This window comes from Acinetobacter thutiue, from assembly GCF_030385805.1.
In the GTDB taxonomy this organism is placed as follows: domain Bacteria; phylum Pseudomonadota; class Gammaproteobacteria; order Pseudomonadales; family Moraxellaceae; genus Acinetobacter; species Acinetobacter corruptisaponis.
Map to the genome: position 1 here is coordinate 1 of NZ_JAUDZE010000014.1, position 53,515 is coordinate 53,515.

At 38.5% G+C, this 53,515-nt stretch carries 45 protein-coding genes and 11 pseudogenes; 32 read left to right on the plus strand and 24 right to left on the minus strand.

Annotated features, from left to right (window positions below; all coding sequences use genetic code 11):
* The first annotated feature begins 214 nt into the window (after nt 1-214).
* The 5 genes from QTA56_RS17260 to QTA56_RS17280 all read left to right on the plus strand — a co-directional run bounded on the left by QTA56_RS17260 (nt 215) and on the right by QTA56_RS17280 (nt 7,062).
* The gene (locus QTA56_RS17260; protein ID WP_006581738.1) at nt 215-619 is read left to right on the plus strand and encodes a hypothetical protein; all 405 of its coding nucleotides are present in this window, start codon (nt 215-217) and stop codon (nt 617-619) included.
* An 80-nt stretch (nt 620-699) separates the two neighbouring features.
* A complete protein-coding gene (locus tag QTA56_RS17265) occupies nt 700-2,007 on the plus strand; it encodes a TolC family protein (RefSeq protein WP_115736697.1) in 1,308 nt (435 codons plus the stop codon).
* Nucleotides 2,007-3,506 carry an efflux RND transporter periplasmic adaptor subunit gene (locus QTA56_RS17270; RefSeq protein WP_058971418.1) on the plus strand — a complete coding sequence of 500 codons (1,500 nt, stop codon included), beginning with the start codon at nt 2,007-2,009 and terminating at the stop codon, nt 3,504-3,506. The genes QTA56_RS17265 and QTA56_RS17270 overlap by 1 nt, the downstream gene beginning before the upstream one ends.
* A 13-nt stretch (nt 3,507-3,519) precedes the next feature.
* On the plus strand, nt 3,520-6,666 hold the full coding sequence (locus QTA56_RS17275; RefSeq protein WP_267982211.1) for an efflux RND transporter permease subunit: 3,147 nt from the start codon (nt 3,520-3,522) through the stop codon (nt 6,664-6,666).
* A 33-nt stretch (nt 6,667-6,699) separates the two neighbouring features.
* A complete protein-coding gene (locus QTA56_RS17280; RefSeq protein ID WP_000911301.1) occupies nt 6,700-7,062 on the plus strand; it encodes a copper-binding protein in 363 nt (120 codons plus the stop codon).
* A gap of 71 nt (nt 7,063-7,133) precedes the next feature.
* Here the strand turns inward: QTA56_RS17280 and feoB are convergent, their stop codons facing one another.
* The 3 genes from feoB to QTA56_RS17295 are packed head-to-tail and all read right to left on the minus strand — an operon-like array spanning nt 7,134 to nt 10,505.
* Complete coding sequence (gene feoB / locus QTA56_RS17285; protein ID WP_057061772.1) at nt 7,134-8,963, minus strand: ferrous iron transporter B; 1,830 nt, start codon at nt 8,961-8,963, stop codon at nt 7,134-7,136.
* Nucleotides 8,953-9,213: a FeoA family protein gene (locus QTA56_RS17290; protein ID WP_017385097.1), complete on the minus strand. Its 261-nt coding sequence runs from the start codon at nt 9,211-9,213 to the stop codon at nt 8,953-8,955. Before QTA56_RS17290 ends, feoB begins: the two co-directional genes overlap by 11 nt.
* Nucleotides 9,214-9,224: 11 nt before the next feature.
* On the minus strand, nt 9,225-10,505 hold the full coding sequence (locus QTA56_RS17295; protein WP_057061773.1) for a cation efflux transmembrane domain-containing protein: 1,281 nt from the start codon (nt 10,503-10,505) through the stop codon (nt 9,225-9,227).
* A 90-nt stretch (nt 10,506-10,595) separates the two neighbouring features.
* Between QTA56_RS17295 and cadR the strand changes: the two genes are divergently transcribed.
* From cadR to QTA56_RS17330, 7 genes and pseudogenes are all read left to right on the plus strand, one after another.
* Nucleotides 10,596-10,988 (plus strand): Cd(II)/Pb(II)-responsive transcriptional regulator, encoded by a 393-nt coding sequence (gene cadR, locus QTA56_RS17300; RefSeq protein WP_057061774.1) that lies wholly within the window; start codon nt 10,596-10,598, stop codon nt 10,986-10,988.
* 142 nt (nt 10,989-11,130) lie between these two features.
* A pseudogene (locus tag QTA56_RS17305) lies at nt 11,131-11,540 on the plus strand (hypothetical protein).
* Between the two features lie 48 nt (nt 11,541-11,588).
* Entirely contained in the window at nt 11,589-12,956 is a 1,368-nt protein-coding gene (locus QTA56_RS17310) for a TolC family protein (RefSeq protein ID WP_004677225.1), read from the plus strand.
* Between the two features lies 1 nt (nt 12,957).
* Nucleotides 12,958-14,190, plus strand: a complete 1,233-nt coding sequence (locus tag QTA56_RS17315) for an efflux RND transporter periplasmic adaptor subunit (protein ID WP_267982212.1) — start codon at nt 12,958-12,960, stop codon at nt 14,188-14,190.
* Nucleotides 14,183-17,338, plus strand: coding sequence for an efflux RND transporter permease subunit (locus tag QTA56_RS17320; RefSeq protein ID WP_267982213.1), 3,156 nt, complete (start codon nt 14,183-14,185; stop codon nt 17,336-17,338). The genes QTA56_RS17315 and QTA56_RS17320 overlap by 8 nt, the downstream gene beginning before the upstream one ends.
* 85 nt (nt 17,339-17,423) lie before the next feature.
* Nucleotides 17,424-17,603 (plus strand): annotated as a pseudogene (locus tag QTA56_RS17325) (cation efflux transmembrane domain-containing protein); the annotation flags it as partial.
* A 41-nt stretch (nt 17,604-17,644) separates the two neighbouring features.
* Nucleotides 17,645-18,013: a hypothetical protein gene (locus QTA56_RS17330; protein WP_492209322.1), complete on the plus strand. Its 369-nt coding sequence runs from the start codon at nt 17,645-17,647 to the stop codon at nt 18,011-18,013.
* 208 nt (nt 18,014-18,221) lie between these two features.
* Here QTA56_RS17330 and merR read toward each other — a convergent pair whose 3' ends face one another.
* Complete coding sequence (gene merR, locus QTA56_RS17335; protein ID WP_001166626.1) at nt 18,222-18,677, minus strand: mercury resistance transcriptional regulator MerR; 456 nt, start codon at nt 18,675-18,677, stop codon at nt 18,222-18,224.
* A gap of 78 nt (nt 18,678-18,755) precedes the next feature.
* On the minus strand, nt 18,756-19,277 hold the full coding sequence (locus QTA56_RS17340) for a hypothetical protein (protein ID WP_249571397.1): 522 nt from the start codon (nt 19,275-19,277) through the stop codon (nt 18,756-18,758).
* A gap of 316 nt (nt 19,278-19,593) precedes the next feature.
* Here QTA56_RS17340 and QTA56_RS17345 point away from each other — a divergent pair, with 316 nt between their 5' ends.
* The gene (locus QTA56_RS17345; RefSeq protein ID WP_260390456.1) at nt 19,594-19,725 is read left to right on the plus strand and encodes a hypothetical protein; all 132 of its coding nucleotides are present in this window, start codon (nt 19,594-19,596) and stop codon (nt 19,723-19,725) included.
* A 68-nt stretch (nt 19,726-19,793) separates the two neighbouring features.
* A pseudogene (locus QTA56_RS17350) lies at nt 19,794-20,252 on the plus strand (DDE-type integrase/transposase/recombinase); the annotation flags it as partial.
* 39 nt (nt 20,253-20,291) lie between these two features.
* On the opposite strand, the pseudogene QTA56_RS18355 reads toward QTA56_RS17350, so the two are convergent.
* Together QTA56_RS18355 and QTA56_RS17355 are read right to left on the minus strand one after the other, a co-directional pair.
* Nucleotides 20,292-20,429, minus strand: a pseudogene (locus QTA56_RS18355) (hypothetical protein); the annotation flags it as partial.
* Nucleotides 20,430-20,625: 196 nt separating this feature from the next.
* Nucleotides 20,626-21,681: a Rieske 2Fe-2S domain-containing protein gene (locus QTA56_RS17355; protein WP_114258687.1), complete on the minus strand. Its 1,056-nt coding sequence runs from the start codon at nt 21,679-21,681 to the stop codon at nt 20,626-20,628.
* Between the two features lie 344 nt (nt 21,682-22,025).
* Between QTA56_RS17355 and QTA56_RS17360 the strand changes: the two genes are divergently transcribed.
* The 3 genes and pseudogenes from QTA56_RS17360 (at nt 22,026) to QTA56_RS18285 (ending at nt 25,202) form a co-directional block, all read left to right on the plus strand.
* On the plus strand, nt 22,026-23,015 hold the full coding sequence (locus tag QTA56_RS17360; protein ID WP_114258688.1) for an isopenicillin N synthase family dioxygenase: 990 nt from the start codon (nt 22,026-22,028) through the stop codon (nt 23,013-23,015).
* A gap of 26 nt (nt 23,016-23,041) precedes the next feature.
* Entirely contained in the window at nt 23,042-24,118 is a 1,077-nt protein-coding gene (locus tag QTA56_RS17365) for an apurinic/apyrimidinic endonuclease family protein (protein WP_267982215.1), read from the plus strand.
* A pseudogene (locus tag QTA56_RS18285) lies at nt 24,115-25,202 on the plus strand (BMP family ABC transporter substrate-binding protein). Before QTA56_RS17365 ends, QTA56_RS18285 begins: the two are co-directional and overlap by 4 nt.
* 70 nt (nt 25,203-25,272) lie before the next feature.
* Here the strand turns inward: QTA56_RS18285 and QTA56_RS17380 are convergent.
* Nucleotides 25,273-26,205, minus strand: coding sequence for a LysR family transcriptional regulator (locus QTA56_RS17380; RefSeq protein ID WP_000107470.1), 933 nt, complete (start codon nt 26,203-26,205; stop codon nt 25,273-25,275).
* Between the two features lie 306 nt (nt 26,206-26,511).
* On the opposite strand from QTA56_RS17380, the gene QTA56_RS17385 reads away from it, so the two are divergent.
* The 4 genes from QTA56_RS17385 to QTA56_RS17400 are packed head-to-tail and all read left to right on the plus strand — an operon-like array spanning nt 26,512 to nt 30,617.
* Nucleotides 26,512-27,486 carry an isopenicillin N synthase family dioxygenase gene (locus QTA56_RS17385; RefSeq protein WP_000125683.1) on the plus strand — a complete coding sequence of 325 codons (975 nt, stop codon included), beginning with the start codon at nt 26,512-26,514 and terminating at the stop codon, nt 27,484-27,486.
* A gap of 16 nt (nt 27,487-27,502) precedes the next feature.
* Nucleotides 27,503-28,456, plus strand: coding sequence for an isopenicillin N synthase family dioxygenase (locus QTA56_RS17390; RefSeq protein ID WP_000735995.1), 954 nt, complete (start codon nt 27,503-27,505; stop codon nt 28,454-28,456).
* Between the two features lie 17 nt (nt 28,457-28,473).
* Nucleotides 28,474-29,265, plus strand: a complete 792-nt coding sequence (locus QTA56_RS17395) for an outer membrane protein OmpK (protein WP_114258689.1) — start codon at nt 28,474-28,476, stop codon at nt 29,263-29,265.
* Nucleotides 29,266-29,285: 20 nt separating this feature from the next.
* The gene (locus tag QTA56_RS17400) at nt 29,286-30,617 is read left to right on the plus strand and encodes a nucleobase:cation symporter-2 family protein (protein WP_004839196.1); all 1,332 of its coding nucleotides are present in this window, start codon (nt 29,286-29,288) and stop codon (nt 30,615-30,617) included.
* Between the two features lie 101 nt (nt 30,618-30,718).
* Here the strand turns inward: QTA56_RS17400 and QTA56_RS17405 are convergent.
* Nucleotides 30,719-31,336: pseudogene (locus QTA56_RS17405) on the minus strand (recombination directionality factor); the annotation flags it as partial.
* 55 nt (nt 31,337-31,391) lie between these two features.
* On the opposite strand from QTA56_RS17405, the gene QTA56_RS17410 reads away from it, so the two are divergent.
* Together QTA56_RS17410 and QTA56_RS17415 are read left to right on the plus strand one after the other, a co-directional pair.
* Entirely contained in the window at nt 31,392-32,324 is a 933-nt protein-coding gene (locus QTA56_RS17410; RefSeq protein ID WP_267982216.1) for an IS5-like element ISAha2 family transposase, read from the plus strand.
* 231 nt (nt 32,325-32,555) lie between these two features.
* Nucleotides 32,556-33,269: pseudogene (locus tag QTA56_RS17415) on the plus strand (LysR family transcriptional regulator); the annotation flags it as partial.
* Nucleotides 33,270-33,292: 23 nt separating this feature from the next.
* Here QTA56_RS17415 and QTA56_RS17420 read toward each other — a convergent pair.
* The 10 genes from QTA56_RS17420 to ureE all read right to left on the minus strand — a co-directional run bounded on the left by QTA56_RS17420 (nt 33,293) and on the right by ureE (nt 40,914).
* Nucleotides 33,293-34,225: an IS5-like element ISAha1 family transposase gene (locus tag QTA56_RS17420; RefSeq protein WP_004637176.1), complete on the minus strand. Its 933-nt coding sequence runs from the start codon at nt 34,223-34,225 to the stop codon at nt 33,293-33,295.
* Between the two features lie 346 nt (nt 34,226-34,571).
* The gene (ureC, locus tag QTA56_RS17425) at nt 34,572-36,272 is read right to left on the minus strand and encodes an urease subunit alpha (protein WP_004778074.1); all 1,701 of its coding nucleotides are present in this window, start codon (nt 36,270-36,272) and stop codon (nt 34,572-34,574) included.
* 11 nt (nt 36,273-36,283) lie between these two features.
* Nucleotides 36,284-36,745 carry a GNAT family N-acetyltransferase gene (locus QTA56_RS17430; RefSeq protein WP_267982217.1) on the minus strand — a complete coding sequence of 154 codons (462 nt, stop codon included), beginning with the start codon at nt 36,743-36,745 and terminating at the stop codon, nt 36,284-36,286.
* Nucleotides 36,746-36,834: 89 nt separating this feature from the next.
* Nucleotides 36,835-37,143 carry an urease subunit beta gene (locus tag QTA56_RS17435; RefSeq protein ID WP_004778077.1) on the minus strand — a complete coding sequence of 103 codons (309 nt, stop codon included), beginning with the start codon at nt 37,141-37,143 and terminating at the stop codon, nt 36,835-36,837.
* 19 nt (nt 37,144-37,162) lie between these two features.
* Nucleotides 37,163-37,465: an urease subunit gamma gene (gene ureA / locus QTA56_RS17440; RefSeq protein WP_004778079.1), complete on the minus strand. Its 303-nt coding sequence runs from the start codon at nt 37,463-37,465 to the stop codon at nt 37,163-37,165.
* 159 nt (nt 37,466-37,624) lie between these two features.
* A complete protein-coding gene (locus QTA56_RS17445) occupies nt 37,625-38,527 on the minus strand; it encodes an urease accessory protein UreD (protein WP_004778080.1) in 903 nt (300 codons plus the stop codon).
* 34 nt (nt 38,528-38,561) lie between these two features.
* Nucleotides 38,562-39,134, minus strand: coding sequence for a HupE/UreJ family protein (locus QTA56_RS17450; protein ID WP_004778083.1), 573 nt, complete (start codon nt 39,132-39,134; stop codon nt 38,562-38,564).
* A gap of 12 nt (nt 39,135-39,146) precedes the next feature.
* Nucleotides 39,147-39,761 (minus strand): urease accessory protein UreG, encoded by a 615-nt coding sequence (ureG, locus tag QTA56_RS17455; protein ID WP_004778085.1) that lies wholly within the window; start codon nt 39,759-39,761, stop codon nt 39,147-39,149.
* 18 nt (nt 39,762-39,779) lie between these two features.
* Nucleotides 39,780-40,445 (minus strand): urease accessory protein UreF, encoded by a 666-nt coding sequence (locus tag QTA56_RS17460; RefSeq protein ID WP_004778087.1) that lies wholly within the window; start codon nt 40,443-40,445, stop codon nt 39,780-39,782.
* On the minus strand, nt 40,432-40,914 hold the full coding sequence (gene ureE, locus QTA56_RS17465; protein ID WP_005090807.1) for an urease accessory protein UreE: 483 nt from the start codon (nt 40,912-40,914) through the stop codon (nt 40,432-40,434). The genes QTA56_RS17460 and ureE overlap by 14 nt, the downstream gene beginning before the upstream one ends.
* Before the next feature lie 623 nt (nt 40,915-41,537).
* On the opposite strand from ureE, the gene QTA56_RS17470 reads away from it, so the two are divergent.
* The 3 genes and pseudogenes from QTA56_RS17470 (at nt 41,538) to QTA56_RS17475 (ending at nt 42,919) form a co-directional block, all read left to right on the plus strand.
* Nucleotides 41,538-42,143, plus strand: coding sequence for a hypothetical protein (locus QTA56_RS17470; RefSeq protein WP_267982218.1), 606 nt, complete (start codon nt 41,538-41,540; stop codon nt 42,141-42,143).
* Nucleotides 42,074-42,265: pseudogene (locus QTA56_RS18360) on the plus strand (tyrosine-type recombinase/integrase); the annotation flags it as partial. The gene QTA56_RS17470 and the pseudogene QTA56_RS18360, both read left to right, overlap by 70 nt.
* Nucleotides 42,266-42,304: 39 nt before the next feature.
* Nucleotides 42,305-42,919, plus strand: coding sequence for a tyrosine-type recombinase/integrase (locus QTA56_RS17475; RefSeq protein ID WP_492209323.1), 615 nt, complete (start codon nt 42,305-42,307; stop codon nt 42,917-42,919).
* A 510-nt stretch (nt 42,920-43,429) separates the two neighbouring features.
* Here the strand turns inward: QTA56_RS17475 and QTA56_RS17480 are convergent.
* Nucleotides 43,430-43,813 (minus strand): annotated as a pseudogene (locus QTA56_RS17480) (IS3 family transposase); the annotation flags it as partial.
* Between QTA56_RS17480 and QTA56_RS17485 the strand changes: the two are divergent.
* Both QTA56_RS17485 and QTA56_RS17490 read left to right on the plus strand, forming a co-directional pair.
* Nucleotides 43,803-44,135, plus strand: coding sequence for an antitoxin Xre/MbcA/ParS toxin-binding domain-containing protein (locus tag QTA56_RS17485; RefSeq protein WP_058971433.1), 333 nt, complete (start codon nt 43,803-43,805; stop codon nt 44,133-44,135). The pseudogene QTA56_RS17480 and the gene QTA56_RS17485 overlap by 11 nt on opposite strands.
* 490 nt (nt 44,136-44,625) lie before the next feature.
* Nucleotides 44,626-44,964: a hypothetical protein gene (locus tag QTA56_RS17490; RefSeq protein WP_058971435.1), complete on the plus strand. Its 339-nt coding sequence runs from the start codon at nt 44,626-44,628 to the stop codon at nt 44,962-44,964.
* 213 nt (nt 44,965-45,177) lie between these two features.
* Here QTA56_RS17490 and QTA56_RS17495 read toward each other — a convergent pair whose 3' ends face one another.
* Together QTA56_RS17495 and QTA56_RS17500 are read right to left on the minus strand one after the other, a co-directional pair.
* Nucleotides 45,178-46,611, minus strand: coding sequence for a DUF3987 domain-containing protein (locus QTA56_RS17495; RefSeq protein WP_267982219.1), 1,434 nt, complete (start codon nt 46,609-46,611; stop codon nt 45,178-45,180).
* A gap of 117 nt (nt 46,612-46,728) precedes the next feature.
* Entirely contained in the window at nt 46,729-46,908 is a 180-nt protein-coding gene (locus QTA56_RS17500; RefSeq protein ID WP_043974900.1) for a helix-turn-helix domain-containing protein, read from the minus strand.
* Between the two features lie 101 nt (nt 46,909-47,009).
* Here QTA56_RS17500 and QTA56_RS17505 point away from each other — a divergent pair, with 101 nt between their 5' ends.
* Nucleotides 47,010-47,858 carry a hypothetical protein gene (locus QTA56_RS17505; protein WP_058971439.1) on the plus strand — a complete coding sequence of 283 codons (849 nt, stop codon included), beginning with the start codon at nt 47,010-47,012 and terminating at the stop codon, nt 47,856-47,858.
* A 268-nt stretch (nt 47,859-48,126) separates the two neighbouring features.
* Here QTA56_RS17505 and QTA56_RS17510 read toward each other — a convergent pair whose 3' ends face one another.
* Nucleotides 48,127-49,299, minus strand: coding sequence for a replication initiation protein (locus QTA56_RS17510; protein WP_004637173.1), 1,173 nt, complete (start codon nt 49,297-49,299; stop codon nt 48,127-48,129).
* Nucleotides 49,300-50,212: 913 nt separating this feature from the next.
* On the opposite strand from QTA56_RS17510, the gene QTA56_RS17515 reads away from it, so the two are divergent.
* From QTA56_RS17515 to QTA56_RS17525, 3 genes and pseudogenes are all read left to right on the plus strand, one after another.
* On the plus strand, nt 50,213-50,989 hold the full coding sequence (locus tag QTA56_RS17515; protein WP_004942653.1) for a ParA family protein: 777 nt from the start codon (nt 50,213-50,215) through the stop codon (nt 50,987-50,989).
* A gap of 18 nt (nt 50,990-51,007) precedes the next feature.
* Nucleotides 51,008-51,907: a ParB/RepB/Spo0J family partition protein gene (locus QTA56_RS17520; protein ID WP_043972778.1), complete on the plus strand. Its 900-nt coding sequence runs from the start codon at nt 51,008-51,010 to the stop codon at nt 51,905-51,907.
* 148 nt (nt 51,908-52,055) lie between these two features.
* A pseudogene (locus QTA56_RS17525) lies at nt 52,056-52,880 on the plus strand (alkaline phosphatase); the annotation flags it as partial.
* A gap of 15 nt (nt 52,881-52,895) precedes the next feature.
* Here the strand turns inward: QTA56_RS17525 and QTA56_RS17530 are convergent.
* Nucleotides 52,896-53,386: pseudogene (locus QTA56_RS17530) on the minus strand (IS5 family transposase); the annotation flags it as partial.
* Between the last annotated feature and the right edge of the window lie 129 nt (nt 53,387-53,515).

The window sequence follows — 53,515 nt, forward strand, 5'->3', positions numbered from 1 at the left end:
TCATAAAATACGGTATTCTGATGTGACAAAACCTGAATCCTGGTCGTTAAAGTGTTTGTTTACACTCATATTTTAACTGTTAGGACTCAGGTTTTTTTATTTAAAGCAAACTATGGGACAGCAGTGGTCTTAAGGCTGCTATTTTAATGAATAAAATTGCTAATTTTTTCTAAATCTGTAAAACTAAAAAAGCTTAAATTTTGGTCATGACATTATGCACTGGTTAAAAACATGCCTTTCGCTGTTTTTATCATTTGCTATCCTCATCGTAGGATCGGCAGCAGTAGCTTCATCTGTACATAGTCCATGTTTAATGTCATCTCAAGATATGCAATCCATGCAAATGATGAATTCTGAAGATCATGAAAAAGCAAGTGCTATGCACATGGATTGTATGAAAGCTGAAGTACAGATTAAGAAGCAATTACATGATCCATCATGTATGTCTAAGCAAGATTGTATTATGTCATTTTCTAAAATTGCATATACATCTACAGCACTAGGTGTTTTGCAATCTATGGTTTCTTCCCCTGTGGAACAGTCTGCTTTTTCTCCATTAAATCAAAATTTCACCTCATCTGATCCTTCCAATTTATGGAAACCCCCACGCTCTAATTAATTTGATGACTAATCATCATTCATAGAGTTTTCTATGGATGTTCTGCACGTGCGCGTGTACATCATTTTAGAGCTAAAAATATGAACTTTAATAAAGAAAAGCTGTCCCTAAAATGGGGTGGATGGTCAATAACCGCAGTTTGCTTTCTCTTGAGTTATGGTCATGCTTATGCCGAACCACTAACTTTGGATACAGCCTTAAAACTTGCGGAGCAATATGCACCTACCCTTAGAGCAAATAGTGCTCGAATTGAAGGGGCTGAGAATGTAGTTTCAGCTTCTGGCATTTTACCCAACCCTAAATTATTTTTCGGTTTGGAGAATTATCCTATATCTGGTGATGCGTCATGGTCAGTCACACAAGATGGCATGACCATGCAGAAAATTGGTGTTATGCAAGATTTTCCAAACCGCGCCAAAAGACAAGCCGAGGTCGAGTTAGCAAAAGCTGAATTGGGTTCAGCTACTGCTCAAACTGAGATTCTACGTATTGAGTTACGTCAGAAAGTCGCATCTGCTTGGCTTAAACGCTTTTATCTTGAGCGTAAATTGGCGCTATATGATGAACTGTTTTCAGAAAATCGATTACTTTCTCAAATCACACAGACACAGGTCACATCCGGTCGGACAATTGTTGCTGATGCACTTGATCCAAAACAAGAAGCCACTGTATTACTTGACCGGAAGGATGATTTACTTCGTGATTTAAATAAAGCCAAACTAGAATTACATCGGTTGGTCAGTGTAGAGCAAACTGGAAATCCCTCTCAAATTGAAACCTTACCTGACCAAGCTCCATCCATTCATCTTGATACATCAAAGCTGTATCATAACTTGCATCAGCATCCTGAATTAAAAGCTTTTCAGGCTGAAAAGCTAACTGCTGAAGCAAAATTGAAACAAGCTCAGGCTTTACAAAAACCTGATTGGGGTATTGAGCTTGCATACCTGCATCGTGCCCCAGAGTTTGGCGATATGATCGGTGTACAACTGACAACTGAGCTTCCTGTATTTTCAAAAAAACGTAGTGGTCCCCTCATTCAGGCAGCCCTAGACGAGCAAAACAGGATTACTGCGGATCAAGAAGCCCAATACCGTGAACATCTCACGAAGTTAGATGACGGGCTATCCGATCTCGATGCGCTTGATCAGCAAATTAGACGTGCAATGCAAATAAGTATTCCACTCGCTAAACAAAAAGTGGGTTTACAGTTGGCAAGCTACCAAGCTGGTAAAAGCAATTTGTCTGATGTTATTACTGCCCGACAATCTCTTTTAGAACAACGTTTGCGTCTCATTGATCTCCAACAACAACAGGCTGTGACTAAAGCCCAACTTTATTTTGCCTTTGAAGAGCCGACCTTAAACCATGCTGAGGAGCAGCCATAATGTTAAGAAATAAATTGGCAATGACTGTCATGGGAGTTGCCACAATTAGTCTTGTCGTAGGTGGCGGTGCCGGATATTGGTTTGCTCATCAGGAAGAGGGTTCTCAATCGGCATCGGTAAGCCAGAAGCAGGATGCTAAAGTGCTTTATTGGTACGATCCAATGAAACCAGGACAGCATTTTGATAAGCCAGGCAAGTCTCCATTTATGGACATGCAACTGGTACCTAAATATGCAGACGAAAATACTACGATGACGGATGAAAGTCGTCCTACAGTCAAAATAGATCCAACTCTTCAACAAAATTTAGCCATCCGTTACGGCACTGTTGAACAGGCTGTAATTGGAAATGCCATGTTTACTAATGGCATATTACAAGCAAATGAACGGCAAACAGCTATTTTACAAACTAGAGCAAGTGGCTTTGTTCAGCGAGTGTATGGGCATGCTGTTGGAGATATGGTGACCGAAGGAAGCCCTATAGCTGATATTTCAATACCCGAATGGACTGGAGAGCAAACTGAATTTTTAGCTGTGCTCCGTACTGGAGATCGTTCCCTTATTCAAGCAAGCCGTCAACGTTTGCAGCTTTTAGGAATACCACAAAATGTGATTCATCAAGTTGAGCGAACTCGTCGAGTGCAATCTAATATAACTTTGCAAGCTCCCATTAGTGGATTTATTGATTCACTAGAAGTCCGCAATGGTATGGCTTTGGCTATGGGACAAACCTTGGCCACAATTAAAGGTATCAACCCGATTTGGCTAGAGGCAGCCGTTCCTGAAAAACAAATTGCTGGAATCAAACGAGGTATGAGTGTAGAAGCCAATTTTGCTGCTTTTTCTCAAAAAGTAACTGGCAAAGTTATCGACATTTTGCCTACCTTAGATACAACATCAAGAACTATTAAAGTTCGGATTGAATTACCAAATCCTAGTGGTCAACTTAAGCCAGGGATGTTTGCTTCTGTCAATATAATAAATAATCCCCAAAGCAGTTTGGTTGTACCAGAGCAAGCTGTTATACGGACAGGTACTCGGAATGTTGTCATTGTAGGGCGTGAGCAAGGGCGTTTTGAACCAGTTGTTGTACAGTTAGGGCAAAGTGATGGCAATAAAATTGCAGTCCTACAAGGGTTGAAAGCTGGTCAGAGAGTAGTGATTTCAGGACAATTTCTGATTGATTCTGAAGCAAATTTGCAAGGCGTATTGGATAAGCTCAACACTGGGCAACCAATTGCATCATCTCAAACGATTAAGAGGTCAACATATCAAGGTCTTGGTAAAGTTGAAAAAGTCACAAATCAAGATATTACCATTTCACACCAAGCTATTCCTGAGTTGGGCTGGGGTGCTATGACCATGAGCTTTAAACAGCCCGTACAACCATTTACCCGAATTCAGCAAGGTGACCAGGTCAACTTTAGTTTTACAAAAGTTGGAAATTCTTATGTCATTTCTGACATTTCAAAGATGTCTATGGCATCTTTGAAGAACTAACGGGAGAACTATTATGATCGCCCGTATTATTCGTTTTTCAATTTTGAATCGTGTATTTGTCTTATTGGCAGCTTTAATTCTGGCAGCTTGGGGTGTTTGGGCTGTAAAAAATACTCCGGTTGATGCTTTACCAGATTTATCTGATGTGCAAGTGATTGTCAGAACTAATTACCCAGGTCAGGCACCACAAATTGTTGAAAATCAGGTGACGTACCCTTTAACAACAACGATGTTATCAGTACCTGGTGTTAAAACTGTTCGTGGTTATTCTTTTTTTGGTGATTCATTTGTATATGTCATTTTTGATGAACATACCGATCTTTATTGGGCCCGTTCGCGTGTATTGGAATATCTAAATCAGATTCAGGGAAAAATGCCTGCAAATGCGAAATCTTCATTAGGGCCAGATGCCACAGGCGTTGGCTGGGTTTATGAATATGCGTTAGTTGATCCAACAGGACAACATGACCTTTCACAACTGAGAAGCATACAAGACTGGTTTTTAAAGTATGAACTAAAGACATTACCCAATGTGGCTGAAGTTGCCACGATTGGGGGAATGGTGAAGCAATATCAGGTTGTTTTAGATCCAAGTAAAATGGCCGCCTTAGGAATTACTCAAAACAATGTCATTGAAGCGATTCAAAAGGCTAATCAGGAAACTGGTGGTTCAGTCCTTGAAATGGCTGAAACTGAATATATGGTACGAGCTTCTGGTTATTTAAAGACATTAGATGATTTTCGCCAGATTCCACTACGAACAAATAGTTTGGGTGTTCCTGTTTCTTTAGGTGATGTTGCAACTATTCAACTCGGACCGGAAATGCGTCGTGGTATCACTGAGCTGAATGGACAAGGTGAAACTGTTGGCGGTGTTGTGATTTTACGGGCCGGTAAGAATGCACGTGAAACGATTACTGCTGTGAAAGCAAAACTGGCTGAATTGCAACAAAGTTTACCTAAAGGTGTGCAGGTGGTTCCCGTATATGATCGTAGTCAATTGATCGATCGGGCTATAGAGAATCTCAGCCATAAATTGATTGAAGAGTTCATTGTGGTGGCTTTAGTCTGCGGACTGTTTCTATGGCATTTACGTTCAGCAATGGTGGCTATTGTTTCTCTACCACTTGGGATTTTATCGGCTTTCCTGGTCATGTATTATCAGGGGTTAAATGCCAATATTATGTCTCTGGGTGGTATTGCCATTGCGATTGGGGCCATGGTCGATGCTGCGGTTGTGATGGTTGAAAATGCACACAAACATATAGAAGCTTGGCAGCATGAGCATCCTGATCAAATCTTAGCACCACAAGAACGTTGGGATATTATTGCTCGGTCAGCCAGTGAGGTTGGTCCTGCTTTATTTTTCTGCTTACTTATCATTACCTTATCTTTTATTCCTATTTTTACTTTACAGGCACAAGAAGGACGCTTGTTCTCGCCATTGGCGTTTACCAAAACCTATGCCATGGCAGCGGCAGCTGGTTTATCCATTACCCTGATTCCTGTTTTGATGGGTTATTGGATCCGCGGGAAATTACCCTCAGAACAGCGTAATCCATTGAACCGTTTCCTCATCAAAATATACCGACCTATGTTGGATCAGGTTTTAGCTCATCCAAAGACCACTTTATTTGGTGCGTTGCTAATTTTCCTTATTAGTCTTTTACCTTTAACTCGATTAGGTGGAGAATTTCTACCGAATATGGATGAAGGTGATTTACTGTATATGCCTTCAGCTTTACCAGGATTGTCCGCAGCTAAGGCCTCAGAACTGTTACAGCAAACAGATCGAATGATTAAAACGGTTCCAGAAGTTGCGACAGTATTTGGTAAAGCAGGGAGAGCTGAGTCAGCAACAGACCCTGCGCCTTTAGAAATGTTTGAAACCACGATTCAGTTCAAACCACGGTCTGAATGGCGCTCAGGTATGACACCTGACAAATTAGTAAAAGAACTGGATAAAGCAGTTCAAGTACCGGGTTTAACGAATATTTGGGTGCCACCTATTCGTAACCGGATTGATATGTTGGCAACTGGGGTGAAAAGTCCAATCGGGATTAAGATTTCAGCAAATGATCTGCAAGATATTGATCGGGTAGCACAGCAAATTGAACAAGTGGCTAAACAGGTGCCCGGAGTTAGCTCGGCTTTGGCTGAACGACTCACAGGTGGTCGATATGTTGATGTCGATATTAACCGTATGCAGGCTGCACGATATGGCCTCAATATCAACGATGTGCAGCAAATTGTATCATCTGCGATTGGCGGGGAAAATATTGGTGAAACTGTAGAGGGATTAGCAAGATATCCTATTAATGTACGTTATCCACGAGAGATTCGAGACTCATTGGAAGCTTTGAGAAATTTACCGATTGTAACTGAATCTGGACAACAAATTGTATTAAGTAGTGTTGCCAATATTCAAATTACAGATGGCCCTCCAATGCTGAAGAGCGAAAATTCCCGCCCTAGTGGTTGGGTTTATGTAGACGTACAAGGACGTGACTTAGCTTCGGTTGTGCAAGATTTGAAGCAGTCTATTGATCAAAAAGTAAAACGCTCCTCTGCCATGAGCATTAGCTATTCAGGGCAGTTTGAGTTTATGGAACGTGCTAATGCGCGTTTAAAAGTCATCATTCCAATTACATTGATGATTATTTTTCTACTGCTCTATTTGATTTTTAGACAAGTACAAGATGCAGTTCTGATTATGGCAACGCTACCTTTTGCTTTGATTGGTGGTATATGGGCCATGTATTTGAGCGGTTTTCACTTTTCAGTTGCGATTGCAGTTGGTTTTATCGCACTTGCAGGTGTTGCTGCTGAGTTTGGTGTAGTCATGTTGTTCTATTTGAAGCAAGCAGTTGAACATGCACAGCAAAACCTATCTTCTTCAACGACATCCTTAACGAAGCAACAACTCAATGATGCAATCCGAACAGGAGCTGTACTACGCGTTCGTCCTAAAGCCATGACGGTTGCCGTCATTTTGGCAGGCTTAATTCCTATACTTTTAGGGACTGGGACAGGTTCTGAATTGATGAGCCGTATTGCTTTACCTATGGTTGGGGGTATGATTTCAGCTCCTCTACTGTCAATGTTTGTTATCCCAGCTGCATATCAGCTTTTAATCAAAAGAAAACTATCAACACATTGATCGTTTTATTATTTCGTCTAAAGAGGTTTTATTATGTTGAAATTCATGAAAATTATTGCTCTTGTTACCACTATTGCTGCATTAAGCGCATGTAGTAAAAATGAAGCATCAGAGCAGAAGAAAGCAGACGCACCTATGGAGCAGATGAATAAGGAGTCTTCTACCGCTACAACGGCTCAAGCCGTTGGGGTGATTACTGCTATTGATACGAAAGAAAATATTTTAACACTCGACCATGAAGCAATTCCTGCGATTAATTGGCCAGCAATGAAGATGGGCTTTAAAGTTGCTGACCCATCCTTATTAAATGGTTTAACTGTAGGGGATAAAGTTGACTTTGAATTAAAAACAGAGAGTGAGAATCAGATTATTGTTGCTGTGAAAAAAAGCTCATAATTGGTTTGATACTTAAAAGACGAATGGATGCGAAGGCATCCATTTGTCTTTATAAAAGATTCTTGTTTTGATTAAAGTCTACTAATAAGCTGATATGTGAGGAATGAGAAGAAATATGCAAGTGCGAATAAATATGTCGCCATGATAACTGGTTGCTTCCAACTACCTGTTTCACGTCGAATAGTTGCTAGTGTCGCAAGACAATGGGGGGCAAAAATATACCAGACCAAGAGCGACATCCCTGTTGCTAGCCCCCATCCATCAGGTCCCGAAATTTGACTAAGCAATGTTTGAGTTACAGTATCTTCATCACCAGACATTGCATAAATCACACCTAAAGCTGCAATTACAACTTCACGTGCTGCCATAGCAGGAATTAACGCGATACAGATTTCCCATGTAAAGCCAATTGGGGCAAATATAGGATGAATAAAGTGTCCAAGTTGCCCAGCTAAACTATAGTTGATAGCAGGCATTGTTGCATGCTCAGGAGGTTGAGGGAATGTCACTAAAACCCAAAGCAGTATTGATAATGCTACGATAATGCCACCAACCCTTTTTAAAAAGATCGTAGCTCGATCATAAAGTCCTAATGCAACATTTCGAATATCTGGTAATCGGTAAGTAGGCAACTCAAAGATAAAAATACTTTCTGTTTTATCTTTTCTAACTAGTTTCAAAAATAAAGAAACACATAGTGCTGAAACAATGCCAGCCATATATAGTCCAAAAAGAACTAAACCTTGTAGACTCAACCAACCATAAACTAATTTGTTTGGAATGAATGCCGCAATAAGTAAAGCATAAACAGGTAATCTTGCAGAACAAGTCATTAATGGTGCAATCATAATAGTTGCTAGACGATCTCTTTCCGAACTAATGCTTCGTGTTGCCATGACACCTGGAATTGCACAGGCAAAACTAGATAATAATGGAATAAAGGAACGTCCACTTAAACCGGCTTTAGACATCAACTTATCTAGAAGAAATGCTGCCCGTGGTAAATAACCTGATTCTTCTAAAATTAAAATAAAGAAGAATAGAATAAGGATTTGCGGCATATAAGCCAAAACACTACCTGATCCAGCGATCACGCCATCAACAATAAGACTTCTAAGTAAGGGATGAGTAATGAGCGGCCCAATTGTATCGCCTAACCATGTAATTGAATTCTCAATTAATGAGATAAAAGGTTGTGCCCAGATAAATACAGCTTGGAACATGACAAACATGGTAAACGTTAGGATGACTAAACCAAGTACAGGGTGTAAGAAAATTTTATCCAAGAAGGCTGTTCTTGCATCACCGTTATCATTTTTTAAAATTACTTGTTTAGTAATATTTTTAATCTGATCAAAATGATTCAGATCAGAATGATAAGGAGTTACAAATAGATTTTTTTTATCTAATTGATTTAATAGATCCTGCACGCCTTTAGTTTTAACAGCAACAGCCTCAATAACTGGGATACCCAATAATTCTGATAGCTTATTAATATCTATCGAAATACCACGTTTTTTGACTTCATCCATCATATTTAAAACAAGAAGCATTGGTCGATTCAATGCCCTTATTTCAAGTACAAGGCTTAAATGTAAATGTAAATTTGTGGCATCAACCACACATACATATATATCAGGTAAAACCTCACCCTCCAGCTCACCTAAGCATACAGCTCTTGTTACCTCTTCATCTAGACTCGTAGGTTTCAAACTATATGTGCCAGGCAAGTCTAAAACTCTAACTGATTCACCAGATGGTAGTTTAAAGAAACCTTCTTTCCGCTCAACAGTAACACCCGCATAATTAGCTACTTTTTGACGAGTACCTGTTAAAGTATTAAAGAGAGATGTTTTTCCACAATTTGGGTTACCAATAAGTGCAATATTTTTACTGTTCATTTGAAACAATCTCTACAAAAATTCGTTCAGCTTCATTCTTTCTTAACGCAAATCGAGAAGTTTCAATTTGAACCAATACTGGATCACCACCGAAAAGCCCCTTAGCTAGAACTTGTAAAGTTTCACCAATTCTGAAACCTAATAATTCCAGTCGTTCGAGAACTGGATCATTTGTATCTGAATATTGGCTACCTTTTTTTAGGTCAACAATTTTGACAAATTGATTTGGTTTACCTTGGAATAAATTCATTTTTACGACCCTTATTTCAATGCCAAAATTTTTCGAGCACCGTTAAGTACGAAAAGTGAAACAATTATTCCTATAACAAGATCTGGATATGCGGAACCTGTCAACGCAACAAGGAAGCCAGCAAAAATTACACCTAGATTGACTATGATATCATTGGATAAAAAGACCCAACTAGCCTTCATGTGTGCACCATCATTTTTTTGATGAGACATTAGGTATATACAATAAAAATTGGCAATTAGCGCTAAAGCAGCAATTCCAATCATCAAGAAAGACTCTGGCTCACTACCATAAATGAACCGACGCACAACATCTACAATTACAGAAGTAGCGAGAATTAACTGTAACCAGCCTGAAAGATGCGCTGCTTTTAATTGTTTTTTTACACTTTTACCAACAACAAACAGTGCTATTCCAAACACTGTGGCATCAGCAAGCATATCCAATGAGTCGGCAATCAAGCCTGTAGAAGCAGCAACTAAACCACTGATAAATTCGATCATGAACAGTAAGAGATTAATTGCTAAAAGAATTTTTAAAACTTTTGCTTGTTCAGATGTATCTGCTTTTTCCGGAATTTCACCGACAGATGTAACAGTACTTTCTAGTTTGGCACCAAAACCAAGGGCCTCAAGTTTGCTAGTAATTTCATTAAGACCATCATTATGAAAAACTTTTAATTTCCTATTAGGTAAATCAAATGTCAGACCTTTGACTTCATTCACTGAAGATAGTGCCATTCGAACCATTTGCTCCTCAGCAGAGCAATCCATTTTCGGAATGGTATAGGTACTTGTTTGCTTAGCCTGTTGATTGCTTATATAAGTTTCAGTCTTCACAAGCTTTGCACCAAAACCCAAAGCTTCAAGTTTGGTAGTTATATTTTCATCTTTTTGATTATGTAGAACCTTTAAAGACCGGTTAGGTAAATCAAAGATGAGTTTTTGAACACCATCAATTGAAGATAGCGCCATACGAACCATCTGTTCTTCCGCAGAACAATCCATTTTGGGAACTAAGTATTCACTCATGTAGTGCGAATTTTTTAAAACGTCTTCAGTGCTTAAATTTTCTTTGGGATCAGAACCACAACAGGATTGAGCGGTATCTTCACAACTGTTTGAAGTGTTACAGCAAGGAGATGAAGATTTTTCTTCTTCCTCTTCACCACAACAGCTAGGCGTATTATCACAATTCTTTGAATTGCTTGCTTCTGCAATTGATGGATGATTTTCTTGTTGAGATTTCTTATCTTCGCATGGTGTTTCTTTACTACATCCACAGCCACTCATAGTTATACCCATTAAAAAAATTTATAAACTTTGAATATTAGAATCCCTATAGTTACTATAGAGTCAAGATTTTTTGGAAATATCAGCTCAATGCATTTAAAAATTGGTGAACTCTCTAAAAAAACCTCATGCCCAGTCTTAACGCTTAGGTTTTATGAAAAGGAAGGTTTAATTCCGGAACCGGAAAGAACGGAAGGAAATTACCGCCTTTACGATATAGGCTATGTTGAGCGAATTAAGTTTATTTTGAATTGCCGAACTTTAAATATGAGTTTGAATGAAATTCGTCAATTACTCACCTATAAAGATAATCCCAAGAAAAATTGTTCAGATGTGAATGAATTAATTGACTTACATGTCAGTGCTATCAGAGAAAATATAATCAAGCAACAAAAGCTTATTGAACAATTATCTGATTTAAGAGGTACTTGTGATGGCTTATGTACAATTGACCAATGTGGAGTTCTAAAAAATCTAGCTTGATTATCTAGACCTATGCTTTTTTCAAAAATTCTGTATATCTTTACTTAAGGCTGCAAAAAGTTTAAGGTTACTCAAATTCTGTGATCAGATCTTTGATAGATCTGGACAGCTTCTTATTGGTGTTTTAAATACAGATTTGTGTATGAAGAGAAAAACATTTCTAATCCAGATATTGGTACTCTTATTCACATTCCAGAATATTTGGAGTGTGGCAGAGGCTGCGTGTCTGCATGAAATGCTAAACATACCCAATTCAATACTCTCTAATCCAATCGATTTAGACGAAAAGAGTGATAGTCCTAGTCAAGCACTTTATTCCTTAGAAAACTATAAAGAAATTTATGACTATTGTCAGAAGATTTGTTTTAACGAAAAGTGCTGTCATTTCTCAAATACAATCGTGATTCAGATTGACCCACCCGATGATTTGAAGCTTAAAACTCATTTTGAGACAGTCCTTACACCATCTTATTTGGGAAGAACTTTTTATAAATCCCCTTATCTGAATCAATTAACCCCCCTCCTGATTTGCCCCTACTATTGGTGGGGTAGTCTTATAAAAGCCCACCACTCCTAATCTCATTATGTGTGGGGCATTTCATGTCAAAAAACAAATTATATCAGGATACTTCTATCCTGAATTTATCCTGGTCAGCATTCCGTACAGGTGTCTTGCTATCAGCAATGATCAGCTTGAGTACTTCTGTAGTCGCCAGTCCTCAAGATTTAACGCTGCGACAAGCCATTGATCAGGTCAACCAGTATCAAGCGTCCCAAAATTTCTGGGAAACGCAAAACAGCATTAATGCCACGAATCTTCAGCAAAGTAAGCTGTTTAAAAATCCTGAACTGTCAGTTGAACAAACGGGATTTGGTTCAAATAATGAAAAAGAGCTTACCATTGGCATATCACAACCCTTGGATATTTTTGGTGAGCGAAAAGCAAACCAAAAATTAGCCAGTCTCTCTACAGATAAAACAGCACTGAAGCAGAAGATTTATCAAGCGCAAATTGAGCTTGCAGTGAAATATGTATGGTCACAACTGGCCATTGCCGAACTTGAAAGAAACATTGTCAATGAACAACTTCGGGTGAGCGAAGAAAACCTTAAAGCGATCGAGAAGCGCTTTACTGCGGGCGGTATCGCGCAAGTAGATGTGAATCGCGCACGTTTAAGTCATGCTGAAAATATCCGTCTTTTTAGACAGGCCGACTTACAAGTCCAAGTGGCCACCCAACAATTATCAAATTTATGGGGAACCTCTGATAAGTCATTGCAGGTAAACCTCTCTTCACAAAAGCTCTGGCCAAAATCGACTCATCAGCAGGTTCAAGAATATTTAGCGGAAAACTACGTTGAGAAATATCGAGCTTTACTGGTATTAGAGTCTCAAGCAACGGTTGATCAACTAAGGGCAAAGGCACGTCCTAACCCCACTTTAAACCTAGGTGTCAACCGCACCCAATCCTTGGAAAACTCCACACAAAATCAATTAGTAGTCGGAGTCAGTGTACCGCTTAATATTTTCGATCGTCAGCAAAATGGCATAAAAATCGCGCAAGAAAAAATGAACTTATTAGAGCGTCAGAAAGAGTTTTATCTAAAGCAAAATGCGCTGCAAATAGGCACAATTTTAACCGAGTTGCAGGGTTTAGAGCTGCAATTCAAAGTCGTTGACGAGACTCAAATTCCTTTGGCGACTCAAGTTCAAAGTAAGACGCTACAAGGTTTCTTGGCAGGCAAGTTTGCTTTAACCGATGTTCAGCAAGCCACGCTTCAATTACAAGACATCCGTCTGCGTAAAGTCCAGTTGTTACGGGATGGCTGGCAAAAGGCCATTGAAGCAGAAAGTTTGAGCTTAGGCATTAGCCCAAGTGAAGTCATGTCGAAAGATGCTATTGCACAAATCAATCAAAACTTATGGCAAGACATACAGGCCATGCCTGTCATTGGTGGGGGAAATTAACATGTTCGATCTTAAAAACAGCTTAAAAAAACAGAGCGGAAAAATCTCTCAACCTCTACTGATTGGTTTGGTTATCGGCGCTACCGTACTCCTCAGTATTTTTTTGATCTTAACTGGTAAGAATAAATCGGAAACATCAGATGAACATGCAGAGGAAGAAAGCGGAGAAGAACATGGCGGTGAAACTGAAGAGCATGCCGAAGGCGTGAGCCTGACCGCCAAGCAACTGGTTGAACAGGGCATACAATTATCAGCGGTCGATCAAGGTCCGGTGGTTAAATTAAGTTCTTATCCTGCCAAACTCAATGTGAATACGGATCAGCAAGCGCATGTCTCACCGAGTTTTAGCGGTCATGTAGAAAATGTCTATGTAGAACTCGGCCAAAAAGTTCAGAAAGGGCAGCCTTTGGCTACATTGCTTGTTCCTGATCTAGTTGATCAGCAGGCCAATCTTAAAATTGAACAAACCAATCTGGAACTGGCGAAACAAGACTTTGAGCGTGAGCGTCAATTGTGGTCACAGGGTATCTCAGCAAAACAGGACTATCAACGGGCTTATAACAGTTATAAACGGGCACAAATTCAGGTTCAAGCGGCCCAATCACGTTTAAGTGCATTTGGTGCAGTGAATGCCAGTAATGGCCGCTATATTTTGAAAGCCCCCATTTCCGGCGTGATTAGTAAAAAGGATTTGGTGCAAGGAGAAAATGTTCAGTTAGCAAGTCAACTCTTTACGATAGACAGGTTAGATCAGCTCTGGCTTGAGTTTATTGTTCCAAATTCTGAAATTGTGGGCTTAGCCCCGAATCAAAAGATCGAATTTAAATCCTTGCAAACAGAAAAGGTTTATCAAGCTGTTATTCAGGCTTTAAATACTGAAGCGGATATTCAAACAGGTCGTCTTCAGGTGCGAGCAAAAGTTGAATCGAATGCAACCGAATTACGTCCAAACTTGATGGTGAACGTACAGTTGCAACAACGCAGTGAAAGTACCGCATTACGGGTACTTAAGTCCGCAGTTCAGAATGTCGATGGAAAAGATGTGGTTTTTGTCGCCACTCAGCATGGACAAAAAGTTGAATTCAGTCCGCAACCTGTGAAATTAGGGCAATCATCTGGGGAGAGCCAATGGATTGAAGTGGTGAGTGGGCTTAGTCAGGGACAAAAATATGCCGCTCAAGGCAGTTTTTTACTGAAATCCGAGCTGGAAAAAGGAGAGGCTTCAGATGACTGAAACTCCTCAAATTCCAGACCACGAATCGGTAAAACCTGAAGGACTGTTTGATCGACTGATCCAGTTTTCTATCCATAACGCAATCTGGGTCATGCTGTTTATTGCGGCTTGGATTGCTATTGGTATTTATAGTTATCAAAAGTTACCGATTGATGCTGTACCAGATATTACCAACACTCAGGTGCAGATTAACACTTCAGCCAATGGTTTTACGGCTTTAGAAATGGAACAGCGGATTACCTATCCAATCGAGAATGCCATGTCAGGCATGCCGAAAATGGAACAAACCCGTTCTATTTCACGCTACGGCTTATCGCAAGTGACCATCATTTTTGAAGATGGCACGGATATTTACTGGGCCAGACAGCTTATCAACCAGCGCTTGCAAGAAGCAATGGGAGAAATGCCTGAAGATGTGCAACCTAACATGTCACCTATTTCGACAGGTTTAGGTGAAATCTATCAATGGGTGATTAAAGCCGAACCAAATGCTAAAAAACCGGATGGAACCGCTTATTCTGCGATGGATTTACGTGAAATTCAGGATTGGATTGTAAGGCCGCAATTACAGCGTGTAAAAGGCGTTGCGGAGATCAACAGTATCGGTGGCTTTAATAAAACCTATGTGGTTGCCCCTGATCTGAACCGATTACAACAATTGCAAATTCCTTTGACTGATTTACAAACCGCCTTAACAGAAAATAATGAAAACCGTGGTGCTGGCTATATTGAGAAAAATGGACAACAGCTAACGGTTCGTGTTCCTGGCACTTTAAACACGATTGAAGATATCCAGAACATCAGTATTGCCAATAAAAACGGCTATCCGATTCGGGTGGCAGATGTCGCCAATGTCTCAATTGGTCATGACTTGAGAACAGGGGCTGCAACCTATAATGGTGAAGAAACTGTATTGGGTATTGCCATGATGATGATGGGAGAAAATAGCCGTACCGTTGCTCAAGCCATTGATGAAAAGGTGCAATCGATCCAGCAATCGCTACCTAAAGGTGTGGTGATTGAGACTGTGTATGACCGTACGCATTTGGTTGATCGGGCGATCAAAACCGTTCAGAAAAATTTGATTGAGGGTGCAATCCTCGTCATTGTTATTTTATTTCTCTTTCTAGGTAATTTCCGTGCTGCGCTGATCACGGCTTGCGTTATTCCACTCTCAATGTTGTTTACCTTGACGGGAATGGCAGAGCAGAAGATTAGTGCAAATCTGATGAGTTTAGGGGCACTGGACTTCGGTATTATTATTGATGGTGCAGTGGTTATTGTAGAAAACTGTATCCGTCGGCTAGCAGAAGCTCAGAAGCTGAAAGGTGGTTTACTTAGCCGTTCTGAAAGATTTAAAGAAGTCTTCTTGGCTGCAAAACAGGCGCGTCGTCCTCTGATTTTTGGACAGTTAATTATTTTGGTGGTTTATCTACCTATCTTTACCCTGACGGGTGTAGAAGCCAAACTTTTCCATCCTATGGCAATGACTGTTGTACTGGCTTTAATTGGGGCCATGATTTTATCTGTCACTTTTGTGCCAGCCGCAGTTGCCCTATTTGTCACTGGAGAAGTCAAGGAAACCGAAAGTCGCTGGATGCATTGGCTTAAAACCAAATATGAACTGCTTTTAGATAAAGCCTATGAGCTTCGTTTATTTGTGACTATTGTGGCTGCCTGTATTTTAGTGCTTACGGGTGTGCTAGCCACTCAAACAGGTAGCGAGTTTGCACCTCAACTGGGTGAAGGTGATTTTGCTGTTAAGCAAATGCGTTCCCCAAGTACAGGGTTAGAACAGTCACTGAGAATGCAGGAAAATACTGAGAAGTTACTGTTGAAAGAATTTCCTGAAATTAAAGCGATCTTTGCCCGTACCGGTACAGCAGAAGTGGCCACAGATGTGATGCCACCCAACATTTCAGATGGCGTTGTACTGTTAAAACCTCATGATGAATGGCCTGATCCAAAACAAACGATTGATGAGCTTCGCCAAAGAATGATTACTTTCTTAGCGACATTGCCGGGAAATAACAGTGAGTTCTCGCAACCCATTGAACTGCGCTTTAACGAGTTAATTTCAGGGGTGCGAAGTGATGTGGGTGTCAAATTATTTGGTGATGACATGGAGATTCTAAATCGCGAAGCGAATAAAATTTCTCAAAAAATTAACTCAATTTCAGGCGCGACAGCCGTTAATGTAGAACAGACCAGTGGCTTACCCTTGTTGAATGTAGAAGTTGATAAGTCCAGAGCCGCACAATACGGCTTGTCGGTAAGAGCAATTCAGGATCTGGTAGCTACAAGTGTCGGTGGCCAGAATGTTGGAACAATTTTACAGGGAGACAAGCGTTTTGATTTTGTCATCCGTCTAGATGAATCCCAGCGTAGTCCTGAACAGTTAGCGGTACTTCCTATTCAATTGCCGAATGGTGGTTTAGTCCAACTGCAAGATGTGGCACGCGTTGAAAATATCCTGGGTATTAATCAGGTCAGCCGTGAAAATGGTAAACGTCGAGTGGTTATTACTGCAAATGTAGAAGGACGTGATTTAGGCTCATTCGTAACAGAGCTTCAGAGCACGTTATCCAAACAGGAATTACCAAGCGGTTATTGGATAGATTATGGCGGTCAATTTCAAAATCTGATGTCTGCAAAAGCGCGTATGCAATTGGTGGTTCCGCTCGCATTGTTGACGATCTTTATTTTATTGATGGCTGTATTCCATAATATCAAAGAAAGCTTACTGGTCTTTAGTGGTGTACCGTTTGCCTTATGTGGAGGCTTAATCGCGTTGTGGTTGCGTGACATTCCATTATCCATGTCAGCAGGGGTTGGCTTCATTGCACTATCGGGGGTGGCTGTACTGAATGGCTTAGTCATGCTTACCTTTATCAAAGAGTTGCGACAACAATATGACCTTTATTATGCAACGTGGCAGGGTGCAATTTTGCGTCTTAGACCTGTGCTGATGACAGCTTGTGTGGCGTCCCTTGGGTTTGTCCCGATGGCTTTGGCAACCGGAACTGGGGCAGAAGTACAGAGACCTTTAGCAACAGTGGTTATTGGAGGAATTATCTCCTCTACCCTGCTTACATTGGTTTTATTGCCCGTACTGTACCGCTGGATGAATGAAAAGAAAGCTTCTTAATCCATTAGATTAAGCAATTTTTAGCAGAGATATTGAGCCTGTCTCAAGTATCTCTGCTAATCATGGATTGAATAAGGAAAATTTTATGTCAGAACATCATGATCATAGCCATGCGGTTGTTACTGAAGGAAATAGTAAGAAATTAATGTTTGCTTTGGGTTTAACGACTACTTTTTTAATAGTAGAAGTTGTCGCTGCTTTTATTACCCAAAGTTTAGCATTACTGTCTGATGCCGCTCACATGTTTACTGATGTAGCCGCATTGACGAGCTTAAATCACGCTACAAGGGTGCAGAGATTTACCTGATACGGAATGAACTCGATTATTGGTTGTTTAGCCCTAAAGATGGTCGTAGATTCAGCCCTGACTACATACTGATCATTAATGATGCTGAAAATAGTGAAATGTACTATCAATGCTTAATTGAGCCTAAAGGTGGTCATTTGCTTGAAAAGGATACTTGGAAAGAGGAAGTATTGATTAGTTTGGATGATGAAAGCCAAATTGTTTTTGATGCAGATCAAGATGATTCACAAAACTATGTTGAGTTCTTAAATGAAGTTAAAGAGCATGGTTATAAGGAAGTTAAATGTTTAGGCTTCAAATTCTACAATACCGAACCACGATCTGAATCAGATTTTGCTATTGATTTTCACAATAGGATGCCGAGTTAATCTAGGTTTCTCACTGTAACCTGCTGATTATTATCTTTTTGTGAAGTTGCTACATAATATTGTTTTTAAGATCATTGAATAAAAAAGCCAGCTCTATACTGGCTTTTTTATTGCTTAAAATTATATTCCGATGCTTGGTCAAAACTGCAAGTATGCAGTCTTGACCAGGCATCTAGGGGTCGTCTCAGAATTCGGAAAATAAAGCACGCTAAGGCGTAGTCACCCCGTGACTCCCCCGCGCCGATGCAGCGAGCTTCGTTCCGTCTTGCAGTGACGCAATCAGCGGGCAGGAAACGTTCCCTTTCCGCGCATGGCAGGCGCACATCAGTTCAGACAGCACGGCCTCCATGCGTGCCAAGTCGGCCATCTTCTCGCGCACATCCTTGAGCTTGTGCTCGGCCAGGCCGCTGGCTTCCTCGCAATGGGTGCCATCCTCCAGCCGCAGTAGCTCGGCGATTTCGTCCAGGCTAAAGCCCAGCCGCTGGGCCGATTTCACGAACCGCACTCGTGTTACATCCGCCTCGCCATAGCGGCGAATGCTGCCATAGGGCTTGTCTGGCTCCGGCAGCAGGCCCTTGCGCTGGTAGAACCGGATGGTCTCCACATTGACCCCGGCCGCCTTGGCAAAAACGCCAATGGTCAGATTCTCAAAATTAATTTGCATATCGCTTGACTCCGTACATAACTACGGAAGTAAGCTTAAGCTAACCTCTACTTTTAAATTCAGTTATTTATGGGAGGATTACCAAACCACAAAGATGGCTGTGATGGCGATCAATAACAGTGGGGATGCACTCAGCATGAATCTTTGGGTTTTGAGGTTGAAGTCGGTGTCATATTTTTTTGAATATTGCTTATATTTCAAGGCAAAGCAGAGGCTTGATACAAAGCATCCGATGAGGAAACTCAGCATTAACGCCATGCGATAATGGTCAATGCTGAGGTACGTTCCTGCTGTAAATTTATGGAACTGGTAGTAGTTGCTGCCCATGAGAAAAATTAGGCACAACAACCCAAGCCCCATGGCGTTGTATTCCATTTTTTTGTTGTGATCTTGGTATAAAAACTTAGTGATAAGCATGCTTAAACTAAGGCAAAGTGGGACCAAAATTACTGTAATGCTGATCAGTAAGTTACTGAATAGCCATGATTGAAGGTCTGGATTGTTTCTAAATTGGTAGATATTTAAAAATGGGAAAAACACCACTGGAAAGAAGTACATATAGGACAGCTTAAACGAGTCCATATTTTTAATTTTCATCATGTGGGATCAGAGTCCTGACTGTAACTAAGGTAGTTAGGTAGGTATTATGTGTGATGTTAAGCTCTAAATTTTGCACATAATATAAGTATTTGATTTTAAATGTTATTGTATTTATGTAGTAAAAATAAAACTCAAATATTAATATTTATAAGTTATTGAAATTTAATATAAAATTCAGATCACACATAATGCCTACCTTGATTTGAAAAGAAGCTATTGTGTGTGTCGATCAAAGCATTAGAAAGGTCTCTAGTTCTTTATCCTGTCTACCTGACTTAGAATATGATTTACGTAGGCTTTACTCAGGATTACGTCAATGTCAGCAGTAAATGTAATTAATGAAAATGACGATGAGAGAGAAATTGCTTCTCAGGCAGCTTGTGCACTTCGAGAAAGCTTTATTACCGCAGCTCAAAGTGGAGCAGTTCTGTATGTTGAAAACGATTGAACCGTACCGGGTTTGTCGGAGACTTTTTTATTTAAGTTAGGCCACCTGACCTAACGGGTTAATCTTATCATAGTACATTTGTTATTGACGTGTTCTCACGAGCAATTGTTGGATGGAAAGTATCTACACGGATGAATACAGATATGGTACTCGATGCATTGGAGCAAGCATTGCACGATCGAGGCATGCCAAAGAATGTGATTCATCATTCCGATAGAGGTGTTCAATATCTTTCTATTCGCTATACCAATCGTTTAGAAGCTGCAAATTTACGAGCATCAGTCGGTACAACTGGTGATTCATACGATAATGCTCTGGCTGAAACGGTGAATGGCTTATACAAAACAGAGGTGATTGAATATTTAAAAGCAGATTGGCAAGGTTTAGCAGATGTACAACTTGCGACACTAAACTGGGTAGATTGGTTCAATAAAAAGCGTGTACACAGTGCACTGGGTTATGTATCGACTTTTGAGTTTGAAGCAATGTACTATGATAAGATTAACCCGTTAGGTCAGGTGGCCTAACTTAAATAAAAAAGTCTCCGACAAACCCGGTACGGTTCACTTGGCTTTCTTTGAGTTTGCGAGATAGTTCTTGATTTCAACTACACGAGATTCTGGAACACGCAAAACTTTTGTAGGTTCATCATAAAGAGCTTTACGTCCTGCCCCTTCTCTACTTCCACCATACTGGTTTACCATCTATGTCTCTCCCTGTATAAACTTGATATTGTAACAAAATCAAGTTTATTAATTAGAAGAAGCTAAGACAATGAAATTACGATAAATGGTTAGTCACTTTTATATTAGTATTTCTGCGAAATCAATCTCTAAAAATATAAGGGAGACTACCTCCCTTATATTTCAACCAATCGAGATAATCGGTTATCTTATATCTCTAGACCACATATCTTTTACTTAATCCCCATTCTGCCAATATCCGTCTATATGTCGTTGAAGATTTGTCTGCTGCAAAGTGCGCCTCCATTGAAACATCTAATGGAAGTTCTTCCGGTTTTTGACTCTCAACAATATCCTGATCCTCTGCAAAAATTTGTGCATTGAAGTCATATACAGCCTGTAGGTCACCCGTCGTATCAAAATTACGTGTCAACGGAACAAATAGCCTGGTTTGATTATGCGAAACAGGACAACAAGCATTCAAAATTTTTAAAATCCCATTGTTAGGAAAATAGACAGTAAGTGTTGCCGAGAATGGAGGATATACATCAAATTCTCGTTTCCATAAGAAATTCTCTGGCTCTAAATGTCTCAAACCATGAGGAAAGTTACTTACTGTAGAGATATAAATCGTTTTAAGTCCATAATCTGTTCTTTCAGTTTCATATTTTGGCACTACTGGATTATCACGATCAGCGAATGCCTTGTTATGCACCCAGGCAAAATGTGCCACATCGATAAAACCTTCAAGCTGACGACCACTAGAACCTGCTATATCAACAAATGGTGGGAGTATTGATTGATGTTCATCCGAATCCCAAGTTTCAAGAACTGGAAAATTAGCTTCACTTTCATCACGGCTAAATAAGCTGGTCCAAACTAGTCCATATTTCTCAACTACAGGGAATTTAGTTAAGGTGAACCGATCTGAAATTTGGGTAAGTTCTGGTTGAGCAGGGATTTTTACGCACTTACCTTGTGCGTTATAGTTGAGCCCATGATAGGGACAAACAATATTTTCACCTTCTACCCATCCTTTACTTAATGGCACTCCTCGATGTGGACAGATATCTCTGACCAGATGAATTTCTCCACTTTCAGTTTTATAAATAGCCATTTTGACATCAAGGAGCTGAACTTGTTGCGGTTGAGTCGTTACATCCTGGATTTGAACTACCGGATACCAATGCTGCGCTAGAATATTCCAGTCATTTGGGTCAAATTGACTACATTGTGGCTGAGTGAATAAATTGAGAACTGGTATTGCATTCATTTTAGCGCTGCCCCTCTTATAAGTTATTGATTAATTCAAACTTCTTAGCATTGCTTCATCATGACTTTTTCTTTTCTATCTGTCTATTAAAGACTTTAGGAATGGTATTTCTAATTTTTAGAACACTTTTCTTATTATTGTTCTTCTTATCTAAACTTAACAAATAACTAGCATTTTATAACTCATCACAATTCTTAATTGATGCTGAATTACTTGGACTCCTATTACTACTCTGACTTTATTTAGTGTTGCCTTTTTGGCAACGAGTTGAGCGAGATTCTCTGCTATGCACGGAATTAAATTGTCATTAAGTTGATAACAACAAAGTTCAAAGAGCCACAAAAATGTTGACATACACACCACCTTCTACGGCTAAAAGTATTCCAGTAATCGACTTAAGCGACAGTTTTTCCGATAACCTGGAAAACCGGAAATCTGTTGCGTGGGAAATCCATAAAGCATGCAGAACAACAGGTTTCTTCTATATTAAAAATCATGGTATCGCTTCTGAAGTTCTCCAAAAACAATTAGACATTGCAAAACAGTTTTTTGACCTTCCGATTGAAAAGAAACTAGAAGTTGATTTCAAAAACTCCAAATGCCTTCGTGGTTATGAACCAATGGCAGCTCAAACACTTGATGAAGGCTCTCCTCCTGACTTAAAAGAAGGGTTCATGTCAGGGAAAAATCTAGATTCAAGTCACCCATATGTCCAAAAAGGCTATCCACAACATGGGCAGAATCAGTGGCCTGAAGATCTTCCTGAAATGAAGACCCAGACCGAAACCTATATTCAACAGACTTTAAAACTGGGTAAGCATCTAGCTGGCCTATTGGCACTTTCTCTTGGGCTTGAAGAAAACTACTTCGAGGCAGGCTATGATGAAACTGTCATTATTACCCGTATGCTTCACTATCCTCCTCAATCTGAAAAAATTGTAAACAATCAGCTAGGGTGCGGTGCGCACACTGATTGGGGGTTACTGACGCTCTTATTGCAAGATGAAGTAGGTGGACTAGAAGTACGCAATAGTGAGGGTGAATGGATACGTGCACCTCACATACCAGATACTTTTATCGTAAACCTCGGTGATTTAGTCCAATTCATGACTAATGGACTCTACCTCTCAAATATGCACCGTGTTTTCAATAGTAAAGCAGGTATCTCACGTTATTCGGTTCCAACCTTCTTTGACTTGGATTACGAATACAAAATCAAAACGCTGCAAAATTTAGGTGATCAATTTAAGGCTGAACCTAAAGAAATGACTGTAGGTGAATACCTAGCCTATATGTATCAAAAAACTTACGCATCGAAAAAAGAAGCCGTTTAATTTATTCAACAGTTGGTATCAAAATTATGAAAAAAATGTTTCCTCTAGGTTGTGCTGGTTTAGGCATTCAAAACTCATCAAAAGAACGACCAGTAAGCCTGAATGAGCCTACTATTCTCGAACAGTTCGAAATGCTAAAAGCTGCGGAGGTCTTTGATTTTCTGGATCGTATCCCTCTTGAAGATAGTCAAATAGATGCTTACATCAAGGCAAGTCAGAAAACAAATATCCCTATTTATTCTGGTTGTGGCTTATATGTCATTGGCAAGGATGAGGAAGCATTCAAACAGGATATTAATCGTAGTGCCGCTGTAGGGGCCAAATTCCACAACATGATGATTTGGGCAAAACATGCAGATGGTCATTATGTAACGAACGAAGAAGTTGCTAAAACTTATATCGATTTCTACACCTACGCTCAAAGTAAAGGAATAACGGTTACCTTAGAGTGCCACGTTGATAACTGGTCTGAAGATTATCGTCGAGTAATTCCGGTGGCAGATCTCATAGAAAAAGAAGGTGTGCCGTTTGAGTTTGCAATGGATTACAGCCATTGTATTTTTAAAATTGAAAATGAAATTGAGCTTGCTGTATCACAAATGCGTGATGATCCTGAAGCTATCAGAAAGTTAGATCCTTTTAATAATGATAGTTTTGCAGATGATTGGCTGAATCGAAATTTAGTTACATGGGGGCAGATCCGTCCTGCAGTCCCGAATAATCCAGTTAACTGGTTAGCATTTGAAACAGGACCATATAATGGCTTAGGAACAAATCGTCCTGGCCGAGGAATTCAGTATCCATTTAATCAACCTACGGAAGGTGAATGGCATACAGACTTCTGGCATGCATATAAGCTTGCACCAACCAAAGAAGTCATTCGTAAAATCATTGATAGCTACTTGAACAATCCAAATTCTAAAGTTCAACTTATGACTGTTGATAATATCAATTTAGAGTCGTATGCTTTAAATTGGAAATACAACATGTTTGCCGACAGTTGCAGTGTTGCCCATTATATTCGTGAGATTTATGAGGAGCGACTGGCAATATTTATGGCAAAACAAAATTCAACTGATACTCTTCAAAGAGAATCAGCATGAACAACCTACTTAATTTAAAAAATATTTTCGTAAATGCCAGTCTTTTAGGACTTTTACTCATCAGTGGGGCCAATCCAGCATTGGCCGCTGATCAAGCGGCTTTTGTCTATGTCGCTCATAAAAACGATTATGGTTGGTCTTATTCACACGATATAGGTCGTCTGAAAGCAGAAAAGTCCTTACAGGGTAAATTTAAGACCTCTTATATCGAGAATATTCTAGATAATGCCGACTCTGAACGTACATTTCGGAGACTCGCACAACAAGGAAATAAGGTTATATTTGCTACTACCTTCGGGTATATGAATGCCATTGAAAAGGTAGCTAAACAGTTCCCGAACACCATTTTTATGCATGCGAACGGATATAAAACTGCAAAAAATGTGGGAGTCTATGATATCCGAACCTATGAAGGCTCTTACTTGCAAGGGGTATTGGCAGGCTATAAGACTAAAAGTAATGTTTGGGTGTTGTAGCACCATTCCCAATTCCTGAAGTCATTAGAGACATCAATGCCTATACACTTGGGGCTCAATCTGTAAATCCAAAAATTAAGACCAAGATAGTCTGGATTAACACTTGGTTTGATTCAGGAAAAGAGCATGAGGCTGCACTTGCATTAATATCGCAAAATGCTGATATATTATCACAAGTCACCAACTCACCCGCTGTAGTTAAAGCTGCTCAGGAAAAAGGGAAATTTGGCTTTGGCTGGAACTCAGATATGAGTAAGTTTGCTCCTAAAGGTCACCTAGCTGCATCAGTGTTATATTGGGAAAAAATCTATACTCCTGTTTTGCAGCAAGTGCATAACAAAATATGGAAGTCGGGATCGACATGGTATGGTGTCAAGGAAGGTGCCATCGATATAGCAGGTTTTGGTCCAATGGTCTCTAACAATGAAAAAATGAAGGTTTTGGCAGTCCGAGATAAAATTCGTAACGGTCAATATGTTGTGTTTAGTGGACCACTTTACAAACAAGATGGAACATTACTTTTGGGAAAAGGTAAACATCTCTCAAATACGCAATTGATGAGTATGAATTATTTCGTTAAAGGCGTGGATGCTGCTTATCCAAAATAAACAAAGCTAAGCCTTTATTGAGGGATTTCGATAAGGGCTTAGCTTTTTAGTTGTACTTTTCAGGTTATGTTTATTGTCCAGCTTCGCCTCTTTGTAGGATTTCATCTGTAATAAGCCTGGAGAGAGCGTCTGTTGCTGTGGAAAGATAATGCCCTTTACGTGCATACAGACCTAAATCACAGTAGATACCATTGTTATCATTAAGCGGAATATAGCGAAGGCGATTATTAATTATTTCATTTTCCAACCCAAAGAATGTCTGAAAACCAATTCCCTTATTCCTGAGTATTAACTGTTTCATTAATTCCAAAGAACTCGTTTGCATTTTAAAATTTGGAATAGCATGTTGTGCACCCGCAAATAATGGCGCCAACTGTTGATAAATAGATAAATTAGGTTTTGGCATAATCACATCATAGTCGAGGCACTGATGGAATGACACCGTCTTTTGAGAGGCCAAGGGATGCTCAGTCGATACAATTGCACCTAATTTAAAATGGGATATTGCTATTTGGTGCAAATCATTATGCTTTGGCAAGGCAAAAGCCAAGCCTAGATCCACCCTATTTTCAATGATTTCATTAGGGATATCTTTTGAGCCTAAAATTGTAACCCCTACAGTTACATTAGGATATTTTACTTGGAATTTTTCAATAATCTCTGGCAGGAAATTAATTGCCAGTGTTTCAACACTCGCAATTTCTACATGACCTTTATAAAGCCCTTTCAGTGCATCCAATTCATTCTGCAATCGCTTAGTATCTCGCAATACTAAACTGATATGTCTTGAAAATAACTCACCTGCATGAGTAAGTACCATACCCGAAGGCACCCGATTGAATAATGGTGCTCCAACTTCATCTTCGAGTTTTAAAATTTGCCTGTTTACAGCAGAAGATACGACATTTAATTGTCTGGCTGCTTCCCTGATTGAACCGCACCGGCGTACAGCATCAAAATAATGAATTGCTGCTGAGTGAAAGCGAAGACCACGTGTACTCATTTTAACATCACATCCTATTCCAATTTTAAAGCCCCAATCCATTTATAAATTTGAATGAGCTATTGAAATAGAAGCAAAAAACTTGCCATTAAGTAGCAGCCATTTTTTGGACCTAAAGCATTATTTTCAGTGCATCCCGTTGCTTTTTCAGCATCACCACTCATTTAAAAAATTTTAAGCAATTGTTTTTATTTAATTAATTAAGAATAGCTCTCTTTTTGGCATCAGCTTGCTCGATATTCATTGCTATGCGGTCTCATGATTATTTTATAAAAAAAGAAAACATTATTTTTGAGAGATTGCTACATGACTGCGCTGGAAAACAATCAAAACATTACCTCTATACCCATCATCGATATTTCTGGACTTTTGGATAATGACATACAAACGCACCAAAACATTGCCTCACATATTCGGAAAGCATGCTTAGATAAAGGTTTTTTTTACATTACGGGACATGGAGTTTCTAAAGCATTACAAGATAAGGTTTTTGAATATTCCAAATTATTTTTTAGTCTTCCCCCAGAACAGAAAAAGCAGTGGTCCAAAGAGCTTTCTGAAGCAAATAGAGGCTATGAATCATTAAGAGCACAAACACTTGAACCTAATTCTCCGCCTGATATAAAGGAAGGCTTTTATATCGGGAAGGAACGCTCACCTTCAGATCCTTTTGTCATCCATAAAGCTTTTAACCAAGGCCCAAACCAATGGCCAGATATTGATGGATTTAAAGAGGTAATGGAGGAATATCAAGTTGAATTGATTAAAGTCTCTGAACGACTCATGCGTGCTATTGCATTATCTCTAAACTTGGAAGCTGACTATTTCACAGAGTTTTGTAAGGATGCAGATTTAGTCACTTTACGCTTATTACACTATCCCCCTCAACCAGCTAATGCTCAACCAAATGAAAAAGGTTGCGGGGCACATACTGATTTCGGCGGGCTTACTCTATTACTTCAAGACCATAATCGTGGTTTACAAGTATGGGATCAGTCAACAAACCAATGGATTTGGGCAGAGCCTATTGAAGATAGTTATGTCGTTAACCTAGGTGACCTAATCTCTATGTGGACGAACAATACATATAGATCCACCCTCCATCGCGTCATCAACATCTCAGGTGGGGAACGATATTCTGTTCCATTCTTCTACAGCGGTAATCACCAGTATCAGATTGAATGCATTCGAGAGTGTTTGGAGGAAAACTCAGAACCGCTATATCCACCAATCAGTGTTGAACAGCATTATCGTAACATGTTCAAAAAAACATATATCTAATAATAAGGAGTTTCCCATGAAAAAATTACCAGTTATCGACATTGCACCTCTTTATGACGTTAACCATCCTGATTATGCAGATATATGCAACCAAATTGACCAAGCATGTCGTGAATGGGGATTCTTCTATATCAGTGGTTATAAACCGAATCACCTTGCAGAAGTTCAAAGTTTAGCTAAAGAGTTTTTTAGTAAGCCTCTACAAGAGAAATTAGAAATAGATATTCAAAAGAATAAAATTGCACATAGAGGATATGGTGCATTAGGAGTAGAACAACTGAACCCTGACTTACCTGAAGACTTTAAAGAAATATATGACATGGGTGTCCATTTAGAAGCTAATCATCCCGAAGTCATTAATCAAGAACCTCTAAGGGGACCAAATGTTTATCCAAATATTGAAGGGTGGAAAGTAGCTACAGAAGAGTATTTTGATGAAATGGTGGATTTAGCAAAAATATTGCTTAATGCCATGTCTCATGCCATTGGTCTTCCGCAAAATTATTTTGATCATTGTCTGCAAGACAGCCTATGTTTTCTCCGGTTAATTCATTATCCGCCTACCTTAGACAATACAGACTCTCAAGGTTTTAATGCGGGAACACATACTGATTATGGGTGTGTAACTATTTTGGCTCAGGATGAAGTAGGTGGATTACAAGTTCAGGATGTAAATGGTAATTGGATCGATGCTCCTCCTATACCTAACACCTATGTAATCAATATCGGAGATATGATGGCACGATGGTCAAATGATCTCTATAAATCGACACCTCATCGCGTTTCGAGTCCTAAAGGAAAACAAAGATTCTCATTTCCATTTTTCATACAACCTAGTCCAAAAACTGTAATCCGTTGCCTACCTAACTGTTACAGCGAATCCAATCCACCTAAGTACTTACCAATTACTAGTATGGAATATTTGCAATCACGTTTTAGTGCAACCTACAAACATCGTGCTGAAGTTTGAATATCGGAAACAATTATATGAAAAAAAATGCGCTCTATCTATTTTTAAGCACATGTTTAATAAGCACTTATTCTTTTGCTGAGGAATCATGGTTAAATTGGCAATCCAATAGTATTTCTGCACTTTACGGTAAAGGTTTTGAAGTTGAACCAGATACACATGAAACGATTACTTTTGAACATGCGAGCAGTTGGAAATGGGGGGATCTCTATCTATTTGTCGACACTTATTGGTTTGACGGTGAAAAGACTGCTTCCCAAGGTCATAATGCGGTCTATACAGAAATTGCTCCCCGCTTTTCAATAGGAAAACTAACCAATACGAATTTGAGCTTTGGGCCAGTGAAAGATGTCCTAATAGCTACAAGCTTTGACTTAAGCATCCAAGATCAGCCTGGTTATGACGATATGTGGACTTATTTAGTTGGTCCAGGTTTTGACCTTGATATCAAAGGCTTTGATTATTTCACCCTTAATTTTTACTATCGCATTCCAGACGATGGAAACACCCCAAGTGGACAATGGCAAATCACTCCTTGCTGGTCATATACCGTCCCATTTCTTAAATCATCAATCATTTTTGATGGATACATTGATTGGGTAGTCAATTCCAAAGGTAATAACTCTTCCGACTTTCACTTTAACCCACAAATCAAATATGACCTTAGCCCTCATCTAGGCTTAAGCCCAAAAAAATTAGTAGCAGGTATTGAATACGACTATTGGAAAAACAAATTCTTAATCGAAGACACTCCATATTTTAAAACTAATCAAAATGCTACTAGTTTCATCGTCAAATATACCTTTTAGGCTGAAGGAGAAAAACATATATGACTAACACAATCACAGCCAATAACTTAAAACCAAGCTCCATGATTTTTCTCAGTATCCAGCACGTCTTGGTAATGTATGCAGGTGCTGTTTCAATTCCCCTAATTGTTGGAGGAGCTTTAGGGTTAAGCACTGCAGAAATTGCTTTCTTAATTACTGCAGATCTATTTGTTTGTGGCATTGCCACCCTCATTCAAACTATTGGTTTTAAAAATGTAGGTATTCGCTTTCCCATTATGATGGGAGTTACCTTTACTGCAGTAGGCCCAATGATTGCAATTGGGACTAATCCAGATATGGGACTACTAAGTGTATTTGGGGCAATCATTATCGCAGGGATCTTTGGCTTCCTGATTTCACCATTTATTGGAAAGTTAATACGATTCTTCCCTCCTGTGGTGACAGGAACTCAAATTCTTGTGATTGGTCTATCTCTCATTGGTATTGCAGGCACATGGTCCGCTGGCGGATATGGGGTAAAAGACTTTGGAAATCCATTGTACTTATCTATCGCTGCCTGTGTTCTATTAAGCATTATTATCATCAGCCGTTATGTTAAAGGCTTTTTGGGCAACATTTCAGTTCTAATCGGGATGGGAATTGGTTATATCATCGCTGCATTTTCTGGCCTCATCTCTTTAGACAAGATAGATGAAAGCCCATGGTTAGGTTGGGTGATGCCATTTCACTTCGGTATTCCAGAGTTTAACTTTTGGGCTGTCTTGACTATGTGCGTAGTCATGCTGGTTATTTTCATTGAAACAGCTGGGATGTTCATGGCTGTAGGTGAAATTGTTGAAGAAGAAGTGGATCAGGAAAAATTGACTCGCGGTTTTAGAGCTGACAGCCTTGGCACAATGATTGGTGGGATTTTTAATATCTTCCCGTATACATCCTATGCTCAGAACATCGGTTTGCTAGCGATCACAGGTGTTAAGAATCGCAGTGTATGTGCTTTAGCTGGTGTGTTTTTAATCCTTTTAGGTCTATTTCCTAAAATAGCTTACTTTGTTGCGTCTATACCCTCATGTGTTCTAGGTGGAGCCGCATTGTTTATGTTTGGGATGGTGACATCTAATGGTATCAAAGTACTGCAGCGTGTCGACTTTCAAAATGTGAATAATCTCTACATCATTGCAGTCAGTGCCGGCATAGGTATGTTGCCTGTATTCTCACCTACTATTTTCTCACAACTACCATCTTATCTTTCACCTCTGTTAAACAGCCCAATTTTGCTAACGGCTTTTTGTGCTGTGATTTTGAATGCTGTTCTCAATCGAAAACAGCGGATATTGGATGAACAGTATCTTCAGAAATTGAAAGATGCATAAATATCAGATACACAGCTTAAAACATTCTTGTTCTATGTAAAAAAGGGAGCTAATGCTCCCTTAATTCATTGATATCAGTAAAAGGTTTCCTCTTATTTAACTCAGTTCAAAGCTGTCACAGATCCTTTCAATCCCTGCTGGATATCGAACGCATTCTGTTCTACCACAGGCTGGTGCAGACCTTCTTCCTGATAAAACTCGTCCACCACATCTAGCCCCTCCTCAATATCCATTTCAAACAAACCATTCGCAAATCCCTGCCTTGCCGTTTGATCTAAAGCCTCTTGATTAAACCCGGCTTGTTTACTCTGTTGGTCTATATCCCTTGCAGTCTGAAGTGCGGACTGTAAATCTACTCCCTCCCTTAAAGTCAGATCCACGTAATACACAGGCTGACGATAACTCTGCGTTGTGCTTTTACCTCGTAATGTCAGTTGCAATGGCAAACATGACAGCAAACCATTTGAAGCTGCATGGTAATAGCTCAGCCGTGCAGCCAAAGTCCGAATACTGTTAAAACCCGTGGTTCTAAAGATAAAAGTTCCAAATTCATCAGATTTATCTAAGTTCACATGCAAACGGCCATAGGGTTTACATTGTCCGCCCTGTGCCAAAGGACATAAATCTGGTGATGGACAAGCTAATTGTTCTACACCTTGTTGGGTGAGTTGCTGACAGGTTTCCCCATTGCCAACACAGACCGGTCGGCCAGTCTGACGGGGCTTTGTTGCACAAACCTAGCCTATAAGGTTTATTCAGTCCTATAATTTCAAAATGAATAAACCTACTCCTAAAACTTATCGTACAACCAACTGGTCTTCCTATAATCGCGCTCTCATTAATCGGGGCAACATTTCCATTTGGTTTGATCCAAACACTCAGTGGTATGCACAACCACAAAACAAGCAAGGTCGAAATCAAACTTACTCCGATACGGCTATTCAATGCTGTTTAATGATCAAATCTTTATTTAGACTCTCTTTAAGCATGGTCACAGGTTTTGTTCAAAGTCTGATTAAACTTTGTGGATTAAATTGGACCGCACCAGATTACAGTACGCTTTGTCGAAGACAAAAACATATTGATATTGCGATTAGCTATCAAAAAAGTAGTGATGGGCTACATCTACTCGTCGACTCAACTGGCTTAAAGTTTCTAGGTGAAGGTGAGTGGAAACGTAAGAAACATGGACCTGAATATCGTCGCCAATGGCGTAAGCTTCATATTGGCATCGATGCTGAAACCTTGCAAATACGTGCAGTACAGCTTACTACAAATAATGTGAGCGATTCGCAAGTACTCGGTGATTTACTTGCTCAAATTCCCTTAGATGAACGAATTGATTCGGTCTATACCGATGGTGCTTATGACACGAAGCACTGCAGACAAGTCATTCTAGATCGAGATGCACATGCGCTCATTCCGCCAAGAAAAAATGCAAAACCATGGAAAGATCAGAAATTGAGATCTTTAGAGCGGAATGAGTTACTGAAAACAGTTAAACGTTTAGGAAGAACGCTTTGGAAAAAATGGTCTGGTTATCATCGTCGAAGTTTAGTTGAAACCAAGATGCATTGCATCAAACTATTAGGTGATAAATTAACAGCAAGGAGTTTTTCTAGTCAGGTGAATGAGATTCATGCACGCATAGCCGTATTGAACAAATTTACAGAATTAGGTCGTCCTCATACCCAAGTTGTCACTTGAATTCTGTTCAAATGAGCAGAGTGTTATCTTTTAAATCTTTGTGCAACAAAGCCTTTCTAAGTCAAAAATACGTTTGGATAGCATTTCTGTCTATTAGAATGATTTGCATACAATGTTCTGCTTTTTAGAACACAAAAGCAGAATGAATTGAAAAAATCAAAAGTTATGGCATGAAAATCGCTTAAGCATGGATAAGTACTTTGTAAACTGCCCGTGAGATTGAATAGCTGTATGTCGATTACCTTTTCCCGATTTTCTGAATATTTTATGGCTGTTGCCCGTACTGGCAGTTTACGTAAAGCCGCAGAACAGCTTTTTATTTCAGTCTCTGCAGTGCATCGGCAAATTGTTCTTGCTGAAGAAGAGTTAGGCGTTGCTTTATTTGAGCGTTTACCGCAGGGGCTGAAGCTAACGTTAGCAGGTGAATTACTTTATGCTGATTTGCTTAAATGGCAAAAAGAATATCAGCTGACTCGAATTCGATTTGATGAAATTCAAGGATTAAGTCGCGGCAATATTGAAATGGGTTTTATTTCTGCCCTAAATGATGGTTTTGTCGTGGATTGTATTCAACGCATGGCTGAAAGCTATCCATGGATTAATCTCAATATCAGTATGAATAGCAGTGAAGAAATATCGAGAAAAATCATTGATGCAGAATTAGATTTTGGCATTATCTTAAATCCTAAAAGTCACAATCAATTAGAAATCTTATCCTTTATTGAAATTCCTTTAGGCTATGTTTTATCACCACATCACACCTTAGCCGGCATGGATAAAATCTATTTATCTGACACTTTAAATGAGCGTCATATCATGCCAAGTGAGCCCTTAGTCATCAGTGATTATGTACATACACTCTATAAACATCACAAATTTAATCCTATACAAAAGATAGAATGTAATAACATTAGAAGGCTTTGTTGCACAAACATTCAAAAGCTAAACTTCTTCCAAGTTATCTAAATTTAAGTGGCAACTTGGGTGTGAGGTCGGCCTAAATCTGTAAATTTATTTAATACGGCCACACGTGCATGAATCTCATTGACTTGGCTTTGAAAGTTTCTCGCACGGAGTTTATCGCCTAATAATTTGATGCAATGCATCTTGGTTTCTATCAGACTTCTGCGATGATAGCCTGACCAATTTTTCCATATTGTTCTCCCTAAACGTTTAACTGTTCGAAGTAATTCATTTCGCTCTAGCGAGCTGGTCTTTGTATCTTTCCAAGGTTTCGCATTTTTTCTTGGCGGAATCACCGCATGTGCTTGTCGGTCTGCAATTACTTGACGGCATTGCTTGGTGTCATAAGCCCCATCAGTATAGACAGAGTCAATCTGCTCATCTTGTGGAATCTGATCGAGTAAATCACCAAGCACTTGTGAATCACTCACATTATTTGTAGTGAGTTGAATAGCGCGTATTTGAAGGGTTTCAGCATCTATACCAATATGAAGTTTACGCCATTGGCGACGATATTCAGGTTGGTGTTTCTTACGCTTCCATTCACCTTCGCCTAGAAACTTTAAGCCAGTAGAATCGACGAGTAGCTGGAGACCATTACTGCTTTTTTGATAGTTAATTGCAATATCAATATGCTTTTGTCTTCTGCAGATGGTGGAATAGTCTGGTGCTGTCCAATCTAATCTACAAAGATGAATGAGACTTTGCACAAAGCCAGTGACCATGCGTAAAGAAAGACGAAATAAGGATTTGATCATTAAACAGCATTGGATGGCTGTATCTGAATAAGTTTGATTTCGACCATGTTTACCTTTGGGTTGAGCGTACCATTGCGTCTTGGGATCAAACCAAATTGAGAGATTTCCTCGATTTATTAATGCACTGTTATAAGAAGACCAATTGGTTGTACGATAGATTTTAGGTGTGGGCTTATTCATTTGAGAATTATATTGTGGAATAAGCCTTTAGAGATAGGTTTGTGCAACAAAGCCATTTAAAACATAAAATTTTATTAAAAAAACTTTCCCTTGGCTTATTTGATATCTGCATTAATCTTTTAAGACTTGCCTGTGGAATCATGATTTCATTTGTTTTTTTACACTTATTGGTAGATGGGTATAATCATAAATTATTAAATTTTACATTTTTTGGATTGTTAGCCCTTATAGAGGTAGTCGTATTTTCATATTTTAAAGATTATTTACTTTTCAAAAATACTAAAATTTAAAAAAGAGAAGCCTTTCATATTCAGAAAGGCTTTGTGAAATAGTGTTTTGGAAATGATTAAAATAAGAAGTAACGCTGCGCCATTGGTAACACTTCCGCAGGCTCACAAGTCAAATGCACACCATCTGCACGTACTTCATAAATCTCAGGGTCAACCTCCATTACAGGACAATAAGTATTTAACTTCATATCTGCTTTCGAGATATTACGCGTGGCTTTACAAGGACTAATCAACTTCTTTAAAGCCAATTGTTCATGTACGCCTTGCTCTATTGCCACTTGCGATAAAAAGGTAATGCAGGTGTTATGTACGCCACGAGGGTAAGCGCCAAACATCGGACGATAATGCACAGGCTGTGGCGTTGGAATTGAAGCATTAATATCACCCATCGGCGCAGCTGCAATCATTCCGCCTTTAATAATCATCGAGGGCTTAACACCAAAAAATGCAGGCTTCCATAAAACAATATCGGCTAATTTACCCACTTCAATCGAACCAACTTCATGGCTTAATCCATGGGTAATGGCAGGATTAATCGTATATTTAGCAATATAGCGCTTCACACGATTGTTATCGTGATTTTGATTATCACCTTCGAGTGGGCCGCGTTGCACTTTCATTTTATGTGCTGTCTGCCAAGTACGTAATATTACTTCACCCACACGCCCCATCGCTTGCGAGTCGGAAGACATCATGGCAATTGCGCCCATATCCTGCAAGATATCTTCTGCAGCAATAGTTTCACGGCGAATCCGACTTTCAGCAAAAGCAACATCTTCAGAAATTGCAGGGTCTAAATGGTGGCAAACCATCAACATATCTAAATGTTCATCAATGGTATTGACGGTATATGGACGTGTGGGATTGGTTGAAGATGGTAAAACATTGGGTTGACCAATTGCTTTTAAAATATCTGGTGCGTGACCACCGCCCGCACCCTCAGTATGGTAAGTGTGGATGGTCCGGTTATTAAATGCTGCTAAGGTTTCTTCTAGAAAGCCACTTTCATTTAGTGTGTCTGTGTGAATGGCAACTTGTACATCGTATTGATCCGCCACACTTAGACAGTTATCAATCGCGGCTGGCGTCGATCCCCAGTCTTCATGTAATTTTAAACCCACCACACCGGCTTTGATTTGTTCAGCGATTGGTTCTGGCTGACTCAAGTTGCCTTTACCTAACAGACCAATATTCATAGGTAAATCATCAATAGCTTGTAGCATGGTCGCAATATGCCATGGGCCTGGAGTTACTGTGGTTGCAGATGTTCCTGCGGCGGGGCCTGTACCACCACCAATCATTGTAGTTGTGCCTGACATTAGTGCTGTTTCAACTTGTTGTGGGCAAATCCAATGAATGTGAGTATCTATCCCTCCCGCCGTTAAGATTTGTCCTTCACCTGCGATGACTTCAGTTGCTGCACCTAAAGGAATTGTAATGTCAGGTTGAATATCAGGGTTACCTGCTTTACCTATTTTCCAGATACGACCATTTTTAAGTCCAACATCGGCTTTGACAATACCCCACCAATCGACAATTAAAGCATTGGTAATGACGGTATCAGCGACCTCATCAGACAATAATTGTGACTGTCCCATACCATCGCGAATGACCTTGCCACCGCCAAATTTAACTTCTTCACCATAAGTCGTGAGGTCTTGTTCAACTTGAATAAACAATTCTGTATCAGCTAAGCGAACTCTATCACCTACTGTAGGGCCAAACATTTCCGCATAAGCACGGCGAGACATTTTCATTAATATATTTCCTATTCTAGATTTTTTGGCTTTAGCAGCTTTTGCATCGGAATAAATTGAATACCCCATTTCTCCGTTAGCGCACCGACCACTTCAAATCCATATTTTTTATAAATATCGAGTGCATAATGACTTGAATTTATTGTGATTATATCGGGATCATTTTTAAGTATTTCTTGCTCTAAAAAGTCCCACATTTGTCGACCATAACCTTGACCGTGATATTCAGCTTTTAAGAAATAATGCATGACATGAGATGGAGCGATATACGTCAAATTCCCAACGATTTCTTCATTAATTTCTGCCACAAAATAATGAATAAGTGGTTGTTGGAAGATGTTTTTCAACATATCAGGTTTAAAGCGTTCACGTCCTTCTTCAGTCATGACAACATAATCGACAAAAGGTTCAATAACAGCAGCGATGGCTTCAACATCATCAACAGTTGCTGGGCGTATTTTCATTATTAACATTTAATTCTCTTATGCTTTTTCATGTACTTATTGAACTTATTACTAACAATAATTTAATTGTTCAACAAGACACTTGAGCATAAAAATAGTTAATCCAATTTACCCATAACACGCCCTGCAAACCCATACACCTCACGTTTACCTGCAAGTGCAACCAATTCGATATCTCGACTTTGGCCTGGTTCAAAACGAACTGCTGTTCCAGCAGCGATGTTGAGTCGATAGCCTCTAGCTTGCTCTCGATTAAATTGCAAAGCATCATTGGCTTCAGCAAAGTGAAAATGAGAACCGACTTGAATTGGTCGATCGCCTGCATTAGCAACACGCATTTTCAGTGTTTCTCGTCCGACATTCATTTCAATGTCTGAATCAGGCGTAATAATTTCACCAGGAATCATGGCTTACTCCTTATTTTTATTAGACAATGGGTTGATGAACTGTGACTAACTTTGAACCATCTGGAAAAGTAGCTTCGACCTGCACTTCTGCAATCATTTCCGCGACACCATCCATGACATCTTCACGACTTAACAAGGTTGTGCCGTAATGCATTAACTCGCTCACAGACATGCCATCGCGTGCGCCCTCAAGCAGTGCTGCTGAAATAAATGCAATTGATTCTGGATAATTCAATTTTAATCCACGCGCTTTACGACGCTCAGCAACAAGGCCTGCGGTAAAAATTAATAATTTATCTTTTTCAGTTGGATTAAGTTCCATAACAATTTCCTAATCTTCTAAAATGTAGAATGCAAAATGCGTGCAAATTCTTCTTTCGCTCTCGCACGTTTTGATTTTTAGTGTCCTAACCCAAAGGTAAAATGAACACTTAATCTATTAATCTTGCTAGACCTATCTACTTTCCAATGATGGCAAAACTTAAGTGCGCCAAATCCGTGGGAATTCTTCTGCTAGGTCATACCAATAGCGTCTTAAACGGGCACGGACTGCTGCAAAAGCATCATGGCATTCACGTACATCATCGCCTAAATAACGTGCACAAATCACATCATCTAACAGGGTTAAAGTCACCGCTAGATTCATCCGCATAATCAATTCACGGATTAATTCGATATGTTCAGCCAGTAATGTTGTTTGCCTTAAACGCGATGGTGCTACTGCCCAGAAACTTCCCATCACAGCATGTCCATTCATACCTAAACAGGATGTAAGCCACCGATCCTGCCCCTTAAAATTTAAACTATCTGCAACCAATAATTTGTCTGCACGATACAGCCTAAATTTGCTTTGGTATTGCCCTTGCTGAAAAATTTCACCACGTGCTTGTCGACCGATGACCAACATATCCCACCCAATAAAACTGGCCATTTCATCTAGATGAATATGTGTTTCAGAGTCTGCATTGGCACCATCAAAAAGCATGGTTTCTTGCGGTAACCATTCAAATGTCGCCTGTGCTGCGACATGTATATGAATATGCTGATAGGCTTGCTTGCCATTGGTTTTGTACCATTTCCCTGCACCGGGCGTGGTAACTAACGCATGCGCATTCGCCTCAACTTTCATATCAAAAGTCAGATGGTCTCCGCCAGCAATTCCTGCTGGTGGATGCACAATAATTGCATGGCAAATACCAGTTTTTTCAGGCCACAACATCTTCTGAACGCGTACAGGCCCATGATGCTTGCGATGCTGTAATACGGTTCGATTTGACTGTACTTGATAGGCAAAACCAAGTTCCAAACAGGCATACCACAGTTGGCTGTTATGCTGCTGTTGTGTCGATATAAATTTTGTTTCGCTTAATACCAGATCATTCATTTGCATCTCCCTATTATTTGAGATGAATGAGGCATCAAGCTAAACCAATTACAGCAACAATAGCTGTCAAAGCACCAATCATTTGCTTACCATAAGGCACATATTTTTGAATAAATGCGCCGACGAGCAAACCGAATACGTATATAGATGCCATCGCTGTAACCATACCAACGACCAGTAAAACTGCCTGACCGCTTTGGCCAAGTTCCGTACCATGTGCGATGCCATGAAAACCGGCCAAAAGTGCAGCAATAAAAGGAACGGCTTTATTGGTTTTGGTCCAAAGAGCAACAGCCAATACAATTAACGACGCAATAATGCCGTTTTCAGCAATTGCTGTTGCTAAGTTGAATTGTGCACCGATCATAAAACCGACAATCATTGCGGCAGATAAACCGAATAATCCGGCCCATTTCCAGCGCTGGTGTGCAGTCCAAATCAATACGCCAAATGCTAACGCCATCATTAGATGATCAAGCCCTGTAAATGGATGCACAAAACCGCTGATAAAACTATTATGGCTATGCTCATGGCCTGGATGCGCCATTGCTACCAAGGGAAAGAATGCCAACGATGTGAAGGTAATTCTTTGCAATAATAACTTCATAGTGGATGCCCCTTATGCTTTAAACAAACCTTGTTTCTCAATAAAGCTGATGATGTCATTTAAGCCATCTTTAGTTTTCATATTGGAAAATAGAAAAGGTTTTTCACCGCGCATACGTTTCGCGTCTTGATCCATCACATCTAAATTTGCTCCAACCATTGGTGCAAGGTCGGTTTTGTTTATGATTAACAAATCAGATTTGGTAATACCGGGGCCACCTTTACGCGGAATTTTCTCCCCACCCGCCACATCAATTACATACAGGGTTAAATCTGAAAGTTCCGGGCTAAATGTTGCTGCCAAATTATCACCGCCACTTTCAATAATGATCAGTTCAAGGCCATCAAATTTTTCGCACAGGTCATCAATAGCCGCTAGGTTAATGGAGGCGTCCTCACGAATTGCGGTATGCGGGCAACCACCTGTTTCTACACCAACAATACGCTCAGGTGACATAGCTTCATGGCGTGTTAAAAAGTTGGAATCTTCTTTGGTATAAATATCATTGGTCACCACCGCCATATTGTATTTTTCACGCAGTGCCTGACATAAATTTAAAGTAAGCGCTGTTTTACCTGAACCAACTGGACCGCCAATACCTACGCGTAATGGGCTACGTTCTGTCATGTGAAATGTCCTTTATTTTTAAGATCTAAATAATCGTGAATATTGTGTTTCGTGTGCCATACTGAGCATGGCGTAATTAGGTAAGGCGCTACTGAGTTCAGCATCTTGCAGTGCTAAAGCACGTTCAATTGCCTCTGGAATCAGCCCATGCACATGCCATAAAATCCGTTGTCCACTCATCTGTCCAAGTGGTACAGTTTTCACGGCAGCCAACACCTGATTTTCAAGTACGGTAAAGGTATAAGCAGTCAAAACCTCTGCAACATCAAGTTCGAGTTGCCCACAAAGATGCGCATAGATGGGTACGAAACCGATCTGCTTTTTTAATTTCACAGGCTTTTTCAGCACATCACGAATCCACGCATTTAATGAAAATGCCAATTGCTGTGATTCAGCCAATAACTCTTTGCTTTCTCGACTTGCTCTATATAACTGCGCCCAGTATTCAAACTGCTCAGGCTGATCAAAAGATATTATTAGGCGTTTCAAAACGGGCAGCTCAAACCGTACCAAAAGCATTTCAAGCACTTCTTCAAAATAAGTAATGCTCGAGGTTTCATCAAAAATTAAGCTCTGATCAATCGCACTTTCTACCCCTTGAGAATAACAGTACGCCCCAATTGGTAGTGCCGTTGAGGACAAAGTCAACAGACTTAAAAGCTGTGAAGCATTAGGTGTGAACATGATGCAAAGCCTTAATTGGGCTTAATCTGTGATCATGCTGATGCTGTGCATAAGCACCGCTTTCAGGCTCAAATGGATGCATGGTTTCATATACCGTTAAACCAAGTCCAATTATCATTTCAGCCAATACATGATCTGGCTCAAAATACAGCGCCGTTGGTGTGAGCATTAAAGGGACGTGACGATTACCTAAGTGATACGCTGCTTTTAATAAATCAAAGCTGCTTGGTGCTTCTACTTTCATGAGTTTTTCTGCTTTGGCATCGACACGCAGTACATCACCCTCTTGAGTTGCGATATATGAACCGTGCCTTAAAATGCCGGTACGGGGTAAATCTGCACCAATATCGTGCCCGTTAGCTAAAGTTGCACGAAAACGGCTCTTTTGTCGTGTATCAAATGTCAGTTCAACTATCTCAACATTTTCTTGTACGACATTACCCTCAAGTCTTTCCGTATAGATTTTCATAAATACCCAATCTCAATTTCTTTTATCGTGATTCGTGAACTAAATTGATGCTAAATTCAGCATTAAATGAATGATTTGCATTAAAATAATGCACTATTCATGCCAATCTTATTTTGCCAAGCGTTTTATTTTTGCCGTGTCTATCTAATTATTTTGAAATTTGCTTCGTGCAAGACATCTTAATTATTAAAAAATATGTGATTGCCGATAATTATTCAGATGGCCATAAAAAAATCCCCCCATCGATGGAGGATTGTAGAAATAGAATTTATGCCAATCTAGCTAAGCATTAATACACATCTCGTCGGTAGTGACCGGCCTTACGTAAGGCATTAATTTGTTTAGCACCTAAAATTTCTACTAAAGCATCATCAATACCTTGGGCCATATTTAAACTACCACAGAGATAATACAAAACACGAAGAAACCAGCCACATTCACATCAAATAAAATCAATAACTTAAAATAAAAATTCCAAATACACCCTATTTCCCACCCGCTTTGAGCCTCTCAAATTCATCAAAAACCGCCCACATTTATAACCACTTTCTTGATCTTTTTATAAAAATTAAAAGTTTTTTGTACTTCTTGATCTAAGTTAAAAAAATCAGGAGGGCGAATAAATGAAGCCTACAAAAGCAAATTCTCAGCTAGCCAATAAAAGACCGTTTTATACAAAGGAGGTCATGATCCGTCCTTACCCGCCTCTGTTCAAAATTTACCAAAGCTACGCTCAGATTTTAAATGCCTCGCAACTGCCAACACACTTTCAACATGACGTGAGCCTAATATCTGCTACTGCACCTGCTCCAGCTGAGTTATTCGCAACAGATAACTTTCTTCTTGTTTATATAGCACAACAACAAAATATTCGAATCAAAGCTCGAAGCATTGTAGAAGCTGATGTAGACCTCATTCAGGTTAAATATCAACTCAGCAACACACTCTTTAAGTTGATGACTGAGCTCAAGATCAATCCACAGGCTCTTAATCCCGATAAGCTACTTCATAACTTAAATCAGTCTCTATCGAAACAAGCAATTTACGATGTGAATCAAAAGCTTTATGACAAACCCAGATGCAGTCTTTCTCGAGACCTATTTATCTTGAAGAAAATAAAGAAAGATGGAGAGAACGCACCTACCTCGATCATTTATTACTATCAAAAGGTGGATTTGATGAAATCAAAAAATTTCACTATAAACCTCAGCCTATTTTTGAATTATTAGAAAAAAGGTTATCAGATCTTGATAACAACTTTTTTTCTGAATGGCTTCAGAATAATAATTACCGAGAAACTACAGCTAGTAAAGCTTTCCGTCTCATTAGAGCCTTTTTAAATTGGTGTGAAGAAGATGATAGATTCCAAGGAATAGCACCTACAAATGCAATTAAATCTAAAAAAGTAAGATCCAAAGTAAAGCCAGTTCAAGCAAGAAAAGATTGCCTCCTAAGAGAACAATTAGACATATGGTTCTCTACCGTTCTCAATTCTCAAAATAAAGCCTTGGCTACATTTTATATTTGTTGTCTATTAACTGGGGCCAGAAAAGATGAGTTTCTATCACTTACATGGGAAGACTTAGATTTTAGGTGGAAAACGATCCATCTGAAGGATAAAGTTGAAGATAATGGGCGTATTATACCTATGACCAAATACGTAGAAAAATTACTACGTGACTTAAAAAAAACCAGCGATTCATCTTATATATTTAGCAGTAATACCTCTGCGACGGGATACATCGTTAATCCTTACAAAGAATTTAAGAAAATCTGTAATGAAATAGATATTCAGCTAACAATACATGGTCTTAGACGTTCATTTAAATCATTGGCGGAATGGGTAGATATTCCTGTAGGTGTCACTGCACAAATATCTGGACATAAACCAAGTGCTTTAGCTGAAAAGCACTATACCGTTCGCCCCATGGATATGTTGCGAGGGCATCTACAGAAGTATGAAAACTGGGTATTAGAACAAGCCAAAATTAGTTTTAAAAATTAAACTCCATTCTCTCAGAGGAAGAAAATCTTGCATTTCTATATTCTTCGATTCATAGCAATTTCGCTATGCACACGAAGGATAATACTTCATGCACATTCAATACAACCGCCCACCATCATCTCATCCTGGCCCTGGTGGCAATTGGCCAAGTACAACAGGTCGCCCATCAGGTGGTGGTCGTGGTAATGCCAAATAATCATTAAGGGGAGCAATCCCCTTAATCCAGGATTACCGATGAAAAAGTACAGTAATGACAAAGAGCTGAACAAATTTATTCGGCAACTTATTAAGGATGGTGTCGCATCTTTTAGACCTGGTAAAAGACATGATTTTTTGCTTGTAAACCAAATACAGAAGATTACGATACCAGGTACACCTAGTGACCGAAAAGCCTATTTAAACTTTAAGACAGATATACGCAGAGCTTTACAATGCCAAAGAATACCTTTCCAACAACTATAGAAATTGTGATGTGTGCTGAATTAGCAGGAGACTTTCACTTGGGAGATTCTAGGCAGCCAACTTATAAAAGTCTTCGGCCATTTGATTTGGTGTCTTAAAACCCAAACCCTTTTGAATTCTTCGATGATTATAAAATAACTCAATGTATTTTATAATATCTGCTTTGGCTTCTTCTCTAGTTTGATAGTTGTAATGATGCACTAACTCATTTTTCAATATTCCCCAAAAGCTTTCAATCGGTGCATTATCGTAACAGTCTCCGCGCTTGCTCATTGAACCTTGAAAACCATATTGCTCAAGTATATTTCGATATTCATGGCTGCAATATTGACTTCCTCTGTCTGAATGCACAATCATTTCTTTGGTTGGTTTTTGATTGTGAATAGCCATATTTAGCGCATTACAAACAAGCTGTGTTGTCATGCGCTCATTTGAAGCCGTCTTGAAAACCGCGAATTTACTTGGTCTTAGCAATACTCAACTGGCTACTGTGATGGGTCTCGATCTCATGTCGATGAACCAAATCGAATTCTCAGCTGTATTAGAACCCGCATCCCCACAAGGTGAATATGGATTATTACTGATTCGCCTTTATCAAAGCTTATCTACGTTAACGGGCGGTGATTCTGAATGGATTGATTATTTTATGAATGCATTCAATACCGCAACCGATGGTGTCCCGATTCAGCAAATTCAAACCAGAGAAGGCTTAGAGAAAGTCTTAATGGTTGTTGAAGCCCTAAACAATCGATAATTTATTCATTTTATTCTTTTAGAGAATCACTTTAGATTTGATGATTTCTTATTTTTTACAGAATTATTGAGAGCTAAAAATTAAATATTTAGTCTATAGAGCCGTCCACAAGTACTGTTCAAAACAATATTCCCAGCCGTCAGAAATTTAAAATATCTCCAGCAGAATCAATAAATTATTTAATGTTAAGATATGTAAAAAGATCCAATCACTGCGTTGACAGCTCAAGTGATACCCAGTTAAGCTAATTGTACACAGCAAAATCTGTGTTCAGGCGTAGGAACCTGATATTATCGAAAGGTGCAAATAAATGTCGCACTAGCGACTATTTTTTTGCCTACTGTTTAAGCAGCCTTTATGGTAGCTTTGCAGGGCAGCCTTTGGCTGGCCGTGACCTTTCGAGCGGTATTTCCTACCCCTGTTAAAGCTACCACCATCACCGTAGGAAAGTGTTGGGGGTAAGTGTTAAAACTTATCGAAAGGAAAGACTATGAACGCAATTCTTCATGGTGCAAACACTTGCACACCTAAAAAACAAGCCTCGCAACTGATTGTTGAACTTGGCAAATCAATTTCAAATCCTCAGCGTCAAACACTCGCCAATCTTTATATTGCTGTTGACACTGCAAACTCCTTACTCAACGAGCTTGAACAAGCCCATCGAATCATTCGTCAATGCATGCATGAAATGAATGATGAACAAATTCTTGAAGTCGCAAAGCTCAATCAAAATAACAATTTATCGTCGCTCTGGGCATTTCGTACACATCCACGCCAAAGTATGATTGAGCGTGCGAAACGTGTGCTGCACGGAGCTTATACAAATTAATAATGCACTAAATTCTCTGAAATATTTGTGATTCTGCGATTATTTCCCAAAATCCTTGCTATTCCAATTTATTCATATCGCAAAGATTTAAAAATACTGCTGCGATTTAGTATGAACTGTACTAAATCGCAATCGGTAAACAAATCGCAACTCATTTGCGATCTTCAAAGCTTCATACTGTCTAATTTTCAAATAAAAGTCGCAATATCGCAACTACTTCAACAAAGCAGGATTTAACTCTAAATATGTCGTATTATTAATAATTTTCAAACGAATATATTTTAATTCAATTAATTCATTTAAACACACATCGAAATCTTTTATTTTCCTCAAATGTAATGGTGCACCTTTTAGTCCTAAATTTTTGAGTATTAGATTAGTATTTTTCTGTTTACATTTACGAATTAAATTTTTAATTAATTTTTCAGCATCACTTTCTTTATCTAATTCAATTTCTGTATATCGAAGCCACTCATTCAACGAAAATCGAATTACATCACAAGCAGCTAATAATATTTGTTTATTGATAAATGCTTCACCCTGAAAATAAGTAAAAACTGTAGCTAAACGCCGTGCGAGCTGACTTGCACGACTAGCAAAAGCTTGTAAATACTCATAACACTTTCCTTTCGCTTGCAAACTTTCAATTTCATTATAGAATGCAAGATCAACTTTTTTTGCTTCTTCATCGAGCGGAATAACATAACGTTGGTGGTCACTTGAATCATTTAACAAATCACTACAGCGTTCCCAATAAATTATCATTCTCGAGTCTGTGTTAATGTCTTTAGATTGATGTTCTTTATCCTGAAAACGCTGACCAGCTAAATTTTCAGGAACAGTAAGAATAAATCTTGCTAAAAAACCTTGACCTCTGAGAACTGGATCCTGAAGAGCTTTAATCAATACCTCTCTCTGGCCTTGTAAATTAAAAGTTAGTCGCACATCATAAGCTCTACCACTGCCATTTAAATTTGATTTTGATCTTGTTCGTTCAACGTATCCATCGTCGAATAGCTTTGTAAAAGTTGCCAAGGCTTGGTTACGTGTTTCGGATTTCATTGTATGTCCTGCAAAAAATTGAGCAGCTTCATCACTTGAAATTGAAACATTTGTAACAAAACCATCAATATATAAACCTAGTAAAGATTCAATCGTGATATCACTAAATACACTTGATGGATCTTTCGGTTCTTTAGTTTCAGCTAAACATGATTTATGCTCTTTTTTTTCATTACCAAGAAATTTTTTCTGCCATTGCCGATCATTACGGCGATATCTATCATATTGTAGGCGTTCATACTCCTTGATTGAATGATCAGCAATTGTTTTAGCACTACTTTTTCGGCTTCCACTTTGTCCTTCACTAAGTAAAAATAGGGAACAAGGTTCGCCATCTTTAACATAAGGATGAGGTGCATTTACATTCCGTTGTGCAATATGTGAAATTGCGCCGATAACACATTGTGCAGCCATTGAAATAGGGCATTGAACATATTCTGAAATACATTTAATAGCCTCCCTCATAACTACTGGAAAGTGCTGGATCGGATAATCCAATTGTTTTTTTTCATCAGACTTGCAAGAAGGAAGACTGTCTCCCCAATTTTCAGATGTAGTTATGAGTATTTTTTCATTATCAAACATTATAAGATCATCAACTTTTTTAAGAAAAATCTCCCTTACTGCTTAAAATTTATCAGCAGCAAACTTGAATTAAAGTTTTTGGAAGGGAGAGAGATTTAATTTTATAAAATCAAATAACTATTTGATTTCACCTGCAAATTTCAAAATTTCATTCCGATTCCAACGTAACAAGCGACCATGACGCTTTGGAAGAATTGGACCGGTCTCGTAGATAGCCCATTTTCTTAAGGTCTGAGGCTGAAGTCCTAGAAGTTTTGCTGCTTCTGCCGTAGTACAAAGTAATGATTCTGGCTTCATATCGAAGCTCCTTTAAATAACATTACGTACTTTTTAGTTGATTTATGCTGTATTGTTTATCTTCAAGTTTATTTGCTTAAGTTGACAATTGACCATAAATCATGATCATGAATGAAATCAAAACGTCTCGTATACGAAAAAATGCCATTAACTACCTAAGAACCATTATTTGGTATGAAAATATAAGTAGTAACGTGAGTATAAAACGTCGAATCGCTGTTGAAATTAATAAGGACTTTCGATTAGGGCCTGATCCAACCGAAACAGAAAATTTACTTTTTATAGCGAATGCGAATAGAGTCTCAGAATTTTTTGACCAACAAGAGTCAGCCATTTGGTATAAATATAGTTTAGGCACAACTGCACCAAATAAAAGTACGCTTGAGATTTGCGAGGTAAAAATTCCTGAATCATCTGTCTACTTTCAACATCCTATTTGGAAATTACTTGAAAGATTTCCAACACATGAAGATCTAAAAATATTCTATGCAACCCTACCTAAAAAAAATTTAGATTTTTTACTTAAAAAACTTCCTATGGATTTAACTCAATCTAATGCAGGTGATATTTGGAGACAGTGGGAGGGAAAGCCTCAATTCTTCATGCTTGTAAATTTTTTGGATTTTGTTGGATATATCGTATATAGCTATTACAAATGTATATACGAATTAAAATTTGAGCAAGCCAACAATGTACACAAGTTTTTAACACAGAATATTCAGTTTATTTTGGATAACCTTCGATGGTGTTCTGTCTATCTGTTGGATTTACTATTCTTGCATATACGACAACCGAATCAATCAACTATTACAAATTGGATAGAGTTAATATCTCATAGTGAAATAAAAGAAACGATTATTAAAGTAAGAAAAATGAAACGTTTCGTCCGAATGCAACAATCAATGGATGAATTTAAGAAAAAATTTATAGAGCTGCACTATTTAGAGTAAGCCTATTGTTAATCGATAAAAATAACCAATGATTTATAGTTGATTTATTTTGCTTACCATACGCTTACTAATTTTTTAAAATCAAAAAACCACTTACGATTAGTACACGTAAGTGGTTGTTTTATATGGTGGGCCCAGACAGACTTGAACTGTCGACCAACGGATTATGAGTTCATAGGTCTATTAATTAGCTATCAAAATATAACCTAAACTGATATCAAACTTATTTTACACATTATCGTAAACAGTGTAGCAAGTTGCTACACTGTCATATAACTTCTTTTCCAAATATTTCATTCAATCGTTTTCTATTTTCTTTTACAAAATTTGGATTATTTTTTAATTTATATTTCATTTCTTTCTTAAATTCACTCATTGAACTGCCAGCTACAGCAAAATCCATTTGGAACATAATATCATTAACTATCACATTTGCTTGAGATTCAGTTAAGCACCCTTCTGTCTTAAACCACTTACTAAACTGTTTATAATTTGGGTCGTTCGCATAGATGTACCAAGACCTTACGGTCATATCGAACTTCGCACCTAATTCTTTAACAAGCGCATTATCATCAAAATTGACATCTAAATAGATTTGAGTCTTATCATTAGTATTAGATACAACAACTTCAGTGGCATGCCTATTAAGAATTTTAAATCGAACTCCGACAATAGGTCGACCTTTCTTGATGGTATCGTATTCTAATTGAAGACTAGTCCTTTCATTAATTTCTTCAATAATTTTGTCTAAAACGTATCGTCTAAAATCAACCCAACGATCGTATTTTTTCTCCCCAATATCAATTAATGCTTTGATATTCTCAAGTGAAAGTTCAACCTCATAAGAATCTTGATTAGCATACTTAAATTCATTTTTGATAAAGTATGAATACAAACTCATACTGGTGACAGAGTCCAAAGCAAATAAATCTTTCAATTGATAGGTTGTAAAATTTCCATTTGCTAAACGAGTAAAATATGGAAGTACTTCACTGGTGAAACGTATCTGCAAAGCATTTTTAGCATCATCTTCCCAACGGAGTTCACGAATAATTGGTACTACTGAGTGTACTTTTTTAACTTTACGCTTATTATCATCCACGGACTCTTCAATTACAAAATGGGCTACTCGTGATGATAATTCTTTATAAATACGATCAATAGCAACATTAATGGAATTCTTTTTATCTAATCCTAATAGTTCGCCTAAATCATCTTTATGCAAATATATATAAGTTTGCTCTGTAATTTCACGATCTTGATTATTCTTTTCACCATAATTCGCAACAGCCATCGCATAAAGTAGAGCTTTATACTCATTAGATGATAATTCAATTGGTCTAATCAGACGGTTACTAGTGCTAACTACTCCATTATGTCGAATATTACCAATACAATAAGGTAGATGTTCTAATTCTTCTGGTTCGTTGTGATTGCTCATAAGTGGAAAGATTAAAATATTTTCTACATGTTATACACAAAAGTGGAAGAAGATGCAAACCGCTCACTATTTTCTCTTCCTTACATTAAATTAACTCAGTTTATGCCCATCAAACACCTTAAGAGTGGAAGAAGTGTCACTATTAAAGTGCAATTTTGATACTATCTAGTCTTATGGTGGAATTAATATAAAATTAAACACTTTTAAGTGACAATTCTTCCACCTTTGATAATTCATCCGTATCGCTAAAGCAATCAATTTGAAAATAGGAATAGCCTACAGCACCACTAAAGTGGAATTAATCAACACATATTCCACTGTTAAAGTGACAAGCCTTCCACCATTCCGATATTCTTGACTATTAAACATCATGTTATCAATTAAATTTTATACAAATAGTTTATCCACAGAATAAAAAACATCTAATGACAAGTCTTCCACCTTTATTTCAATAAAAACAAACTTATCAACATCACAAGCAGTTGAATTATATTGTTTTAAATTAAAAAATCCACATTAAAATAAATCACAATGACAAGTCTTCCACCATAGTGACAAACCTTCCACTTATCGGTGACAGACCTTCCACTTATTAGTGACAAACCTTCCACTTAAAGGTGACAGGGCTTCCACTTATCAATGACAGGTCTTCCACTTATTAGTGACACGCCTTCCACTTTAAAAATTCTATCTATTTGTTTTTAAAAAAATAAAATTTGTCTAATTATAATTAACTAATTAATACTAATTAATACTAATTAAAATTAGCTAGCTATATTTTTAAAAAAAGTTAAGAAATGTTTTTTCCACATCTTTTGAATTCAAAAGATAAAAATATGACAAAGGAACTGTAGCAAGTTGCTACAAATATCTTTATATTAAATGAAATCAAAGTAAATTCCTTAAGACAAATATGTCAACTAAAATCATTGCTGTAGCTAATCATAAAGGTGGTTGCGGGAAAACAACTACTGTAGTACATCTTGCTTCAGAACTTGCTGAATTAGGAAATAAGGTCTTAGTAATTGATCTGGATCCACAAGCAAATGCAAGTTTACATATAGGATTAAGACACCCTAGCGAAGTTGAAACTACATCAGCGGAATTACTCATTGGTGATATAAGTTTATTATCAGAAGCATTAGAAGAAGAAACAAAATTTAAAAATGTTTCCTTAATATATGGCTCATTAACTCTTGGTAAAACTGAAGATCAATTGAAAGATGATGCACCAAGACCAACCGAGGAACTTTCAAATAAATTGGAAATTCTAGAAGGATTATATGACTACATTCTTATTGATTGCCCTCCGAGCTTAAAATTATTAACTAGCAATGCTTTAGCCGCTTCGACACATGTTATTGTTCCAATTGAATCTGGTTCACAATACGGTCTCTATGGTGTTACTGATTTAATTAATCATTTAAGTAAAATTAGAAGAGTTAACCCTGAGTTAGAACTCTTAGGTGCTTTATTAATTAAACATGATGAGCGTCAGAATGTATGTAAATTAATAAAAGATGAAGCATTTAATCAAGTTGGAGAATTATTGCATACCACAATTCCAATGAGCACTAAAGTTAATCAAGCTGCAATTTTGCAACAACCTTTATTATCTGTTGATAAAAACTCAAAAGTTCGAAAAGCTTTTGAAACTTTAGCACAAGAAATTGTTCAGCGTGTCGGATAATATAATTCTGGAAATACTATGGTAAGTAATAAAGAGCTATTGGCTAAACGTCTTCAGCAAAATACTCAAAAGCATCAACATGCCCAAAAGGAGCATATTAATGATGTCAAAGAGCTAAGACGTAATGTACAAATTACAGATATTCAGGCTAGCCCTAACCAGCCTCGAAAACTCTTTAATCAACAAGATATTAAAGATTTAGCAGCATCAATTGAGGAAATTGGGCTATTACAACCAATTGCAGTTCGTAGAATAAATGATAAATATGAGTTGATTGCTGGTGAAAGACGATTGAAAGCCCACCAATTTCTCAATAAGAACACCATTGAAGTAATCATTATTGATGCATCGGATGAAGAAGTTGCTTTATTAACATTAGCTGAAAATTTAAAGCGAGAAGATCTGACAGATTATGAAATATATGTTGGATTAACTTCTTTGGATGAAAAATTAAAAAAAAATAAGCAGAAGTTAGCAAAGTCATTAGGTATGAATCGTGAAGATATGTATAAATATTTATCTTTTGAAAAATTACCTGGAGAGTTGATTGAAGATTTGGAAAAACAGCCGTCATTATTAGCACGGACCGCTGCTACAGCAGTGAAAAAATTTCTATCAGATCATGAAGAAAACCATGAAAATGCTAAAGAAGCATTATTTGAAGCATGGTCAAAATTGCTTAAAAAAGAAGTTGAACAGACAAAACTGGCATCACTAGCTGAAAAAATCTTTAAGTCAAGAGAAACGAAAGAAGTAATTCAAACTTCAATTGTACATAAAATTGAATATGATGGGAAAGTTGCTGGTAATATCAAATTTGACCATAATACATTAAAGGTATCTTTAAAAATCGGACAATTTGATGATCAAAATTTAAAAGAATTAGAAGCTTTCCTAAAAAGAATGTTAGAAAAATAAAGTAAAAAAATAGTGTAGCAACTTGCTACACTATTTTTTGCAATTAGGAAAATTTATATAAGTAGTCATAATAATATTTTCATAAATTTGTCATTTAAATTGAATATTTAAAGCGTATTTTTCGACCATCCTAAGATGAGTCGATGCAATGCTTTGGCATAAGAAAAAATTTAATAAAAAATTAATGAGTTTGGCATGCTGTAGTTTGGGCACAGTTATTTTGATGGGCTGTCAAAGTCCTGCTTTAGTTCAATCAACTTCTACTTCAGTACAACCATCAAAACAGCCTCAACGTGTGGTTTTTTTCTTGGGAGATGGAATGGGTATCACGACACTAACAGCTGCACGAATCTATGCTGTTGGTGAAGACGGGCAACTGCCGATAGATCAACTTCCAGAGTCAGCATTTGTTCGTACTTTCTCAGAAGATGCACAGGTTACAGATAGCGCACCATCGATGGGTGCTTATATGACAGGTGTAAAAATGAAAAATGAAGTGATATCCATGCAGACTGGAACAATTGCAGTAGAACCAGATCAGGCTGGAAACCATCAATGTGGAACCAATCCTCAGAACCAGAATAAGCAAGACACCCAAACTTTACTCGAATTGGCCAAGGCACAAGGTTGGGGTACAGGTGTAGTCACGACAACTCGCATTACGCATGCTACACCAGCATCGACTTATGCCCATATTTGTCATCGTGATGCTGAAAATGACATAGCATCCCAATTAGTACCAAGTTCGCAAGGTGATACCTATCAGCGTTATAACGTCAAATTAAAAGATGGGGTTGATGTGATTCTAGGCGGGGGTAAGCGTCAATTTCTGCCGAAAGATCAAGGGGGAGAACGGATAGACCAACGGAATTTGATCGCAGAAATGCAACAAGCAGGCTATCGAGTGGTCTATGATCAAACTCAACTCTCCCAGATGAAGTTAGGAAAGAATGAAAAATTATTGGGTTTGTTTAGGGTCTGTTGAGAATTACCGAGAGTTAATTACACTCGCGCACAATTGAATCATGGCTTCAAAACTCGTATCTGTTTTACAACTACGCATCGCTATACGTTTAAATTCTTTTAACTTACAGAAATAGTTTTCAATGAGATGACGCCATTTATACATAGTCGTATCAAATGCTCTCATTACTTTTCGATTAGATTTGGGTGGGATCACCACTTTCACTTTACGTTCATTGAGTTCTTGGATGAGCCAATCTGCATCAAATGCTTTATCCGCTAGTAATGCTTGAAAATCAACATCTTCAATTAAAGGTTTGGTTTCTACTAAATCGTGATATTGACCAGGCATTAATCGAAACTTAATGAGGTTGCCTAGACTATCCACTAAGGCAAGAATTTTACAGGTCATTCCACCTCGAGATTTACCTATAGACTGTTTGAAAGTCCCCCTTTTGCACCTTGCCCATGTCGATGAACTTTAACAATCGTTCCATCAATCATGGCGTATTCCAAATGGCACTGTTGCAAATAACCACGAATGGTAAGCTGAAGACTGTTTTAGCTAAAGGTGCAGCATATGAATCCTTTCCATGGTCGGCATTTTCAGGGCGAAATCATTCTTTGGGCTGTGCGCTGGTATTG

Excerpts from the sequence above, each read along its gene's own strand:
- QTA56_RS17320 (WP_267982213.1), top strand. The coding sequence starts at position 14,183 with ATGACTGAAACTCCTCAAATTCCAGACCACGAATCGGTAAAACCTGAA.
- QTA56_RS17400 (WP_004839196.1), top strand. The coding sequence starts at position 29,286 with ATGACTAACACAATCACAGCCAATAACTTAAAACCAAGCTCCATGATT.
- QTA56_RS17445 (WP_004778080.1), bottom strand. The coding sequence starts at position 38,527 with ATGAATGATCTGGTATTAAGCGAAACAAAATTTATATCGACACAACAG.
- QTA56_RS17270 (WP_058971418.1), top strand. The coding sequence starts at position 2,007 with ATGTTAAGAAATAAATTGGCAATGACTGTCATGGGAGTTGCCACAATT.
- QTA56_RS17360 (WP_114258688.1), top strand. The coding sequence starts at position 22,026 with ATGTTGACATACACACCACCTTCTACGGCTAAAAGTATTCCAGTAATC.
- QTA56_RS17505 (WP_058971439.1), top strand. The coding sequence starts at position 47,010 with ATGATCATGAATGAAATCAAAACGTCTCGTATACGAAAAAATGCCATT.
- QTA56_RS17345 (WP_260390456.1), top strand. The coding sequence starts at position 19,594 with ATGTCAGCAGTAAATGTAATTAATGAAAATGACGATGAGAGAGAAATT.
- QTA56_RS17460 (WP_004778087.1), bottom strand. The coding sequence starts at position 40,445 with ATGTTCACACCTAATGCTTCACAGCTTTTAAGTCTGTTGACTTTGTCC.
- QTA56_RS17390 (WP_000735995.1), top strand. The coding sequence starts at position 27,503 with ATGAAAAAATTACCAGTTATCGACATTGCACCTCTTTATGACGTTAAC.
- QTA56_RS17430 (WP_267982217.1), bottom strand. The coding sequence starts at position 36,745 with ATGTTAATAATGAAAATACGCCCAGCAACTGTTGATGATGTTGAAGCC.
- ureG (WP_004778085.1), bottom strand. The coding sequence starts at position 39,761 with ATGACAGAACGTAGCCCATTACGCGTAGGTATTGGCGGTCCAGTTGGT.
- QTA56_RS17295 (WP_057061773.1), bottom strand. The coding sequence starts at position 10,505 with ATGAGTGGCTGTGGATGTAGTAAAGAAACACCATGCGAAGATAAGAAA.
- QTA56_RS17395 (WP_114258689.1), top strand. The coding sequence starts at position 28,474 with ATGAAAAAAAATGCGCTCTATCTATTTTTAAGCACATGTTTAATAAGC.
- QTA56_RS17290 (WP_017385097.1), bottom strand. The coding sequence starts at position 9,213 with ATGAATTTATTCCAAGGTAAACCAAATCAATTTGTCAAAATTGTTGAC.
- cadR (WP_057061774.1), top strand. The coding sequence starts at position 10,596 with ATGCATTTAAAAATTGGTGAACTCTCTAAAAAAACCTCATGCCCAGTC.
- QTA56_RS17310 (WP_004677225.1), top strand. The coding sequence starts at position 11,589 with ATGTCAAAAAACAAATTATATCAGGATACTTCTATCCTGAATTTATCC.
- QTA56_RS17515 (WP_004942653.1), top strand. The coding sequence starts at position 50,213 with ATGTCAACTAAAATCATTGCTGTAGCTAATCATAAAGGTGGTTGCGGG.
- QTA56_RS17280 (WP_000911301.1), top strand. The coding sequence starts at position 6,700 with ATGTTGAAATTCATGAAAATTATTGCTCTTGTTACCACTATTGCTGCA.
- QTA56_RS17435 (WP_004778077.1), bottom strand. The coding sequence starts at position 37,143 with ATGATTCCTGGTGAAATTATTACGCCTGATTCAGACATTGAAATGAAT.
- QTA56_RS17385 (WP_000125683.1), top strand. The coding sequence starts at position 26,512 with ATGACTGCGCTGGAAAACAATCAAAACATTACCTCTATACCCATCATC.
- QTA56_RS17500 (WP_043974900.1), bottom strand. The coding sequence starts at position 46,908 with ATGAAGCCAGAATCATTACTTTGTACTACGGCAGAAGCAGCAAAACTT.
- QTA56_RS17470 (WP_267982218.1), top strand. The coding sequence starts at position 41,538 with ATGAAGCCTACAAAAGCAAATTCTCAGCTAGCCAATAAAAGACCGTTT.
- QTA56_RS17265 (WP_115736697.1), top strand. The coding sequence starts at position 700 with ATGAACTTTAATAAAGAAAAGCTGTCCCTAAAATGGGGTGGATGGTCA.
- QTA56_RS17340 (WP_249571397.1), bottom strand. The coding sequence starts at position 19,277 with ATGATGAAAATTAAAAATATGGACTCGTTTAAGCTGTCCTATATGTAC.
- QTA56_RS17495 (WP_267982219.1), bottom strand. The coding sequence starts at position 46,611 with ATGTTTGATAATGAAAAAATACTCATAACTACATCTGAAAATTGGGGA.
- QTA56_RS17410 (WP_267982216.1), top strand. The coding sequence starts at position 31,392 with ATGAATAAACCTACTCCTAAAACTTATCGTACAACCAACTGGTCTTCC.
- ureC (WP_004778074.1), bottom strand. The coding sequence starts at position 36,272 with ATGAAAATGTCTCGCCGTGCTTATGCGGAAATGTTTGGCCCTACAGTA.
- QTA56_RS17380 (WP_000107470.1), bottom strand. The coding sequence starts at position 26,205 with ATGAGTACACGTGGTCTTCGCTTTCACTCAGCAGCAATTCATTATTTT.
- QTA56_RS17510 (WP_004637173.1), bottom strand. The coding sequence starts at position 49,299 with ATGAGCAATCACAACGAACCAGAAGAATTAGAACATCTACCTTATTGT.
- QTA56_RS17365 (WP_267982215.1), top strand. The coding sequence starts at position 23,042 with ATGAAAAAAATGTTTCCTCTAGGTTGTGCTGGTTTAGGCATTCAAAAC.
- QTA56_RS17275 (WP_267982211.1), top strand. The coding sequence starts at position 3,520 with ATGATCGCCCGTATTATTCGTTTTTCAATTTTGAATCGTGTATTTGTC.
- QTA56_RS17260 (WP_006581738.1), top strand. The coding sequence starts at position 215 with ATGCACTGGTTAAAAACATGCCTTTCGCTGTTTTTATCATTTGCTATC.
- QTA56_RS17485 (WP_058971433.1), top strand. The coding sequence starts at position 43,803 with ATGCGCTCATTTGAAGCCGTCTTGAAAACCGCGAATTTACTTGGTCTT.
- QTA56_RS17490 (WP_058971435.1), top strand. The coding sequence starts at position 44,626 with ATGAACGCAATTCTTCATGGTGCAAACACTTGCACACCTAAAAAACAA.
- merR (WP_001166626.1), bottom strand. The coding sequence starts at position 18,677 with ATGCAAATTAATTTTGAGAATCTGACCATTGGCGTTTTTGCCAAGGCG.
- ureA (WP_004778079.1), bottom strand. The coding sequence starts at position 37,465 with ATGGAACTTAATCCAACTGAAAAAGATAAATTATTAATTTTTACCGCA.
- QTA56_RS17450 (WP_004778083.1), bottom strand. The coding sequence starts at position 39,134 with ATGAAGTTATTATTGCAAAGAATTACCTTCACATCGTTGGCATTCTTT.
- QTA56_RS17520 (WP_043972778.1), top strand. The coding sequence starts at position 51,008 with ATGGTAAGTAATAAAGAGCTATTGGCTAAACGTCTTCAGCAAAATACT.
- QTA56_RS17315 (WP_267982212.1), top strand. The coding sequence starts at position 12,958 with ATGTTCGATCTTAAAAACAGCTTAAAAAAACAGAGCGGAAAAATCTCT.
- feoB (WP_057061772.1), bottom strand. The coding sequence starts at position 8,963 with ATGAACAGTAAAAATATTGCACTTATTGGTAACCCAAATTGTGGAAAA.
- QTA56_RS17355 (WP_114258687.1), bottom strand. The coding sequence starts at position 21,681 with ATGAATGCAATACCAGTTCTCAATTTATTCACTCAGCCACAATGTAGT.
- ureE (WP_005090807.1), bottom strand. The coding sequence starts at position 40,914 with ATGAAAATCTATACGGAAAGACTTGAGGGTAATGTCGTACAAGAAAAT.
- QTA56_RS17420 (WP_004637176.1), bottom strand. The coding sequence starts at position 34,225 with ATGAATAAGCCCACACCTAAAATCTATCGTACAACCAATTGGTCTTCT.